The sequence below is a fragment of the Enterobacter cloacae complex sp. IR5384 genome, assembly GCF_049237265.1.
In the GTDB taxonomy this organism is placed as follows: domain Bacteria; phylum Pseudomonadota; class Gammaproteobacteria; order Enterobacterales; family Enterobacteriaceae; genus Enterobacter; species Enterobacter cloacae.
In genome coordinates this window covers 1-52,186 of sequence record NZ_JBMKHJ010000035.1, presented here as the reverse complement: position 1 = coordinate 52,186, position 52,186 = coordinate 1, and the positions used below count along the sequence as shown (strand labels likewise).

Sequence of the window (52,186 nt, the reverse complement as noted above, 5' to 3'; positions counted from 1 at the left end):
AGACACCGTCTGAATTTGCAGCGGGCTGGAGAAAGGGTCATTCTGAGAATGAAGATTCCGACGTTACTAACTGAGTGTTGTATCTAATCGTGGGGGCAGGTCACATGCGCGTTCCCTTCCCAGTTTGCGCTTTACCACGTTCTTTTGCCAGGTAAGAAAGCCAGAATACCGGACCTTCGAGTGATGAAGGATCGTCACGATGTATGACGTAGTGATCGGGATAGTCTTTATTGGCTTTAGATAAGTTTACCAGCGTTGCTTTACCACCTGTCAGTTTCATCCAGATTTCCGTAATAATACCAGCAATCCCTCTTTCTGGCGTTCCAAACCATCTTACCGAACGATGTGGAAGTGCAATCCAGCAATGGTAATGGGGTTGTGAAGCCTTTTCCTGTTCGCAAACCCAACCGTAAGCAAAATCGATGATAGGTTCCGATAAACCGTTATTCCCAGACCCTAGGCGGTCACGTAATCGTTTGAACAAGTTGCGTATGTATTCGTTACCAGCTTCAACAGAAGTGAACTCAGGGAGGTGGAGATCAAAACGGGTCAGGAACACTCGACTGTAGAGCTTCAGGATTGCTTTCAGTTCGTTGATTGTTGATATAAGTATATCGTGGCGAATACCAGAACCGATTCTGTTGTTAATGCGGTATTCGTGACCATCATGAACAAAGAAGTTGCCATTGATGGTTTTGTAACGTCCGTGTTCATGGTAGACGGTACGAAAACTTGTTGCCGATAAAATCGACGATTCGAACAGGGTTTGTGATTGTTGCATCATTGTTAAATTAACCTTTTTGTACTCGGAAAGAGACCACACCTCCCACATAGCTATAGTTACTACCTAAAACCACGGTAAAACGAGGGCATTTGCGATAGCGCAAAGCCGCCTTGTATCTGACGTTGGGGATGTTTTCGAGGGGGAAAATACTACGGAACAAAGCTTACGAATATATTTATATAACCTCCTATCATCTCAAAAATCATACTGGATGGCAACAATTATCGTTCATCAATGAAAGAGGAATAATGATTGTGTGGCTTGTTGGTAATAACAGGAGAATTCAAAAGGATTTGCAATCTTGTATTTGGCTTCCTTCCGGCATACACAGTTGAGGGTGTATCTGTAGTTTTCAACATTGCAATAGTCTGATTGTTCACAAGGTAGATCAGAAAACATTGATCATACCTATCGCACTTCAGTGAACACCGACGGCAACGTAATTGATTTCGTGGTGTTCGGCATCCTGCATGGTTTGTCCACCAAGTGGTATCTGGTACCGGTCGTGGCGGCGATCTGGTTCGTGGTGTACTACGGTATCTTCCGCTTCGCCATTACCCGCTTTAACCTGAAAACGCCAGGCCGCGATGCCGAAACCGCCACCAGCGTGGAACAGGCCGTTGCCGGTACAGTGGGTAAATCGGGTTATAACACGCCGGCAATTCTGGCGGCGCTGGGCGGTGCGGATAACATTACCTCTCTGGATAACTGCATTACCCGTCTGCGTCTGTCGGTGGCGGATATGTCGAAAGTGGATACCAATGCCCTGAAAGCCAACCGGGCAATCGGCGTGGTACAGTTGAATCAACACAATTTGCAGGTGGTTATCGGCCCGCAGGTGCAGTCGGTCAAAGATGAGCTGGCCACCCTGATGCGCACAGTCGAAGCCTGATGCCTCACCCCCTCACGCTGAGGGGGTTTTACTTTAAGGACATACGTCATGTTTGATTTCTCGACCGTTGTCGATCGCCACGGCACCTGGTGTACACAGTGGGATTATGTTGCCGACCGTTTTGGTGCCGCCGACCTGCTGCCCTTTACGATCTCTGATATGGATTTCGCCACCGCCCCCTGCATTATCGATGCGCTACATCAACGTATTGATCACCGCGTGTTTGGCTACAGCCGCTGGAAAAACGAAGAATTCCTGGCCGCGGTGGCGCACTGGTTCCAGCAACGTTTTAACAGCCGGATTGATACTGAAACCGTTGTTTATGGCCCTTCCGTGATCTATATGGTCTCTGAGCTGATTCGCCTGTGGTCGATGCCGGGAGATGGTGTGGTGGTGCATACCCCGGCTTATGACGCGTTTTATAAAGCCATTGAAGGCAATGCGCGCCGCGTGGTGCCAGTGGCGATGGAGAAACAGGCGACGGGCTGGCAGGGAAATATGGCCGCGCTTGAGGCCGCCCTGGCGAAACCGGAAAACAAAATATTGCTGCTGTGCAGCCCGCAAAACCCGACCGGCAAGGTCTGGACGCAGGAGGAGCTGGCGCAGATGGCTGAGCTGTGTGCGCGCTATGACGTGGCGGTGATAAGCGATGAAATTCATATGGACATGGTATGGGGAGAACATCGCCACACGCCATGGAACAAGGTCGCGCGCGGTAAATGGGCACTACTGACCTCAGGCTCCAAAAGCTTTAATATCCCGGCACTGACCGGCGCATATGGGTTAATAGGCGATGAGGAGAGCCGTAATGCGTATCTGGGCGCGCTAAAAGGCCGTGACGGTCTCTCCTCTCCCTCCGTGCTGGCACTGACGGCGCATATTGCCGCCTATCAGCAGGGTGAGCCGTGGCTTGCCGCGCTGCGCGACTATCTGGAAGCGAACCTGAAATTTATCGCACGTGAAATGAACTGCGCTTTTCCGGCACTTAACTGGACGCCACCCGAGGCGACCTATCTCGCCTGGATTGACCTGCGCCCGTTAAATATTGACGATCGCGCCCTGCAAAACGTACTGATTGAGCAGCAAAAAGTCGCCATCATGCCGGGATATACCTACGGAAACGAAGGCATCGGTTTTATCCGCCTGAATGCCGGCTGCCCGCGCAGCAAGCTGGAACAAGGGGTGCAGCGGCTGATTGCGGGTATCAACACGCTCCTGTAGTTTGTTTGCGCAACGGAATATTCCCTTGCGCAAATAGCTTTTTACCTCGTTTTGTTTTTATAATGTGGCGCACTTTAACCAGAAAAGAGTGCGACCATGATTGATACACGCCTGCCTTTAACAGATATTCATCGTCACCTTGACGGTAACATTCGTGCCCAAACCATCCTCGATCTTGGCCGCCAGTACAATTTAACGCTCCCTGCTCAATCGCTTGAAACCCTGATCCCGCACGTTCAGGTCACCTCTAATGAACCGGATCTGGTCAGTTTTTTGAGCAAACTCGACTGGGGCGTAAAGATGCTGGCCTCACTGGATGCCTGTCGCCGTGTCGCTTTTGAGAATATCGAAGATGCCGCCCGTAACGGCCTGCATTATGTCGAACTGCGCTTTTCGCCAGGCTATATGGCGATGACCCACAGCCTGCCCGTTGCAGGCGTGGTTGAAGCCGTTATTGAAGGTGTCCGTGAAGGGTGCAAAGCCTTCGATGTGCAGGCCCGTTTGATTGGCATCATGAGCCGTACCTTCGGCGAAGCGGCCTGTCTGCAGGAACTGGAAGCGCTGCTGGCGCATCGTGACGCGATCACCGCCGTCGACCTGGCCGGGGATGAACTGGGCTTCCCGGGCAGCCTGTTCCTGTCACATTTCAACCGCGCACGTGATGCCGGCTGGCATGTAACCGTTCACGCCGGTGAAGCGGCGGGGCCGGAGAGCATCTGGCAGGCCATCCGTGAACTGGGTGCCGAGCGTATCGGTCACGGTGTAAAAGCGGTGGAAGATCGCGCCCTGATGGACTTCCTGGCCGAGCAACGTATCGGGATTGAATCCTGCCTGACCTCCAATATTCAGACCAGCACCGTGCCCGCGCTGGATAAGCACCCGCTGAAAACCTTCCTTGAGCACGGCGTGCTGGCCTCGCTGAATACCGATGACCCGGCGGTACAGGGCGTGGACATTATCCACGAGTACACTGTCGCCGCACCGCAGGCGGGCCTGAGCCGCGAACAGATCCGCCAGGCGCAGATTAATGGGCTGGAGATGGCCTTCCTCACGCCAGAAGAGAAGCAGGCGCTTCGTGATAAGGTGGCAAACGCGTAACCCCTTTGCCGGGTGGCGGCTACGCCCTACCCGGCCAACAAAACTTATGCCAGACAGAGCGTGGCGCGATGTTTGGCAGATTCAATGCCCAGTTCAATCAACTCCATAATCTGAATCGCCTGACTGGCTGGTACCGGGTTTTCCCCCGTGCCGTTCAGCGCATCACGCACGGCCGCATAATATGCCGGGTAGTTCCCCGGGCTCGTCAGCAAGGTTTCTTCCACCAGCGTCTCCCCCTCCACTTTGGTCACTACCCCGTCTCGCATATCATATCCCCAGTCTTCCTGAGGCAAACGCTCGCCGTTTTTCAGCCGGTCTTCCTGCGGATCCAGACCAAACTTCACATAGCTCCCCCGCGTGCCGTGAATGATATAACGCGCAGATTCCGCAGCCGCAACCATCGTTCCGTGCAGCACTATCCGCCGTTGCGGGTAGCTCAGGATGGCATGAAAATAATCGGTCGTTTGCGCGCCGGGTCTGAGCTGGGCCAGATCGACCGTCATACTCACCGGCAGGCCAAACAGATTCACGGCCTGGTCGAGCAGGTGTGGGGCTAAATCGTACCAGATGCCGCTGCCTGGCCCGGCTTGCTCACGCCAGCGGTTTCGCACCTGCGGCCGGAAACGATCAAAATGCGATTCAAAGAAGGTTATCTCCCCGAGCGTTCCCTCGCTGAGCAGCGCTTTTACCGTGAGAAAATCGCTGTCCCAGCGGCGGTTATGAAAAACCGACAGCAGTCTGCCAAGGCTTTTCGCCAGCGCGTCCAGCTCGCGTGCCTGAGACAACGTCACGGTAAAGGGTTTATCGACGACGACATGCTTACCTGCTTCCAGCGCCGCCTTCGCCAGCGGGAAATGGGTGTCGTTCGGCGTGGGGATCACAATTAAATCGATATTCGGATCATTGAAAAGGTGCTTAGGCTCAGAGACAACCGGAACGGTGGGCCAGTCGGCATGCACCTTGGTGGCATCGCTGCTCGACACCGCCGCCAGCGCCATTCCCGGCGTACCGGCAATTAACGGCGCATGGAATGTTTTGCTCGCATACCCGTAACCAATAAGCCCGACACGGATGCTATCACTCATAGTGTTGCCCTCTCCTGTGATGTTCTTATTTCACACTGGCTAACCTGGCCACATGACAGATTAAGCATGTGCCATATGACTTAAAATAGCATCCTGCTCCGCTTGTTTTTGTTATATGGGGTTAACCCGCTGATTGTGCTTAAGGGAACCGTTCCCAAAGCACTTGCTGTCTCCCCCCTGGCGCTGTAACATTTGCAACCGGTATTTATGGATAAATTACAAACACGAATTATGACGTCAATTATTAATCGAATCATTGAATTAGCGGGATGGATTGTTCTTGGGGTATCGGTCATTTTGCTTGGCGTTGCCAGCCACATCGATAACTACCAACCGCCGGAGCCTGTCACTGTCGCCCAACCTAAGTAACCGGTTACGGTAATAAAGAGTGACATAATATGTCAGTTACTTATTGCCACTCCTGGTGAACACGGTTAACCTTCTCTTCCAGGCATCATCAGATGCCTGAATCTTTCGCAAAGAAAACTCCTAATTTAGTCGCGTTACCTGAGTGGGCAGTTTACGTCTTTATTAATCCGTTTATTATTCAAACGAATTACCTTAACGGGTATGACTCACTTTTATATGGAAACTTATTAATATGACAGTTCAGGACTATTTATTAAAATTTCGCAAGATCAATTCCCTTGAGAGCCTGGAAAAACTGTTTGACCACCTGAACTACACGCTGTCGGATAATCAGGACATCATCAATATGTATCGTGCAGCGGATCATCGCCGTGCGGAGCTGGTCTCCGGTGGCCGTTTGTTTAACGTCGGCGAAGTGCCTAAGTCCGTATGGCGTTACGTTTTATAAGAAAGTAGCCATCCGCGCGAAATGTTATATACTCTCCGCCCTGCAAACTGGCTGTACAACATTTCGCGCAGATTTATGGGAGAGTTCATGACCGCAACGCCTGGAGAAAGAATTGGAGGCTGGTTAATCGCCCCACTGGCATGGCTGCTGGTTGCCTTATTAAGCGCATCACTTGCGCTGCTGCTTTATACCACCGCGCTGGTTACCCCTCATGCAATCCAGACCCTGATGTCGCAAAGTGTGCTGAATATTACGCTGTGGTTCGTGTCGTTCGTCTTCGCCATAGGCATGTGGTACTACACGCTGTGGCTAACCATTGCGTTCTTTAAACGCCGCAAAAATGTGCCTAAGCACTACATCATCTGGCTGCTCGTTTCCGTACTGCTGGCGGTGAAAGCCTTTGCTTTTTCACCGGTTTCGGACGCGCTGGCCGTTCGTCAGCTGCTTTTCCCGTTACTGGCGGCGGCGCTTCTGGTGCCCTATTTCAAGCGTTCGACGCGGGTGAAGAACACCTTCGTGAATCCGTAATAACCTTACAGATAACCTGTTGTCGCCTGTTGTGGTTTATCCGATAATAGGCGGCTTTTTTATTTCAGGCTGAATAATGACCGATTACTTACTGCTCTTTGTCGGCACAGTGCTGGTTAACAACTTCGTTCTGGTGAAGTTCCTTGGCCTGTGTCCGTTTATGGGCGTGTCCAAAAAGCTGGAAACGGCAATGGGCATGGGGCTGGCAACCACCTTCGTGATGACGATGGCGTCCATCTGCGCCTGGTTGATTGATACCTGGATCCTCATCCCGCTGGGTTTAGTCTATCTCCGTACGCTGGCCTTTATTCTGGTCATTGCCGTAGTGGTGCAATTTACCGAAATGGTGGTGCGTAAAACCAGCCCGGCGCTCTATCGCCTGCTGGGTATCTTTCTGCCGTTGATCACCACCAACTGTGCCGTTCTTGGCGTAGCGCTGTTGAACATTAATCTCGGGCATAATTTCATGCAGTCGGCGTTGTACGGTTTTTCTGCCGCCGTCGGTTTCTCGCTGGTGATGGTGCTGTTTGCCTCTATTCGTGAGCGCCTCGCCGCAGCGGATATCCCTGCGCCCTTTCGCGGAAACGCGATTGCGCTGGTGACCGCAGGTTTAATGTCTCTGGCCTTTATGGGCTTTAGTGGTCTGGTGAAGTTGTAATGAATACCATCTGGATTGCCATCGCCTCCATCAGCGTGCTGGGGTTGGTGTTTGGCCTGATTCTGGGTTACGCCTCCCGCCGATTCGCGGTGGAGGACGATCCTGTTGTTGAAAAAATCGATGAGCTTTTGCCGCAAAGCCAGTGTGGGCAGTGCGGCTATCCTGGCTGTCGTCCCTATGCAGAAGCCGTGGGTATTCAGGGTGAGAAAATCAACCGCTGTGCGCCAGGTGGCGAAGCGGTAATGCTGAAAATTGCAGCGCTGCTAAACGTCGACCCGCAACCCATTGACGGCGATGCACAGGTGCAGGAGCCCGTGCGCGCCCTCGCGGTGATTGACGAAGCGAACTGCATTGGCTGCACCAAGTGTATTCAGGCATGCCCTGTCGACGCCATTGTTGGCGCCACCCGCGCCATGCACACCGTTGTGGCGGATCTGTGCACCGGCTGTAACCTCTGCGTGGCCCCCTGCCCGACGCAATGTATTGAGTTGCGCCCGGTTGAAACGACTACCGAAAGCTGGAAGTGGGATCTTCAAACCATCCCGGTTCGCAATATTCCTGTGGAACAACATGCTTAAGTTATTTTCTGCTTTCAGAAAAGAGAAGATTTGGGACTTTGACGGCGGGATCCATCCGCCAGAGATGAAAACCCAGTCCAGCGGCACGCCGCTGCGTCAGATTCCGCTGGCGACCCGTTTCGTCATGCCGCTGAAGCAGCACATTGGCGCTGAGGGTGAGTTGTGCGTTAAAGAAGGCGATACCGTCCTTCGCGGCCAGCCATTGACCTTTGGTCGTGGGCGTATGCTGCCGATCCACGCCCCGACATCCGGTAAAGTGGTGGCGATTACCCCTCACACCGTTGCCCATCCGTCAGCCCTCTCCGAACTGAGCGTCATTATTGAAGCCGACGGCGAAGACCGCTGGATCGAGCGTGATGGCTGGAGCGACTACCGCGCCCGCAGCCGGGAAGCGCTTATCGACCGTATTCATCAGTTCGGCGTTGCCGGGCTGGGTGGCGCAGGGTTCCCGACCGGCGTCAAACTGCGCGGTGGCGGCGATAAAATTCAGACCCTGATTATCAACGCCGCCGAATGCGAACCCTATATCACCGCCGATGACCGCCTGATGCAGGACTGCGCCGCGCAGGTCGTGGAGGGGATCCGTATCCTCGCCCATGTGCTGCAGCCTCGTGAAGTGCTAATTGGCATTGAGGATAACAAACCGCAGGCCATTTCCATGCTGCGCGCGGTGCTCGCCGGTAGCCACGATATCAGCCTGCGCGTCATTCCGACCAAGTACCCATCGGGCGGGGCAAAACAGCTGACGCAAATACTCACCGGAAAGCAGGTTCCCCATGGCGGCCGCTCATCGGATATTGGCGTGCTGATGCAAAACGTGGGTACCGCCTACGCCGTGAAACGCGCGGTGATTGACGGTGAACCCCTGACCGAACGCGTGGTGACGCTGACGGGCGAATCAGTGTCTCGTCCGGGGAACGTCTGGGCGCGTCTGGGCACGCCGGTTCGTCATCTTCTGGAGCAGGCCGGATTCTGTCCCGGCAGCGATCAGATGGTGATCATGGGCGGCCCATTGATGGGCTTTACCCTGCCGTGGCTGGACGTTCCGGTCGTAAAAATCACTAACTGCCTGCTCGCCCCCTCCCCCACCGAAATGGGTGAAGAGCAGGAAGAGAAAGGCTGTATCCGCTGCAGCGCCTGCGCCGATGCCTGCCCGGCCGATCTGCTTCCACAGCAGTTGTACTGGTACAGCAAAGGTCAGCTGCACGATAAAGCGCAAGCGCATAATCTGGCTGACTGCATCGAATGCGGCGCGTGCGCCTGGGTCTGTCCAAGCAACATTCCGCTGGTGCAGTACTTCCGTCAGGAGAAGGCCGAGATTTATGCCATCTCGATGGAAGAAAAACGCGCTGCCGAAGCGAAAGCCCGCTTTGAAGCCCGCCAGGCTCGTCTGGAGCGTGAAAAACTGGCCCGTCAGGAGCGTCATAAGCAGGCTGCCGTTCAGCCAGGCGAGAAAGATCAGGATGCCATTAACGCGGCGCTGGCTCGCGTGCGCGAGAAAAAAGCGACCGCAGCGCAACCTGTGGTGATCTCCGCCGGTGAGAAGCCAGATAACAGCGAAGCCATTGCCGCACGTGAAGCGCGTAAGGCCGCGGCACGCGCGCGTCAGGCGGAAAAAGCACAAACAGGGCAACCGGAAGAAACCCGTGTCGATCCGCGTAAAGCGGCCGTTGAAGCGGCCATCGCCCGCGCCAAAGCACGGAAAGCGGGAGAGCAGCAGGTGGTCGTTGAGCAAGAGGCCACAGATCCGCGCAAAGCCGCCGTTGAAGCCGCGATAGCCCGCGCTAAAGCGCGTAAAGCGGCGCAGCAACCACAACCGGCCACAGAAGAGGCGCCGGTCGATCCGCGTAAAGCGGCTGTCGAAGCGGCCATCGCCCGGGCCAAAGCACGGAAAGCGGCGCAGCAACCACAACCAGCTGCAGAAGAGGCGCCAGTCGACCCGCGCAAAGCCGCTGTCGAAGCGGCCATCGCCCGCGCCAAAGCACGGAAAGCGGCTCAGCAGGAAGTACAACAGCCTGCCGCGAACGACGATCCACGCAAAGCCGCCGTCGCCGCCGCGATTGCACGCGTTCAGGCGAAGAAAGCCGCACAGCAAGCAGTTAACGAGGATTAAATGGTTTTCAGAATCGCAAGTTCCCCTTACACCCATAACCAGCGCCAGACGTCGCGCATTATGATGCTGGTCTGCCTGGCTGCACTGCCGGGTATTGCCGTTCAGTTCTGGTTTTTCGGCTGGGGAACCCTGTTCCAGTTAGCACTGGGCTGTGCCAGCGCCGTAGCGGCCGAAGCGCTAGTGCTGAAGCTGCGTAAGATGAACATCTCCCGTATTCTCAGCGATAACTCCGCTCTGCTGACGGGCCTGCTGCTGGCCATCAGTATTCCGCCGTTTGCGCCGTGGTGGATGATCGTGCTCGGTACGGTGTTTGCGGTGATTATTGCCAAACAGCTGTACGGTGGGCTGGGCCACAATCCCTTTAACCCGGCGATGGTCGGCTACGTGGTACTGCTTATCTCCTTCCCGGTACAAATGACCAGCTGGCTGCCGCCGCACGATATCGCCGCCACGGTGCCGGGTTTTATGGATGCCCTTCAGGTGATCTTTTCCGGCCATACGGCGTCCGGTGCCGATATGAATGCGTTGCGTATGGGCGTGGATGGTGTCAGCCAGGCCACACCGCTCGATACGTTTAAAACGTCCCTGCGTGCCGGGCACAGCGTTGAGCAGATCATGCAATCAGCCATCTACAGCGGCGTGCTGGCCGGTGCAGGCTGGCAGTGGGTTAACCTGGCATATCTGTCGGGCGGCCTGTTTCTGCTGCAGCAGAAAACGATCCGCTGGCATATTCCGGTGAGCTTCCTGGTCACGCTCGCGGTCTGCTCCACGCTGGGCTGGTTCTTCTCTCCTGAATCCCTGGCGAGCCCGCAGATGCATCTGCTCTCTGGTGCCACCATGCTGGGCGCGTTCTTTATTCTGACCGATCCGGTAACCGCCTCGACCACCAATCGCGGTCGACTGATCTTCGGTGCGCTGGCCGGTCTGCTGGTGTGGCTGATCCGCAGTTTCGGCGGATACCCGGATGGCGTAGCGTTCGCCGTCCTGCTTGCCAACATCACCGTTCCGCTCATTGACTACTACACGCGCCCGCGCGTGTACGGCCATCGGTAAGGGTTTCGCGATGCTGAAAACAATGCAAAAACATGGCGTCACGCTGGCCATTTTCGCTGCTGTCCTCACCGGGATGACGGCACTGGTGAACGAACTGACCAAAACGACCATTGATGAACAGGCCGCAAAGCAGCAACGCGCGCTATTCGATCAGGTGATGCCGTCTGATTTCTACGATAATGACCTGCAGAAAAGCTGTTTCGTGGTACAGGCGCCGCAGTTAGGTAAAGGCCCGCATCGTCTCTATATCGCCCGTAGAGGCGATAACGCGGTGGGCGTTGTGATGGAGGCCACGGCACCAGACGGATATTCCGGTGCCATTCAGCTACTTGTGGGTACCGATTTTTCCGGTACCGTATTGGGTACCCGCGTGACTCAACACCACGAAACGCCAGGCCTTGGGGACAAAATTGAGACACGCCTGAGCGACTGGATTTTGCATTTTGCCGGTAAGGTGATCCACGGCGAAGCGGACCCGGCATTTGCCGTCAAGAAAGATGGCGGCGAGTTCGACCAGTTCACCGGGGCCACCATTACGCCGCGTGCCGTCGTGAATGCCGTAAAACGTGCCGGGTTGTATGCAGAAACGCTGCCTGCACAGATTAACAATCTTCCGGCCTGTGAGGAGTGAGCATGAGCCAGGTTAAAGAGGTCATTGTCCAGGGGTTGTGGAAGAACAACTCCGCGCTGGTACAGCTGCTGGGATTGTGCCCGCTGCTGGCGGTGACATCCACCGCTACCAACGCATTGGGGCTGGGGCTTGCCACCACGCTGGTGCTGACCCTGACCAACCTCTCCATTTCCACCCTGCGCCGCTGGACGCCGTCGGAAATCCGTATTCCAATTTACGTCATGATCATCGCGTCAGTGGTGAGCGTCGTTCAGATGCTGATTAACGCCTACGCGTTCGGTCTGTATCAGTCACTGGGGATTTTTATTCCGCTGATCGTTACCAACTGTATCGTGGTGGGGCGTGCAGAAGCCTTTGCCGTGAAGAACACCCCGGCGATGTCGGCCCTGGATGGTTTCTCCATCGGAATGGGAGCCACCTGCGCGATGTTCGTTCTGGGCTCACTGCGTGAAATTCTTGGCAACGGTACCCTCTTCGACGGCGCAGACGCGCTGCTGGGAAGCTGGGCTAAAGTTTTACGCATCGAGGTGTTTCATACTGATACGCCGTTCCTGCTGGCTATGCTGCCACCGGGTGCGTTTATTGGCCTTGGCATGATGCTGGCGATAAAATACCTGATTGATGAAAAACGTAAGCGCCGCGCGGCTGAGCGCAGCGTGCAGGAAGGGATACCCGGGAAAGCCTCATGAACAAAGAAAAGCGCATTGCGATCCTCACCCGTCTTCGGGACGCAAACCCGCACCCGACGACTGAGCTGAATTTCACTTCGCCGTTTGAGCTACTGATCGCAGTGCTGCTTTCGGCTCAGGCCACTGACGTGAGCGTGAATAAGGCCACCGCCCTGCTCTATCCGGTGGCCAATACTCCTAAAGCCATGCTGGAGCTGGGCGTGGAAGGGGTGAAGTCTTATATCAAAACCATCGGGCTGTTTAACAGCAAAGCGGAGAACGTCATTAAGACCTGCCGCATTTTGCTGGAGCGTCACGGTGGTGAAGTGCCGGAAGATCGCGAGGCGCTGGAAGCGTTGCCGGGGGTGGGACGTAAAACGGCGAATGTGGTACTGAACACCGCGTTTGGCTGGCCGACCATCGCGGTTGATACCCATATTTTCCGTGTCGCTAACCGAACCAACTTCGCTCCGGGTAAAAATGTCGAACAGGTGGAGGAGAAACTGTTAAAAGTGGTTCCCGCTGAATTCAAAGTCGACTGTCATCACTGGCTTATCCTGCATGGCCGTTATACCTGCATTGCCAGAAAGCCTCGCTGCGGCTCATGTATCATTGAAGATCTCTGCGAATATAAAGAAAAAGTGTATCCCTGAGCGGCGTTATTCCTTTTTACTTTCGCATCATCAAGACCTTACTAAAGGAAGGCTTAACTAAAAACCTTCCTTTAGGCCGCAAGTTGTCCGCTTATGTTCTCTTACGCCCTGTCAATTGTTCGGTTATTTAACGCTCAAACAGGTTAATAGTTTTTTCACTACCGAAAATTTCTATACATTTGTGATCGCGATCACTCTGATAACTTCATGTTGATTTTTTGTTGTCAGATCCCACCTAAACCCTTTGCCAGACAAGATGTAATCCTTCAATGGCCGCAGATAAGACCACTCATTTTTCAGAATATGGGCTATATGACTGCATTTAACGGTAAATAGCAGAACATATCGCCACACAACCCTCTCCTCCGGTTTTTCGCAGTCAAAAAAACCAACAAAACCCATTGTGTGAAATTTAACGCTGAATAACATTTGCAGAAACCGAGGATTATAGCGGCTCAGTTATATGTAACAGATTATTACAAACGTATTGCCAGACGGGTCAGGATAGTGAACATTACCCGCCGTTTCTCCTCCCACTATAACTATAAAGCGGATGGACTCCGACCATCACGCTATGAACACCCCCGTTAATATGGGATGTAAAAAAAGAGGTATATGTGTCAACTGCAAACAATAAACCAACAGATGAAAGCGTGAGTTTGAACGCTTTTAAACAGCCAAAAGCGTTCTATCTCATCTTCTCTATCGAGTTATGGGAGCGTTTTGGTTATTACGGCCTGCAAGGGATCATGGCGGTTTACCTGGTAAAACAGCTGGGTATGTCCGAAGCCGATTCCATCACGCTGTTCTCTTCATTCAGTGCCCTCGTTTACGGTCTGGTCGCGATTGGCGGCTGGCTTGGTGATAAAGTTCTGGGTACGAAGCGTGTCATTATGCTGGGCGCCATTGTTCTGGCAATCGGCTATGGTCTGGTTGCCTGGTCTGGTCATGACGCAGCCGTAGTCTATATGGGTATGGCAACCATCGCCGTTGGTAACGGATTGTTCAAAGCGAACCCGTCTTCCCTGCTCTCTACCTGCTACAGCAAAGATGACCCACGTCTGGACGGTGCATTCACCATGTACTACATGTCCATCAACATTGGTTCATTCTTCTCCATGCTGGCAACCCCATGGCTCGCCGCAAAATTCGGCTGGAGCGTGGCGTTTGCGCTGAGCTTTGTCGGTATGCTGATTACCGTTGTGAACTTCCTGTTCTGCCGTAGCTGGGTTAAGGACTACGGTTCAAAACCTGATTTCGAACCGGTGCATATGGGCAAACTGCTGGCCACCATCGTGGGTGTTGTTATCCTCGCGGCCATCGCCACCTGGTTGCTGCATAACCAGGGTGTTGCACGTGCCGTTCTGGGCGTGGTGGCACTGGGTATCGTCATCATCTTCGCGAAAGAAGCCTTCGCGATGCAGGGTGCGGCCCGTCGCAAGATGATTGTGGCCTTCATTCTGATGCTGGAAGCGATTATCTTCTTCGTGCTCTACAGCCAGATGCCAACCTCGCTGAACTTCTTCGCTATTCGCAACGTTGAGCACTCCATCCTGGGTATCGCGTTCGAGCCGGAGCAGTATCAGGCGCTGAACCCGTTCTGGATCATGATTGGTAGCCCAATTCTGGCGGCTATCTATAACAAGATGGGTGACCGTCTGCCAATGCCGCACAAGTTCGCCATCGGTATGGTGCTGTGCTCTGGTGCGTTCCTCGTGCTGCCACTGGGTACCAAATTTGCGACTGACGCCGGTATCGTCTCCGTTAACTGGCTGATCCTGAGCTATGCCCTGCAGTCTATCGGTGAACTGATGATCTCCGGTCTGGGTCTGGCGATGGTTGCACAGCTGGTGCCACAGCGTCTGATGGGCTTCATCATGGGTAGCTGGTTCCTGACCACTGCCGGTGCAGCCATCATCGCAGGTAAAATCGCAAACCTGATGGCGGTGCCTGAGAACGTGACTGACCCGCTGGTCTCCCTGAATGTGTACGGCACCGTCTTCCTGCAGATTGGTATCGCAACGGCGGTTATCGCGGCTTTGATGCTGCTGACGGCACCGAAGCTGAACCGTATGACTCAGGACGACGACAAAGCGACGAAAGCGACCGAAACCGCTACCGCGTAACGCTATTGAGAAACGATGAGCCGCTAATTTATTAGCGGCTTTTTTTTTGTTTGCTTGCGCACTAACATAGCTGAAACCTCAGCAAAAAGGAGTTACCGATGAAACTGTTCTACAAACCGGGCGCGTGCTCTCTTGCTTCCCATATTACCCTGCGCGAGAGCGGCAAAGATTTCACGCTGGACGGCGTTGACCTGATGAAAAAGCGCCTGGAAAACGGCGACGATTTTTTTGCGATTAACCCGAAGGGACAAGTTCCGGCACTGCTTCTGGATGACGGTACCCTGCTGACAGAAGGCGTCGCCATTATGCAGTACCTGGCAGACAGCGTGCCCGATCGCCAGCTGCTGGCCCCGGTAAGTACGGTTTCACGCTATAAAACGCTCGAGTGGCTGAACTACATTGCAACCGAACTGCATAAAGGATTTACGCCGCTGTTCCGCCCGGATACACCGGAAGAGTACAAACCGACCGTTCGCGCCCTGCTGGAGAAAAAGCTGCAGTACGTCAATGAGTCATTGAAGGACGATCAGTATATCTGCGGGGCACGCTTCACCATCGCCGATGCGTATCTCTTTACCGTGTTGCGCTGGGCGCGTGCGGTTAAGCTGAATCTGGACGGGTTAGACCATATCGCAGCATATATGACGCGTATGGCTGAGCGCCCTGCGGTGGCCGCGGCGCTGAAAGCGGAAGGATTGAATTAACCGGGTCGTTATTGCCCGGCGGCGCTTCGCTTGCACGGGCCTACGGGATTTGTAGGCCGGGTAAGCGCAGCGCCACCCGGCATAGTTTAGAGCTGTGTTGCGCTGAAATAGTGCTCCGGCTGCGCAATACGATCCTGTGCCGCGACCACCTGCAGTTCGTATTCCTGCATCTCTTTCGTCGCAATCATAATTTCGTACACCGCTGCAGTCACATGCTCAAGCGCTTCGCGCAGCGTCGCACCCTGTAGCAGTTTCACCAGCAACAGCCCGCTGGTCACATCTCCCACGCCCACTGGCTGACGCAGGCCAAAATCTACCAGCGGACGGCTGATGTGCCAGGCTTCGTCTTTGGTCACCAGCAGCATCTCAAAGCGGTCTCTGCTCAGCCCTGCACGGGCGAGATGTTTCACCAGCACAATCTCAGGCCCCTGGGCTATCAGTTCACGAGACGCGCTTACCGCCTCTGCTACGCTGTTAACCGGATGCTCGCAAAGGATCTCCAGCTCAATCAGGTTGGGCGCGATGATATCGCTGGCAGGTAACGCATGGCGAACATGGAATTCAGCCACGCCAGGCGCCACAATGCAGCCTTTTTCCGGATGCCCCATCACCGGATCGCAGAAGTACTTTGCTGCGGGATTGGCTGCTTTAGCCTGGCGAACGATGCCGAGGATATGCTCCCCCTGCTCTGCGGAGCCCAGGTAACCACTCAGAACCGCGTCACAGCGTTTGAGCTGGTCGATATCGGCAATGCCCTGCACGATCTCCGTGAGATGCGAAGGCGGCATCACGCAGCCGGTCCATTTGCCGTATTGTGTATGGTTTGAGAACTGTACGGTATTGAGGGGCCAGACGTTAGCCCCGAGGCGGCGCATCGGGAATTCCGCCGCGCTATTGCCAGCATGTCCAAAAACAACGTGGGACTGAATGGCGAGGATGTTCTTCATTTTATGCTTACCAAACCCTGAAAAAACAAAAAGGGCGTGGTTTCCCACGCCCCTGGAGATTTTTATTTATTTCCAGCAGACCAGACAGTAATTTTTCTTGCCGCGACGCAGCAGCGTGTAGCGGCCATACAGGCGATCGCTATCGGCGAAGGTGTATTCCGGGTCAGCCTGTTTTTCACCGTTGATGGTGATGGCGTTAGACGCAATGGTTTTACGCGCCTGCCCGCGAGACGGCTGCAGCTCTGAGTCCACCAGCGCCTGCATCAGGTCAGCCCCTTTCTCCATCTCAACCATCGGTACGCCATCCTGCGCCAGCTGCTCGAAGTCAGCTTCGCTCAAATCGCTCAGCGTACCGTTGAACAGGCTTGCGGTAATGCGTTTCGCCGCAGCCAGACCTTCTTCACCGTGAACCAGTTTGGTCACTTCATCCGCCAGCACATACTGCGCGCGTGGTGCTTTACCGCTGTTTTTATCTTCTTCTTCCAGGGCGTTGATGGTTTCAATGTCCATGAAGGTGAAGAACTTCAGGAAGCGGTAAACATCGGCGTCCGCGGTGTTGATCCAGAATTGATAGAATTTGTACGGGCTGGTTTTCTTCGGATCGAGCCATACCGCACCGCCTTCGGTTTTACCGAATTTTGTCCCGTCGGCTTTGGTGATCAGCGGAACGGTCAGACCAAACACCTGGTTTTGATGCAGGCGACGGGTCAGATCGATACCGGAAGTAATGTTACCCCACTGGTCAGAACCGCCAATCTGCAGGCAAACGCCGTGCAGTTTGTTCAGACAGGCGAAGTCGTAGCCCTGCAGCAGGTTATAAGAGAATTCAGTAAAGGAGATACCTTGATCGTCACGGTTCAGGCGCTGTTTCACCGCTTCTTTGTTAATCATCTGGTTAACAGAGAAGTGCTTGCCGATGTCACGCAGGAAGGTCAGCACGTTCATGCTACCAAACCAGTCGTAGTTATTGGCGGCAATCGCGGCGTTATCACCACAGTTGAAGTCGAGGAACGGTGCAACCTGTTTGCGGATCTTATCCACCCACTCCTGCACGGTGTCTTCGGTGTTCAGTTTACGCTCAGCGGCTTTAAAGCTTGGGTCGCCGATCAGACCGGTCGCGCCGCCCACCAGGGCCACAGGCTTATGGCCTGCCATCTGGAAGCGTTTCAGGCATAACAATGGAACAAGATGCCCCAAATGCAAGCTGTCAGCGGTGGGATCAAAGCCGCAATAGAGCGCGATCGGGCCTTGCGCCAGTCGCTCTGCTAACGCTTCCTCGTCCGTCACCTGGGCCACGAGGCCCCGCTCTTGCAATTGTTTAATCAAGTTACTGCTTGCCATCAAATTCTCCATGTATAAACGACTGCACCTTTGCCGGTACACGACTTTTCGCCTGATGCGAAAGGACCATAGAATAAAGCGCAAGCGCGGCGTGCGCTAGCGCTTAAATCAACAAATTTCGGGGATTACGGTGCAAGCCTGTCGATTTTCCAGCCGCCGTTGTCGCGCTGGTATAAAAAGCGGTCGTGCAGGCGATGTTCGCCCCCCTGCCAGAACTCAATCTGCTCGATCGGGATACGGAAACCGCCCCAGAAGCTGGGCAGTGGAATTTCGCCCTGCTGGAATTTCTGCTTGAGTTCAAGGAATTTGCTTTCCAGCACGCCGCGGGCAGAAATTCGGCTGGACTGTTTTGAGACCCAGGCGCCAATCTGGCTGTCACGCGGGCGGCTGTGGAAGTACTTCACCACTTCCAGTGTGGAAAGGCGCTCCGCTTTGCCTGTGACCATGACCTGGCGTTCCAGCATATGCCAGGGGAACAGGAGACTGATTCGGGGATTGTTCTCTAAATGGTGTGCTTTGCGGCTGCCCAGGTTGGTGTAAAACACCAGCCCTTTCTCGTCATAATGCTTAAGCAGCACGATACGTTGATACGGTTGACCATTTTCGTCCACCGTGGCAACCACCATGGCCGTTGGGTCGGCCAGTTTTGCTTCACAGGCCTGTTTCAGCCAGCGTTCAAAAAGCACCAGAGGTTCAGCGGGAAGATCCTGGCGACGCAGGCCGCCTTTGGTGTATTCACGGCGCAGATGCGCTATTTGCTGCAGTTCGTCGTTATCAGACATGGCATTAGGTGACGTTGAGATTGGGTGGCGCTATTGTGCGCCGCCCCTGTGAAAATCTCAACGCTTCGGATTTTCGAGCTGGCAATTGTTCAGCACGATGCGGTCTCGTTTGTAGACGGTGGCGCTGTCACCTTTCGACCAGAAGACGTAAATACCGTCGCTGTAGCGCGCGCCGGAGGCGGAGATCCCCTGCTTGAGCGTCAGCAATTTATTGTCATAGACAAAGCTGGCTTCCTGGCGTGGGTTATTAAGCTTGACGGTCAGCGGCTTTTCATCACAGCGATATTCCAGCGTGTCGGTCTGCATGCGCTCAACGAGCTGGTTATAGACGCTGCAGCCTGACAGCAAGACAGGTACAGCAATAAGAAGAAGTTTTTTCATGAGCGTATTCCGAAGACTATCCTGGTCCTGGAGGGCTAATGGGCCCTCCTGTTCCCTTTTATTTTACCGGCGACGCGCTGCGCTGAATTTCAGTTAACTCTGATTATGACGGGGATTGGCCGGGAAAATGGCACCGAGAACGCTGGCTTCGCGTGCGCCGGTGACTGAGGGCAAATTCCCCGGTAGCCCGGCAACGGTACGCCAGGCAAGCCAGGCGAAGGCCAGCGCTTCCATGTCGTCTCCGCTGATGCCGGCTTCATCGGTAGTTGTCACTTCGGTGCCCGGCAACAACCCGGCAAGGCGCGCCATCACCAGCGGGTTGCGGCTTCCGCCCCCGCAGACCAGCAGACGTTCGCAGCCACCGCTCAAAAGTACCTGTTCTGATATGGAGACCGCCGTGAGCTCGGCCAGCGTCGCCTGAACATCCTGCGGTGCCAGCGCCGGGAACCGAGCCAACTGACGTTCAAGCCAGCCATAGTTAAAGTACTCGCGTCCCGTGCTTTTTGGTGCCGGCAGGGCAAACCAGGGATCGCTAAGCATGGACTGCAGCAGCGGGATAATGACTTTGCCTTCGCTCGCCCACTCCGCGTCTTTATCATACGGTTTACCGCACTGACGCCAGATCCAGGCATCCATAAGCATGTTACCCGGGCCAGTATCATATCCCCGTACCGGCTGGCCCGGGATCAGCATCGACAGGTTGGCAATACCGCCAATGTTAAGCACCATACGGCGCTCTGACGGGTGCCCCAGCAACGCCTGGTGGAAGGCAGGCACCAGCGGCGCACCCTGCCCGCCCAGCGCGATGTCGCGACGCCGGAAATCGCCCACGACCGTGACGCCCGTTTTTGCCACAATCTGATTATTATCGCCAATTTGCAGGGTATGCGGCGCATCGCCAGTGGGTTCGTGCCAGACGGTCTGCCCGTGACAGCCAATCGCGACCACATCCTGCGGCCGGAGATTCTCTTTATGCATCAGCGCCAGCACCGCATCGGCAAACAGCGCCCCCAGCCTGACATCAAGCTGTCCAAGCTGCGAAAGCGTCAGCTGTTGCCCCTGGCAGATGCTCAGGATCTCCTCTTTCAGCGAAACAGGGATAGGCCAGGTCAGACTTGCCTGTTGTGCCACCATGTTTTCGTCTATGGCGGCCAGAACGACATCTACCCCATCCAGACTGGTGCCAGACATCACACCAATATAGCGACCCGATTTCATGCGCTTTCCTTACGTTGCGTGGGCTAAGGATAACCACTCAACCATAAACAGCCCCGCTTTGCCATCAGGCGATAATATTTTTTAACACTCTCAGTGAGGTAACGCGTCGAAATTTTGTTTATCTCTCGTTAAGTCAAATTCAAGTACAATTTTCCGATTGTTAGTGCAAAGATATGAACGATGGCCCTTTATGCCATATAATTTAGCCATAACGGATGCCCGGATTGGGCGTTTTTGGTGAACAGGAGATTCAAATGATTTTACGTGTACTGGGCGTTTCGCTGATTGGTTTAACTCTGGCTGGCTGTGTGAATGACAGTTCACTTTCTGGCGACGTTTATAGCGCTTCTGAAGCGAAACAGGTTCAGAACGTGACTTACGGTACGATTGTTAACGCACGTCCTGTTCAAATTCAGGGTGGTGACGAGAACAACGTCATGGGTGCCATCGGCGGTGCGGTTCTGGGTGGCTTCCTGGGTAACACCGTAGGCGGTGGTACAGGCCGTTCTCTGGCGACTGCGGCAGGTGCCGTTGCGGGTGGCGTAGCAGGCCAGGGCGTTCAGGGTGCGATGAATAAAACCCAGGGCGTAGAGCTGGAAATCCGTAAAGACGACGGCAGCACCATTATGGTTGTGCAGAAACAGGGCAGCACCCGCTTCTCTGCAGGTCAGCGCGTCGTGCTGGCAAGCAACGGTAGCCAGGTTACCGTTTCTCCGCGTTAATTCATAAAAAGGATGTGGCTGCCAGGCCGCATCCTTTTACAAATAGCATCATTATAATAAATAGTTTTACAAAATTTATTCAGGCAATGAATAATTAACCACGCCGTATCTTGTTCCTGCGCAAAGTATTCCCCTCTCTTTTGCATTAGGCTAATCTCAATTAACTTTTTTATTTATTATTTTCGTTGAAACATACTTATGCTTGCGATCTCCCGGTACGTGAAAAAATCCTATATTCCATTCTGTTTAGGGTGCATTGTCGTCATTGGAATATTACAAATTTTATTTTTAAAACTGGTCGAATGGGTTCCCTCTTTCTCACCGCTTTTATTCCCTACACTCACCATTTTTTTACTGGTATTCCATCTGTTTATTGCCTGCTTTATGGCCATGAAATACTGGTGTGACAGAAGACGGTTGTACCTGATTGCTATCGCTTTTGCCTTTGCCGGTTCAGCCATGCTGATGGTGGGTACGCTTACCAGTTTCCCGGCCTGGCTTGATCTCTACCAGCTCAACGTCGTGGACTATAACGATACGATGATCTTCTTTATGTACCGCCATCTGTTAATGGCGGTACTGATGATTGCGTCGGCCCTGCTATATATCGTCAGGGATAATCCGCTTTCACGTGCGGCGCATATCGCCATTGTTGCCGGTACATTTCTGTTTATGGTGGGCATGGTGCTGTTGGCCTGGCTTAGCTCCAGCCACTCATCATTAATGTCGTTAGACCTGGTGGATAATGAAACCCATCAATTTATGGTTCTCTGGAGCCATGCAATAAATATCGTCTTGATTATTCTTTGGGTGGTGACATTAGCAACGCTAATGGTTATTACCCGCGTACGCAATATTTTTTGGGTGGGCGGTAATTTTTTATGTGTCTGTTATATCGTGACGCTCGCGATGCTATTAGCAGGCGGACACGCGGAGGATATTTCCTGGTATCGAGCGCGCTTATTTGAAACTGTTGCGACGTTATTGATTATTTTTGTTCTGCTTTATGATGTCTTTAGATTCTATCGCGACTCGCATTTGAAATATCAACAGTCGTATCAAAACTCGATTCGCGATCCTCTGACCCGCCTCTACAATCGCAGCTATTTTTACGACTCGCTAAACCAGGCACTCGGTGCCTGTAAAGCCAGCCGTCCGGTTTCGGTTATCGTCAGCGATCTCGACCGCTTCAAGCGCATCAACGACTGCTACGGCCATCTGCAGGGCGACAAAGTGTTGCAGTTTGTGGCGCATCTGCTGATGGATTCCGTACGGCCTCAGGATATTGCCGCACGTATTGGCGGTGAGGAATTTGTGTTGATGTTAACCAACACCTCTTCAGAAGCCGCGTACCAGGTGGCGGAACGCATCCGCCTGAAGCTGAGCAGCTTTGATAAGACCAGCAGCGGGGGACAGCTTCCGGAGCCCATTACCATCAGCATGGGCGTCTTTACAGCAACGTCCGTGGAGACGACGGCTGAAGAGTGTGTGGAAAAGGCTGATAAAGCGATGTATGAGGCGAAAGAGACGGGTCGCAACCGGGTGATCGTCTCCAGAGGATAAAAGGCCTTGCGAATGCAAGGCCTGATAAGGTCAGGCGTCGCGTGCCTGCAGGTCGTGAATGTTCTGCTCAAGGCGTCCAATCAGACTGATGAGCATTTCAAGCTCCGCAGGGGAAACCCCGGACAGGATCTCACCGCGCGTTTTGGTAATCACTGCTTCCATTTCAGTGATAATGGGAGCCGCTTTCTCAGTGAGTTTAATTCGCTTGGCGCGACGGTCGCTGGCACAGGTTTGTCGGGAGATCAGCCCCTTCTCTTCCAGTTGGTCAAGCGTACGCACCAGCGACGGCTGCTCAATACCAATCGCCTTTGCCAGTTGAATTTGTGACTGGTCGGGCGGCAGCTGATGAATGTTGTGCAGCGTGACCCAATGCGTCTGTGTCAATTCCAGAGGTTTCAGGCGATGGTCAATCAGAGCACGCCAGACGCGTACCAACCTTGCCAGATCAGAACCTAATGGCGATTCCAATTTCATCTCCTTATAATTAGCTTGCTAAGTTATTATACTGATTTTAGAATAGTGTGCAGCATTTGTATTGCCAAAACAAATGCATTACGACATTCATCAAATTTAAAAGTATGACTTACACTGAAAAGTGATGTTCCATCTCATTAAGACAAGCCATCCCGGCATTCTGTTCACTGCAAAGGATCTCTGCTCGTGACGTTTTTTCATCGCTCAGAGGGGCTGCCCCTTCAGGACCTGATCTTCGGTGCATCAGTCTACTTTCCTCCCCTGTTTAAAGCCGTTCTGGTGGGCTTTGTGATCTGGCTTGTCGCGCATCGTCTGCTCCGCGACTGGATGTATTCTGGCGAGATCTGGCACCCCATGCTGATGGATCTCTCCCTGTTCGCTCTCTCCGTGTCTCTTGGCCTTGCTGTGTTGATTGTGTGGTGATTATGCCCCTGAAAACGCTGAAGTACTTTTCCACCCTCTTTGTCCTGGCTCTGGCCCTGGTTGCCGGCTGGTGGCTGTGGAATTTTTATATGCAGTCACCCTGGACACGCGACGGTAAAATTCGCGCTGAACAGGTGAGTATCACCCCGCAGGTATCAGGCAGTATCACGGCGCTTCTGGTTAAGGATAACCAGTTCGTTAAAAAGGGAGATGTTTTATTCCGCATTGACGATACCCCTTACCATATCGCGATCCTTAACGCCCAGGCGCAGCTGGCTAAGGCCCAGACTGAACTGGCGAAAGCGAACAACGAAGCCACGCGTCGTCGGCATTTATCACAAAACTATATCTCTGCCGAAGACCTGGATACCGCAAACATCAACGTCAAGGCGATGCAGGCCAACGTCAATGTGGCAGAGGCAACGCTCAAACAGGCGCAATGGGAACTGACGCAAACCGTGGTACAGGCCCCTGTCGATGGCTGGGTGACGAACCTCTCTGCCCGCGTGGGTAATTATGCCACCACCGGCCAACCGATTTTCGCGCTGGTCGACAGCCACTCATTTTACGTCGTGGGCTATTTTGAAGAGACCAAACTTCGCCATATTCGGGAAGGTGCCCCTGCCACAATAACGCTTTATAGCGGCTCGCAAAGGTTACAGGGTCACGTTTCCAGCATTGGCCGTGCCATTTACGATCAGAGCGTTGAAACCGATTCAGGCCTGGTTCCCGACATCAAACCTAATGTCCCCTGGGTGCGCCTGGCCCAGCGCGTGCCGGTTCGGGTTGAATTTGACCGCTTACCGCAGGGGTTAACGCTGGTCTCCGGCACAACCTGTACTGTCTCGATCGGAACACCCTGATGAATGCCTTCTCCTGGCGAAATCTGCCGTGGATGAAAGCAACACGCCCTCAGTGGCGCTACGCCCTGCGCAATGGCATTGCCATGTGCCTTGCGCTGACCGTCGCCTACTATCTGAACCTTGACGAGCCTTACTGGGCCATGACCTCCGCGGCGGTCGTGAGCTTCCCGACCGTTGGCGGAGTGATCAGTAAAAGCCTTGGGCGCATCGCGGGCAGCCTGCTCGGTGCCACTGCGGCGCTGATCATTGCAGGCCATACCCTGAACGATCCGTGGCTTTTTTTACTGAGCATGGCGGCATGGCTGGGATGCTGTACCTGGGCCTGCGCCCATTTTACCAACAACGTCGCCTACGCCTTCCAGCTGGCGGGCTATACCGCCGCAATTATTGCCTTTCCGGTAGTTAACGTTCTTGATACCACCGAGTTATGGGATATCGCCCAGGCGCGCGTCTGTGAAGTTATTGTCGGTATTCTGAGCGGCGGGTTTATGATGATGATCCTGCCCAGCACCTCCGACGGCACCGCGCTTATCACGGCGCTGAAGACCATGCATACCCGCTTGCTGGAACATGCGAGCCTGCTCTGGCAGCCGGATACTAACGATGAGATTCGCCTGGCGCATGAAAAGGTGATTGGTCAGATCCTGACCATGAATCTGTTACGCATTCAGGCCTTCTGGAGCCATTATCGTTTTCGCCGCCAGAATACCCTGCTGAACTACCTGCTTCACCAGCAGCTACGGATGACCAGTGCGATCTCCAGCCTGCGCCGGATGTTACTCAACTGGTCAACGCCACCGGAAAACACCCGCGCCATCATTGAAACGCTGCTCGCAGCCCTTGCCCGCCCGGATGCCGACATCTACATGGTGGCCCGCATTATCGCCCCGCTCGCGCCGAAAGATGAGTACGATTATCGCCACCGCGCCTTCTGGCAGCGTCTGAACTACTTTTGCCGCCTATATCTGCGCAGCAGTCGCTGGATCAAGGCCGTTGAAAATGCCACGCCGATAACGGAATTCGCCGTTCCCAGTAGCCCGGCGCTGGCGCGGCACACTGACTATCTGGAAGCGCTGTGGAGCGGTTTTCGAACCTTTTGCGCCCTGACGCTGGTGGGGGCATGGAGCATCACCACGCAGTGGGAATCTGGCTCCGCCGCGCTCACGCTGGCCGCCATCAGTTGCGTGCTCTACTCCGTCGCCGCCTCGCCGTTCAACTCGCTTACGCTGCTGCTGCGCACGCTGGTGTTGTTATCGCTGTTCAGCTTTGTGGTCAAGTTCGGCCTGATGGTGCAGATAAGCGACCTGTGGCAGTTCCTGCTGTTTCTGTTTTCGCTGTTAACCACGATGCAGCTTCTGAAGCTGCAAATGCCCAAACTGGCGGGGCTCTGGGGACAGTTGATTGTCTTTATGGGCTCGTTTATCTCAGTCACAAACCCGCCGGTTTATGATTACGCCGATTTTCTCAATGATAATCTGGCAAAAATCCTGGGGGTGGGTCTGGCGTGGCTGGCTTTTGCCGTATTACGCCCCGGCTCAGACGCGCGTAAAAGCCGACGCCATATCCGCGAGCTTCGTCGGGGGTTTGTCGATCAGCTCAGCCGTAAACCGCATCTGCGTGAAAGTGAGTATGAATCGCTGGTGTACCACCATGTCAGCCAGCTCAATAACAGCCAGGACTCGCTTTCCCGCCGCTGGCTGCTGCGTTGGGGAGTGGTCTTGCTGAACTGTTCCCATGTGGTCTGGCAACTTCGCGCATGGGAGACGCGGTCCGATCCGCTGTCGCAGGTGCGCGACGTGTGCATCTCTCTGCTACGCGATGTGATGAGTGAACGCGGCGTTCAGCAACGCCCGCTGGAAGCGACGCTGACTGAACTGCAGCGGATCTGCGACAGTCTTGCTCACCACCATCAGCCCGCCGCGCGTGATTTAGCGTCGATAATCTGGCGGCTGCACTGTTCCCTGTCGCAGCTGGAACAAGCGCCACCGCCGGGGACGATTGGGGATCAGATCACCCCGCAGGCATAGCGTGCCCCACCACCGCCAAGCGGTTTCGGCTGATCGGACATATTGTCGCCGCCGACGTGGATCATTAGCGCCTTGCCTTTGACCTCATCCAGCTTTTTGAGGCGTGGCGCAACAACCGGATCCGTGGCTTTGCCGTCATTATTTACCACGAGCACGGGCAGATCGCCCAGATGGCCCATTCCGTTTGGGCCCTCATGCTTACCGGAATGTTGTGGGTCAAGGTGGCCGCCTGCCGCCTCTGCTGCCGAGGGTTTACCCTCTTTTAACGCGGGCTGACAACTCCCCTTAGCATGAACATGAAAACCATGTTCGCCGGGAGGCAGGGCCTTGAGATCGGGCGCAAATTCCAGTCCTTTGTCGGTTTCAGTGATTTTCACTGTGCCGATGGACTGACCTACGCCCTGCGAGGTGACGAGATTCATTTCTACTTCATCGCTGGCTGCCTGCGCCCCTGCGCAAACAACCAGCGTGACCAGTGCCAGAGCAAAACGCTTCATATGACCTCCGCTGGTTATTTTTTGCCTCTTAAGTGTATACCAGAGGCAAAGATTTCACCGGAAAGTCACATTTTTACCGGTTTACGGAACGTCGTAACCGAGCGCAGCTTTGCGGATGCGGAACCACTGCTGACGGCTCATCTGCAGCTCTTCAGCCGCCAGGGCAGAACGGACGCGTTCAATTTTACCGGAACCAATAATCGGTAGCGGTTTCGACGGCAGACGCAGGATCCACGCGTAAACCACCTGTTCGATGTTCTCAGCGTTCAGTTCACGGGCAATGGTTTCCAGCTCATTGCGCAGCGGCTGGAATTCATCGTCATTGAACAGACGACCGCCACCAAGGCAGGACCACGCCATAGGACGGATGCGCAGCTGTTGCAGCTGATCGAGCGTACCATCCAGCAACAATGGCTGATGCACCGGGGAGATTTCCACCTGGTTGGTGGCCAGGGTAAAGGGCAGACGAGACTGCAGCAGCGCAAACTGCGCCGGGGTAAAGTTTGAGACGCCAAAATGACGCACTTTGCCGCTTTGATGCAGCGTCAGGAAGGCTTCAGCGACCTCATCGGCATCCATTAACGGGTCGGGACGGTGGATCAGCAGCAGGTCGATATGATCCGTCGCCAGGTTCACCAGCGACTGCTCGGCGCTTTTGATGATGTGTGCGCTGTCGGTAATGTAATGACCAAGGGTATGTTCAGGTTTTGCCGTCGTGGCAATACCGCATTTGGTGACAATTTCCATCCGCTCACGCAGCGCCGGAACCAGCTTGAGGGCTTCTCCGAACGCCGCTTCACACGCATAGCCGCCATAAATGTCAGCATGATCGACGGTGGTGATCCCTAAATCGAGGTGCTCCTCAATGAAGCTCGCCAGTTGCAGGGGGGACATATTCCAGTCCATCAGGCGCCAGTAACCCATCACAAAGCGGGAGAATTCTGGCCCCTGGGGGGCAAGGGTAATACGCTGAACCATAACATTTTCCTCAAGGAAGTGATGTCATGAGTATACGCAATAAGCGTGTTAAAACAGTGAAGGTTGCTGGGGTTCTTCGGTTTCACCGGGCTTGTTTGCACGTATTTTGCGCAGAAACCGCTGGCGGCAGAGGCGAAGCACCTCCTGCTTTTGCGTGTCGCTGAAATTTTGCCAGTTAAACCGCTCGTCGCGGGTACGCATACACCCACGGCAATAACCGCGTTCATCCACCTGACAAATCCCCCGGCACGGGCTCTGGATGGGGAAAAACTCCAGCTGCTCTGCCACGTTCACCTCCGAATACCGACACTCACCTACAGTGAAGACGTTAAACGCCCCACGTGCAAGGGCTTTACCACAGTTTTGTGGCATTAAGGTTTCACTAATCTTCCCTCTCTATACTCGCCTCATCAATATGATGACAGGTTTCTTTTCGATGTGGTTAACGAAGAAGTTACAGTGTAACGATATAAAATTCACTCTGGGTTGTGCGCTTTTCTTTACGCTGATAAACGCACTGTTTATTCAACGTAGCTGGGCCATTATTGCCCCGGCAAGGCTTCACGATATCCTTTTTGCCGCGTCCGTGCCGCTGGTGCTGTTCTGCGGCTGGGTGATTGTCTTCAGCCTGCTCAATATCCCCTTTATCCGTAAGCCGCTGCTGATCGTCTTAACCGTCGGCTGTGCCGCGGCAACGTACTTTATGTATACCTATGGCGCGGTTATCGATCAGAACATGATTGTTAACGTGTTCGAAACCAACTCCCAGGAAGCCACAGCGCTGGTCACGCCGCAGATGATTCTGTGGATTGTCATAGCAGGACTGGTTCCTTCCGTGGTGTTGGCGATGACGCGTATTCAGACCGGAAAATGGTGGTATGCGCTGCTGATGCGCGTTGCCGCCATGCTTGGCGCCCTGCTGGTGATCATCCTCGTCGCCGCCGTGTTTTATAAAGATTATGCGTCGCTGTTTCGCAACAATAAGAGCATCGTCAAGATGGTCACCCCTGCTAACTACGTCAGCGCCATGATGAAATACAGCAAAATGCGCTGGTTCGAAGGTGACCAAACGCTGGTGCGTATAGGTGAAGATGCGCATAAAGGCCCGCTGATTGCAGGTCAGAACAAGAAAACGGTTCTGGTGCTGGTTGTCGGTGAAGCCTCACGTGCCGCGAACTACTCGCTGAATGGTTATGGCCGTGAAACGAACCCGGAACTGAAAAAGCAGGATGTCATCAACTTCCCGCAGGCCACGTCATGCGGCACCGAAACGGCCGTTTCCGTTCCCTGCATGTTCTCCGGGATGACGCGCAGCAAATACGATGCCGACCTGGCGCATCACCAGGAAGGGTTGCTCGATGTGCTCAAACACGCGGGAATCAACCTGCTGTGGCGTGACAATGACGGCGGCTGTAAAGGTGCCTGCGACCGCGTACCCCATACCGATATGACCCAGTGGAACCTGGATCAGTTCTGCAAAGACAAGTCCTGTATTGATGATGTGAACTTCTACCGTCTCGACAACGTGCTGGACGGCCTGAAACAGGACACCGTACTGGTTATCCACCTGATGGGCAGCCACGGCCCGGCTTACTATCACCGTTACCCGGACAATTTCCGCAAATTCACCCCAACCTGCGAAACCAATGAGATTCAGGATTGCGATCACCAGGCGCTGATGAATACCTATGACAACACCATTCTGTATACCGACAGCGTGGTTAGCAAAACCATCGATGCGCTGAAGGCACGTCAGGCAAATATGAACACCGCGCTGATTTACCTTTCCGACCACGGCGAATCGCTGGGCGAAAGCGGAATTTATCTGCACGGCACGCCGTATATGCTGGCGCCAGAGCAACAAACGCACATTCCGTTTATGTTCTGGTTATCACCGGACTACGCGAAAAACTTTGGTATCAACGCGCAGTGCCTGCGCGACTATGCTGCAAAAAATGCGGTTTCGCAGGATAATCTGTTCTCTACCGTACTGGGTATGATGGATGTGAAATCAACGGTTTATCAGCAGCAACTGGATATTCTGAACGCATGTCGTCAGTAAACGCCCTTGCAATAGACCGAACGGTCTATTAGAGTTTGGCCATGAGCAGAAATACTGAACACGATACACGCGAACATTTACTGGCGACCGGCGAGCGGCTTTGCATGCATCGCGGGTTTACCGGTATGGGGTTAAGCGAGTTACTTAAAACCGCTGAAGTGCCAAAGGGGTCGTTTTATCACTACTTCCGATCCAAAGAGGCGTTTGGCGTGGCGATGCTGGAGAGGCACTATGCCAGCTACCATCAACGCCTGGCCACCCATTTCGCCAGTGGTGAAGGAAACTATCGGGATCGTGTTCTCAACTACTATCAGGAAACGCTGAACCAGTTCTGTCAGCAGGGCATTATCAGCGGTTGCCTGACGGTAAAACTCTCTGCAGAAGTGTGCGATCTCTCCGAAGATATGCGTGCGGCAATGGATAAAGGTGCCAGCGGCGTGATCGCCCTGCTGGCGCAGGCGCTTGAGAATGGCCGCCGTGAAAAAACGCTGGCCTTCGCCGGTGAGGCGTTAACCCAGGCGCAGGTTTTATATTCGCTCTGGTTAGGGGCGAACCTGCAGGCCAAAATTTCCCGCAGTGCCGTGCCGCTGGAAAGCGCACTGGCACATGTTAATAGCAGCATTACTGCGCCTGGCGTGTAGCAGGCGTTTTTATTTACTTAATTACTAGTCGACTGGTCTACTCAGGAGTCGTTATGTCAGCTGAAAAACTTTTCACCCCACTGAAAGTGGGCGCCGTCACCGCACCAAACCGCGTGTTTATGGCCCCACTCACCCGTCTGCGCAGCATTGAGCCGGGTGATATCCCAACCCCACTGATGGGTGAATATTATCGTCAGCGCGCCAGCTCTGGCCTCATCATCACTGAAGCCACGCAGATTTCCGCACAGGCGAAGGGATATGCCGGCGCACCAGGCCTGCACAGCCCGGAGCAGATTGCCGCCTGGAAGAAAATCACCGCTGGCGTTCACGCCGAAGAGGGTCGCATTGCGGTTCAGCTGTGGCACACCGGTCGTATCTCTCACAGCAGCATTCAGCCTGGCGGTCAGGCGCCGGTTTCCGCGTCAGCCCTGAATGCGAATACCCGCACTTCCCTGCGCGATGAAAACGGTAACGCGATCCGCGTCGATACCTCAACGCCACGCGCCCTTGAGCTGGATGAGATCCCGGGTATCGTGAACGATTTCCGTCAGGCCGTAGCTAACGCCCGCGAAGCCGGTTTTGATCTGGTTGAACTGCACTCCGCGCACGGTTACCTCCTGCACCAGTTCCTTTCACCGTCGTCCAACCACCGCACCGACCAGTACGGCGGTAACGTCGAAAACCGCGCCCGTCTGGTGCTGGAAGTGGTTGATGCCGTTTGTCAGGAGTGGAGCCCGGACCGTATTGGTATTCGCGTCTCCCCAATCGGTACGTTCCAGAACGTCGACAACGGTCCGAACGAAGAAGCGGACGCGCTGTATCTGATTGAAGAACTGGCGAAACGCGGTATCGCGTATCTGCACATGTCCGAGCCGGACTGGGCCGGTGGTCAGCCTTACTCTGAGGCTTTCCGCCAGAAAGTGCGCGAGCGTTTCCACGGGGTGATCATCGGTGCGGGGGCCTATACGCCTGAGAAAGCCGAAGATCTGATTAATAAAGGGTTGATCGACGCCGTGGCCTTTGGTCGTGATTACATTGCCAACCCGGACCTGGTTGCCCGTCTGCAGCAGAAAGCAGCGCTGAACCCACAGCGCCCGGAAAGCTTCTACGGCGGCGGCGCGGAAGGCTATACCGACTACCCTACGCTGTAATCTCTCCGTTGTGCATTGATAGCGGCGGCCTTTCGCCGCTATACTAAAACATCGTTTCTGTTCAAAAAGATACTCTACTCCATTGGTTAATGAGGAAATTATGCGCCTACTTCACACCATGCTGCGCGTTGGCGATCTGCAACGTTCCATCGATTTCTACACTAACGTACTGGGTATGAAGCTGCTGCGCACCAGCGAAAACCCGGAATACAAATACTCGCTGGCATTCGTGGGTTACGGCCCGGAAACGGATGAAGCGGTTATCGAACTGACCTATAACTGGGGCGTCGACAGCTATGAGCTGGGCACGGCGTATGGCCACATCGCGCTGGAAGTGGACAACGCGGCAGAAGCCTGTGAACGCATTCGCAGCAACGGTGGCAACGTCACGCGTGAAGCGGGCCCGGTAAAAGGCGGCACCACCGTGATTGCGTTTGTTGAAGATCCAGACGGTTATAAAATCGAGCTTATTGAAGCCAAAGACGCCGGTCGCGGTCTGGGCAACTGATCCCTCAGGGCGCACTATGCGCCCGTTGTTTTACTGCATCCCACGCCAAAATTTGCCATAATGCGCTCTGCTTTTTTCCCCTTGTAAGAGACCCTGATGTCCGATAACGCTCAACTTACCGGTCTGTGCGACCGTTTTCGTGGTTTTTATCCTGTTGTCATTGATGTCGAAACAGCCGGATTTAACGCTAAAACCGATGCGCTGCTTGAAATTGCCGCCATCACGCTGAAGATGGATGAAGAGGGCTGGCTTACACCGGACACCACGCTGCATTTCCACGTTGAGCCCTTTGAAGGCGCAAACCTGCAGCCAGAGGCGCTGGCGTTTAATGGCATCGATCCGCATAACCCGCTGCGCGGTGCGGTGAGCGAATATGACGCGCTGCACGCCATTTTCAAAATGGTGCGTAAAGGCATGAAAGAGAGCAACTGCAGCCGCGCCATTATGGTGGCGCATAACGCCACGTTCGATCACAGCTTTACGATGGCCGCCGCCGAGCGAGCCTCTCTTAAGCGTAACCCCTTCCACCCGTTTGTGACCTTTGACACCGCCGCACTGAGTGGCCTGGCACTGGGACAAACGGTCTTGTCAAAAGCCTGTATTACGGCCGGGATTGAGTTTGACGGCACGCAGGCGCACTCCGCGCTGTATGATACGGAGCGCACCGCAGAGCTGTTCTGTGAAATAGTCAACCGCTGGAAGCGTCTGGGCGGCTGGCCGCTGGCGATGGGCGACAGCGAAGAATAAAAAAAGCGACCTTTTAAGGTCGCTTTTTTATTTGCGCAGAAAATTACTCTGCGTCCGGCTCTTCGGTTTTGTACTTCGCCGCCGTCTCTTTGATTAGCTGCTGCAGTTCGCCGCGCTGATACATTTCAATCAGGATATCGCAACCGCCAACCAGTTCACCGTCGACCCACAGCTGCGGGAACGTCGGCCAGTTCGCGTATTTTGGCAGCTCAGCGCGGATGTCCGGGTTTTGCAGGATATCAACGTAAGCAAAACGTTCACCGCAGGCAGACAGCGCCTGAACCGCTTGCGCGGAGAAGCCACAGCTTGGCAGCTTCGGAGAACCTTTCATATACAGCAGAATTGGGTTTTCAGCGATCTGGCGCTGGATTTTTTCAATAGTGGTGCTCATGTCTTGCTTCCTTTAACTTCTGTTACGGCATTAGTCTGACATTGTAGCGGTTCAGACTGGCATCGGAAAATAACATTTTTGTCACGTATAGCTATTTTATCGCGAGTGGCGAAAAGTTGCATTGTAAATGGTGCTTAACCCTGCGGCAGGCAGGGTTTTGCTTAGGGTGTGAACAATTGTGCGACAAATCGATGAATTTTTTTGCACTTGCTAACGAAACAGGTTTTTAGATTGAAAAATGCTATTAACTTCTCGGGTTTTTATGGATTAGAATCGACGGGCTTTGTAAATCACACGCGGGTATTATTGATGACCTGCATTTATCAGGGGACTGCCCAGTGGCGCGGATAAATAAAATCTCGATCACGCTCTGTGCTTTACTGTTTACATCACTCTCTTTCACGCCAGCGGCAAACGCCTCTCAACAGGCGCGGCACTCTGCTGTGCAAAAAACGCATCTGGCAAAAACCACAGAACGTAAAAAAAAGACTACCAGTAAGAACGAAAAGAAAAAAACAACCGCTCAAACGAAAAAGACCGCCTCCAGCAAATCGAAATCAACATCTTCCCGCACTGCCCTCGCATCGAAACGTAAAGCCTCAAAAACTGCTGCCAACCTCGTAACGGAAAAATGCACCACGCGCAAAGGGCATAAAGCCAAATGCACGAAAGTGACAAAAATTGCCGACGCGCATAAGGTTCGGGTACAGAAAGCGCAAAAAACGGCGATGAATAAGCTGATGGGGCAAATTGGCAAACCGTATCGCTGGGGTGGCACCTCTCCCCGCACCGGTTTTGACTGCAGCGGGCTGGTGTATTACGCCTATAAAGATCTGGTGAAATTCCGCATTCCGCGCACCGCCAATGAAATGTACCACCTGCGCGACGCCGCCCCTGTTAACCGTGGCGAGCTGCAAAATGGCGATCTGGTCTTCTTCCGCACCCAGGGTCGCGGTACGGCTGATCACGTCGGCGTGTATGTGGGTAACGGGAAGTTTATTCAGTCCCCACGAAGCGGTCAGGACATTCAGATCACCTCGCTTAGCGAAGACTACTGGGTGCGTCACTACGTCGGCGCACGCCGCGTCATGACGCCGAAAACCATCCGCTAAACCCTGCCCTGCCGTCACCACGGCAGGGTAAGTTCCTCTTTTGCATACCCTTTCAATTTGCTATCCTGTCCTTGTTGTCTGTGTGGTTATTGGCAACGCAAAATACAATAAGGAGAGAAGCAATGTCGTTCGAATTACCTGCACTACCGTATGCAAAAGACGCCCTGGCACCGCACATTTCTGCGGAAACCCTGGAATATCATTACGGCAAACATCACCAGACCTATGTCACCAACCTGAACAACCTGATCAAGGGCACCGATTTTGAAGGCAAAACGCTGGAAGAGATCGTCCGCAGTTCAGACGGTGGCGTATTCAACAACGCTGCTCAGGTGTGGAACCACACCTTCTACTGGCACTGCCTGGCACCAAATGCTGGCGGCGAGCCAACCGGTGAACTGGCTGCTGCGATTAACGCCGCCTTTGGCAGCTTTGCGGAGTTCAAAGCGAAATTTACCGATGCCGCAATCAAAAACTTCGGTTCTGGCTGGACATGGCTGGTAAAAGAGGCCGATGGCAAACTGGCTATCGTCTCCACGTCTAACGCGGGTACACCACTGACCACCAGCGCGACACCGCTGATGACCGTGGATGTCTGGGAACACGCGTACTACATTGATTACCGTAACGCGCGTCCTAACTACCTGGAGCACTTCTGGGCACTGGTTAACTGGGACTTTGTGGCGAAGAAATTCGCCGCGTAAGAGAGATGCAGAAGGGTTTCCCCTTCTGCGTTTTTTTATTCGGCAGCACAGGCCGCTTCAGGCTGTTTACGACCCGACATCATCACTAACAGCAGGCCAAGCGCGGCAATAATGGCCCCCATCACCGGCACAAAGCTGTATCCCAGACCACCCGAAATCACAGCACCGCCCGCTGCGGCACCAAGCGCATTGCCCAGATTGAACGCGCCAATATTCACCGACGATGAGAGGCCCGGCGCCTCATGCGCGACGCGCATAACGCGCATCTGCAGCGGCGGAACCACAGCAAAGGTGGCCGCACCCCAGACGACCATCGCAATGGCCGCGCCAAACTCATTACGCGCCAGCCAGGGAATGGCAATCATGATGACAATCAGCAGGGTCAGAAAACCCTTCAGCGTTCCGCTCACGGAGCGGTCAGCAAATTTCCCGCCCAGATAGTTACCAATCGAGAAGCCCACGCCAATCAGCACCAGCATCGCGGTGATAAAGATCGGCGTCGCGTGAGTGATGTCATGCAGCACCGGCGAAATATAGGTGTAAAGGGTAAACATCGCCCCGGCCCCCAGCACGGTGGTGAGCAGCGCAGAAAGGACCTGCGGGCGCATCAGTACCGACAGCTCTTTACGTACCTCAGGCCGCTCACCAGCACTGCCTTTCGGCAGAGAGAAGAACAAGGCCACCATCGCGACAACGCCCAGTACGGCGGTTGCGAGGAACGACATACGCCAGCCAATGACCTCTCCCAGCCAGGTCGCCGCAGGAACGCCGCCAATGTTGGCGATGGTCAGGCCCATAAACATGGTTGCCACGGCACTCGCCTGCTTGTGTTTGGGCACCACGCTTGCCGCCACCACCGACCCCAACCCAAAGAAAGCGCCGTGGTTAAGGCTTGTCAGGATACGTGACAGCATCAGCGTGGTGTAATCAGGCGAAATGGCGGAGAGCACGTTGCCAAGGGTAAAGATAGCCATCAGGAAAATCAGCGCATTGCGGCGCGCTCGGTGGGAAAGCAACAGCGTCATCAGCGGTGCCCCTACCATCACACCAATGGCATAGGCGCTGATTAACATCCCGGCTGCAGGGATAGAGACGTCCACACCGCGGGCGATAACCGGTAAGAGTCCCATAGGGGAAAATTCAGTGGTGCCAATCCCAAAAGCGCCAATCGCCAGGGCCAGCAGGGGAAAATTGATTTTCATGCGTCAACTCCGGATGCCGTGTCATGTGTTGACACGGAACAAAGAAGCCGAAAGCATGACATCAATCACAAAAAATGAGAAGTTAACAAATTGGCAAAAGATTTTTGCCGGAGATGTAACAATCAGGGCAAGCGGGAGAGAGCGAACGCCCCCTCCGCGTAAATCAGTGCAGTGCAGCCGTCAGACCTGCGGCAACAATCAGCGCCAGCACAATAACGGTGGTGAACAGCGAAAACTTCAGATCGGAACTCATCAATTTTTCTCCTTTTAATCCCCCCACGAAAAGTGAGCTTGCTCATTTTTACACAATTTACGTCAAAAATCTTCCAGGATTTAAACGGATAACCACTTTAGCTCTTCCCCTTTTCATCAAGATAGGACAAAATTCCACGCTAAATTTATTAGCGTACCGGCCATTGACCCCCTCCTGACGTCCCGTGTCGTTTTCCTGGCGTGCCGCAATTCAAGATTGCGTGATAAGGGTGAGAGAAGGCAAACGTTTACCTTCAAGGTTTTCAGGAGTTTAGGATATGGTCTGGAGTGACATTTAATGGCAACAATTAAAGACGTAGCAAAACGTGCAAACGTTTCCACTACAACCGTATCACATGTAATTAACAAAACCCGCTTCGTGGCGGAAGAGACGCGCAACGCCGTCTGGGCGGCAATCAAAGAGCTGCACTACTCGCCGAGTGCCGTTGCGCGTAGCCTTAAAGTTAATCACACCAAATCCATTGGTTTGCTGGCGACCAGCAGTGAAGCGGCCTATTTTGCCGAAATCATCGAAGCGGTTGAGAAAAACTGCTTCCAGAAAGGCTATACCCTTATCCTCGGCAACGCGTGGAACAATATTGAAAAACAGCGCGCCTATCTGTCGATGATGGCGCAAAAACGCGTGGATGGCCTGCTGGTGATGTGTTCCGAATACCCGGAATCTGTCCTTTCTATGCTGGAAGAGTATCGTCATATCCCAATGGTGGTGATGGACTGGGGCGAAGCGCGCGCCGACTTTACCGACTCCGTCATCGATAACGCCTTCGAAGGCGGTTATATGGCGGGCCGCTATCTGATTGAACGCGGTCACCGTGAAATTGGCGTGATCCCGGGGCCGCTCGAGCGCAACACCGGTGCTGGCCGTCTGGCCGGGTTTATGAAGGCGATGGAAGAAGCGCTGATCACCGTGCCGGAAAACTGGATCGTGCAGGGCGACTTTGAACCGGAGTCTGGCTACCGCGCCATGCAGCAGATCGTTTCTCAGCCGCATCGTCCAACGGCGGTGTTCTGCGGCGGGGACATCATGGCGATGGGGGCCCTGTGTGCAGCCGATGAGCTGGGCCTGCGCGTGCCGCAGGATATTTCCGTGATCGGCTATGACAACGTGCGCAACGCGCGCTTCTTCACGCCTGCGCTGACCACCATCCACCAGCCGAAGGACTCCCTCGGTGAAACGGCCTTCAATATGCTGATGGACAGGATCGTCAACAAACGTGAAGAGTCGCAGTCCATTGAAGTTCACCCGCGCCTTATCGAGCGCCGTTCCGTTGCGGATGGTCCATTCCGCGACTACCGTCGTTAATCTCGTGTGGAGCCAGCTAAGCTGGCTCCCGTAGCCATTCCCGGTTAAGCGTTTCGCTGTCTCCCAGATAATCCAGTAGCCATGCCATGGCGGGCGACACATCATTTTGTTGCCACGTCAGGCAGCAGGCCGCATCCGGGAACGGATTCTCCAGCGTCAGCTCGACCCATTCACCGGTATCGATTCTCGGCTTAGCGAAATGGACGGGAACCATCGCGACGCACAGCCCGGCGCTGAGGCAGGTCGCGGAGGATTCCCAGTCCGGCGCTACCACCCGCCGCTGGTTATCAAGAAGCCAGGTAATACGTTTTGGCAACGAGCGCGAGGTATCCTCCAGCACCAGCGACGGCCAGTTGCGCAGCGTGTCGTCACTCAGCGGTCCCTCCAGGGCAGCCAGCGGATGATCGTGTGCCACGACACATTTCCAGCTCAACATGCCCATATCGCGAAACGCATAGCGCCCCCCGACGGGGATCGCCTGGGTTGCGCCAATCGCCATCTCTGCCCTGCCGTCCGCCAGCGCGTCCCAGACCCCGTTGAATACCTCCTGCGAGACACGAAGTTCAACGTCTGAAAAATGGCGATAGAAATCCACGATCATCTGCCGGGTACGCTCCGGCTTAACGATATTGTCCACGGCGATGGAAAGATGTCCGCGCCAGCCGTTGGCGATCTGCTGGCACTGTTCGCGGGTGATCTGCATTTTTTTGATAACAGAACGCCCTTCTTTCAAAAACCACGCGCCAGCAGGCGTTAATTCCACATCGCGATGCCGCCGTTCGAACAGCGGAACCGCCAGCCACTCTTCAAGCTGCCGCACCGTGTAGCTGATAGCCGAAGGGACGCGGTGCAACTCCTGTGCCGCACCGCTAAAGCTGCCGTTACGCGCGACAGCATCCACCACTTCAAGAGAATAATCTGACCACATTTTCTGCCTGCAAAAAATTTGAATGCAACCGCCAAATATTAGCGTTTCACAACCCGCTTTGCACTCCCTACACTCTGCGCCAGTGTCTACCTGCCTCCTCAAGGAGAATAAAACAATGCAACCCAGGAATGGATTTTTAGTCTGGCTCGGCGGTTTGAGCGTGCTGGGCTTTTTGGCCACCGATATGTACCTGCCCGCGTTTGCGGCGATGCAGGAAGATCTGCAAACGCCAGCCGCGGCCATCAGCGCCAGCCTGAGTTTGTTCCTCGCCGGTTTTGCCATCGCACAGCTGCTCTGGGGCCCGCTCTCCGATCGCTTCGGGCGTAAACCGGTGTTGTTGCTGGGCCTGGCCATTTTTGCCGCAGGCTGTCTGGGAATGTTGTGGGTACGCGATGCGACCTGGCTGCTGGTGCTGCGCTTTGTGCAGGCCGTCGGCGTCTGTGCCGCGGCGGTAACCTGGCAGGCTCTCGTGACCGACTACTACCCGGCCAACCGTACCAACCGCATTTTCGCCACCATTATGCCGCTGGTTGGCCTGTCACCCGCCCTCGCTCCCCTGCTGGGCAGCTGGATCCTCGCGCACTTTGACTGGCAGGCCATTTTTGCCACGCTGTTTGCCATCACACTGGTACTGATGCTCCCGGCGTTTGCCCTCAAGCCCGCGCATAAAAAAGAGGCGCATGCTGACGCCAAACCGATCACGTTCCTCTCCCTGCTGAGCGCCAAAGCGTATCGTGGTAACGTCCTGGTCTATGCCGCCTGCTCGGCGAGCTTCTTCGCCTGGCTCACCGGCTCGCCGTTTATTCTGCACGATATGGGGTACAGCCCGGCCGCCATTGGTCTGAGCTATGTCCCACAGACCATCGCCTTCCTGCTGGGCGGATACGGCTGCCGTGCGGCGCTGCAGAAATGGGAAGGCCAGCAGATGCTGCCCTGGCTGCTGGCGCTGTTTGCGTTGAGCGTGGGCGCCACCTGGGCCGTTGGGTTTATTCCAGGCGTCGGTCTGACGGAGATTTTGATTCCGTTCTGCGTGATGGCGGTGGCTAACGGTGCCATTTACCCTATCGTGGTCGCACAGGCGTTACGTCCTTTCCCGCAGGCGACAGGACGCGCCGCGGCGCTGCAAAATACCCTGCAGCTCGGCCTGTGCTTCCTGGCAAGCCTGGTGGTGTCAGCGCTGATTGCCACCCCGCTGTTAACTACCACCAGCGTGATGCTGGTCACCGTTGCGCTGGCAGTAATGGGTTATCGCATGCAATCCGCCGCACAGCGCGAGCTTGAGAACCATGCTCAGGCGGAAACGTCGCACGCGTAATCACTGGGGAAAATATGTAACATTTCAGTGATTAGGTTGCTAAGAATTTTCTATTGAATCACCAAATTTTGAGGCCTATACTAAATTTGGTTCGATTAAATACGATAAATATTAAGTGTTAACGGGAGCCGGAGTGCTCCCGTTTTACCATGGAAGGCATTTCGGCAAGGGTTATCTCCCTTCCTCTGTTCTACGTCGGATACTAGCCTCGCGGTATTTACCGTGAGATTTCTCACAAACCATAAAAAGCGTCTACGCTGTTTGAAGGTTCTGATCACAGTAAGGTGATGGAGAAGCTATGAGTTCATCGTGTATAGAAGAAGTCAGCGTTCCGGACGATAACTGGTCCCGGATCGTCAGTGAACTGTTAGGTCGTGCAGGCATCACTATCAACGGATCTTCACCCTCCGATCCGCAGGTCAAACATCCCGATTTTTTTAAACGCGTACTTCGCGAGGGATCGTTAGGGCTGGGCGAAAGCTATATGGATGGCTGGTGGGATTGCGAGCGGCTGGATATTTTCTTTGCCAGCGTGTTGCGCGCCGGTCTGGAGAACCAGCTCCCCCGCAATATAAAAGATACGTTGCGCGTCGCCTCCGCCCGTTTGTTCAATCTGCAAAGCAAAAAGCGGGCGTGGATCGTGGGCAAAGAGCACTACGACCTCGGTAACGATTTGTTCAGCCGCATGCTGGATCCCTTCATGCAATACTCCTGCGCCTACTGGAAAAAGGCGACAACCCTCGAAGAAGCCCAGCAGGATAAACTGCGTCTGATTTGCGAGAAACTGCAGCTGCAGCCCGGCATGCGTGTGCTGGATATCGGCTGTGGCTGGGGCGGTCTGGCGTATTTTATGGCGAAGCACTACGGCGTCAGCGTGGTCGGCGTAACCATTTCAGCCGAACAGCAAAAAATGGCCCGGGAGCGCTGCCAGGGTCTCGACGTTGATATCCGTCTGCAGGATTACCGCGACCTCAACGAGCAGTTTGATCGCATTGTTTCCGTGGGCATGTTTGAGCACGTGGGGCCGAAAAATTACGACACCTATTTTGAGGTGGTGGATCGTAATTTAAAACCCGACGGCATTTTCCTGCTGCACACCATAGGCTCTAAGCGCACGGACAATAACGTTGACCCGTGGATCAATAAATACATCTTTCCGAATGGCTGTTTGCCTTCCGTTCGCCAGATTGCCAACGCCAGCGAAAGCCACTTCATCATGGAAGACTGGCATAACTTTGGCGCGGATTACGACACCACGCTTATGGCGTGGCATGAACGTTTCCAGCAAGCGTGGCCTGAGATTGCAGACAACTATTCTGAACGATTTAAACGGATGTTCAGCTATTATCTGAATGCCTGCGCAGGTGCGTTCCGCGCGCGTGATATTCAGCTCTGGCAGGTGGTCTTTAGTCGCGGGATTGAACACGGCTTACGTGTGCCGCGCTAAAAAATAACCCCGGATATCCGGGGTTATTTTTTTATTCTTCTTCGGTGGCCTTTATTATGGCCGCCTCTTTCGCCGCCAGCACACGCTCGACGGTATCCACGACCGCCTGGGTTTGCGGATCGATTTCGATATTCACACGCTGCCCCAGTTTTTTCGCCCCCAGCGTCGTACGCTGTAGCGTTTCCGGAATTAAATGCACGCAAAAACGCGTCGGCGTCACTTCTCCGACCGTCAGGCTAATCCCATCAATACCAATAAATCCTTTATACAGGATGTATTTCATTAATGACGGATCCTGCACTTTAAACCAGATTTGACGGTTATTTTCAGAGGTGACAATTTTCGCCACTTCGGCGGTGGTCATGATATGGCCCGACATCAGGTGGCCGCCAATTTCATCGCTGAACTTCGCCGCACGCTCTACGTTTACGGTATCGCCCACCACCAGTTCGCCCAGGTTGGTGATACGCAGCGTTTCTTTCATTAAATCAAAGCTAATCTGGTTGCCATGAATTTCGGTCACCGTCAGGCAGCAGCCGTTATGCGCAACCGAGGCACCGGTTTCGATGCCATCCAGCATATATTCTGGCAGCTCAACGACGTGGGTACGGAAATTAGGTTTTTCATCAATGGACACCACTTTAGCGGTGCCCTGCACAATACCAGTAAACATGCTTACAACTCCTGTATTTTCCGGACGGTGGTGACACCGTTTAATCCCACCACAATAACAGTTGGAAATACAGGTTGCCAGAGCAGCGCATTTTCTGGCGATTTTTTCACTAGATTAATAGCTAAAGCCCGCTACAATAGCTGGCACCCCCTCTGCTTTTTCTTCTTGCTGCCAGTTACGGCGGCTTTTTTAGTCTCTCATATAACTACAAAATAAAGGTGTTCACGTGCAGAAGTACATGAATGAAGCGCGGCAGTTATTGGCACTGGCTATCCCGGTGATCATCGCGCAGGTGGCCCAGACCGCAATGGGATTTGTGGATACGGTGATGGCCGGTGGCTACAGCGCCACCGATATGGCCGCCGTGGCAATCGGAACCTCTATCTGGCTTCCGGCCATTCTCTTCGGTCACGGCCTGCTGCTGGCACTCACGCCGGTTATCGCCCAGCTGAATGGTTCCGGCCGACGTGAACGTATCGCCCATCAGGTGCGCCAGGGCTTTTGGCTGGCTGGATTTGTCTCCGTACTGATTATGATTGTGCTCTGGAACGCCGGGCATATCATTCGCGCCATGCATAATATCGACCCGGCTCTGGCAGACAAGGCCGTGGGGTATCTGCGCGCCCTGCTCTGGGGTGTACCGGGTTATCTCTTCTTCCAGGTGGCGCGTAACCAGTGCGAAGGCCTGGCAAAAACCAAGCCGGGGATGGTCATGGGCTTTATCGGTTTACTGGTCAACATTCCGGTGAACTATATCTTTATTTACGGCCATTTTGGTATGCCGGAGCTTGGCGGCGTAGGCTGTGGCGTGGCAACAGCGGCGGTGTACTGGGTGATGTTCTTTAGCATACTTACCTTTGTTAAACACGCCCGCTCCCTGCGTGATATCCGTAATGAGCGTTCATTCAGCACGCCGGACTGGCACATTATGATGCGTCTGGTACAGCTGGGGCTGCCCATTGCGCTGGCACTGTTCTTTGAAGTGACTCTGTTTGCCGTGGTCGCCCTGCTGGTCTCGCCGTTGGGCATTGTGAACGTGGCCGGACACCAGATTGCGCTGAACTTCAGCTCGCTGATGTTCGTCCTGCCGATGTCGCTGGCGGCCGCGGTCACCATCCGCGTCGGCTTCCGTCTGGGGCAAGGTTCAACTCTTGATGCACAAACGGCTGCGCGCACCGGGCTGGGCGTGGGTGTCTGTATGGCGGTCTGCACCGCGCTTTTCACCGTCGCACTGCGGGAGCAAATTGCCCTGCTCTATAATGACAACCCGGAAGTGGTGATGCTGGCATCTCATCTGATGCTGCTGGCAGCGGTATACCAGATCTCTGACTCCATCCAGGTGATCGGCAGCGGCGTACTGCGTGGTTATAAAGATACCCGCTCCATCTTCTTTATTACCTTCATCGCCTACTGGGTGTTGGGTCTGCCGAGCGGTTACATTCTCGCGCTCACCGATCTGGTGGTGGATCGCATGGGGCCCGCCGGGTTCTGGAACGGCTTTATCATCGGTCTGACCTCTGCGGCTATCATGATGATGCTGCGTATGCGCTTCCTGCAGCGTCAGCCATCCACGGTAATTTTGCAACGCGCCGCACGTTAAATACACAGTAGCCGCCTGCTGGCGGCTACTTTCTCTTCACTTTGCGCGGTAATGAAGCAATCGCGTGAAATCAGAGAGAAAAATGCATTTTGCCTCTTGCCACTGCGGTGCTGTGCCGCTAATATTCGTCCCCGTTGTCACCGACAACACGTTGCGTTCATAGCTCAGTTGGTTAGAGCACCACCTTGACATGGTGGGGGTCGTTGGTTCGAGTCCAATTGAACGCACCATTCTGCGTCTGTAGCTCAGTTGGTTAGAGCACCACCTTGACATGGTGGGGGTCGTTGGTTCGAGTCCAATCAGACGCACCATTTCGTTACCCCCTCCCGAACTTTCTTGCTAAGTACATTTTTGGCCTTCCTTCTCCCTCCCGTTTTTTTTCACGTTTCTGCTGACTCTACCACTCGTGGACGCAAAATTTTTCAGTCGCAGGGACTGCATCGTTGCCAAGAGAAAGGGGCAAATGTCTGGACATGCGAGGTGAAAGCGCCATGAAAATAGGCCCCTTGAAAGAATTTGTGGCCATGGAGCCACAAAGGATCTTTGGCGACAATATCACTGTGAACAGTCCGTGACTGAAACTTGCCACGGAGGTTCGATAGTACCCGGAAGGTTCAGGCCAGGCAGTCAACTGCCCGGAAAAAATGCTCTTCCGTCATGAAAGTATTCTCCTTTACCCCCTGGTGCTCACGCCGGATAAACCAGCCCTCTTCCGGCGCTATACTGAGGTAAAACACCTGGCTGATGCCTGGCGCATCAACCCGCATTGTCACACAGCCCCTCTCCGCACCACGACAGAGTTGCTCCGGAATAATACTGACGCTGCGGTCTCCGTTCACCAGGCGAAGGGTGGCGATGTCGTACCGGCATATGCCACTGCTGAGGCTGAATCCAATGGTGCTCAGGTCGTGGATGTGTTTTGTCGCGGTGATGACTTCAATCCCGCTGCCCTCAAACCACCCGCAAATCTGCTGCGTCAGTGCATCCATCCGCTGGCGGAATGCCCGGATTTCCGCTTCCGCTGATGTGGGACCGGGCGGGGTACTGTCGTTATTCTGCTGCACTTTTCTGAAAAATCGTTCTCTGGCTGACACGCTGTCGTCCCTGTTTACTGTTCACATTCTGTTAAAGCAGATTCAGCGCGCCATGCGCTGACCTGCCATTTTCTTTTTTCTTCTCAGCCGCTCACGCGCCTTCTTTACTGACAATCGGCTCCGGTGCGGGAACAGTTTCAGCAGGTCCGGCAACAGCAGATGGTCATTTCTGGCAAGGAGCATCCGCTCTTTTTCACTCCATATCCGCTGTCCGGCGCTTTCGCCCCCCTGATACCGGATGCCCATATCACAGGCCTTTAATTTCACCGCATCTGCCGTGCGCCCCGACAGGCGGTCTGCCACCGCAACCCCTTCCTCCGGATACCAGGTCGCCAGAATCTGCTCCTCTTCCCGGATCCAGGTCCGGGCACTCACCACGCCCAGCCTGTTCGCCATCCACTGAATCGTCCCCCGATTGCGGCCCGGCAGCAGCGTCATGACATGCGCATACCCCTTCGCATAATGCACACGGACAATCTCTTTTTCTTCATCGCTCCAGGTTTCGATGGGTTTATTACCGGACGAACACCCCATCGAACGCGCCGCCGCCCTGACGGAGGCGGGCGAGCGCCCGAGCCGTTCTGCTATCACCACGGTCGCCATGCTGCCGTAGTGTTTTTCCACAAAGTCCAGTTCACGCAGGGTCCAGGGTGTCCGGTGGTTGCGGTAGCGGGAATGATTCATCGGGAGCAGTTCCGTGGGGTTGTTTTAACTCAGGGTATAATGGCCCGACAGTAAACCCGGCCTATTCCGCCGTTTTTTGTTTCAGTAGGGCATAACGGGCAATCAGTTGCTGCAGATGCTGTTCTGTCTGGCTCTGCTGTGCGGCAGGCCAGGGCTGATTTTGAGGCCATTCTGCCAGCTGCCGCAGCCGTTCCTCTACCGGCACGGCACTGTTAAATGACTGCGTCATGGCGAAGACCGCTGATTTCAGCTCGCTGACCGTCATGTATTTCCCCTTCTGCTCATCCAGCGCGTTCAGCCGGTTTGCCAGCTGCTGTAACTGCGTCATCCCCTGATGCCAGCCGTCAAGTGACTCAGACGGTAATGCAGCGGCCTCCAGCCACTGCTGCCACTGCTGCGCCAGCGGTTTCGCCTGCTCCGGCCAGAGGGTCAGCGCCTGCCGCACCAGGCTGTCGCCATAGCGGATGGCCCAGTCCGGTTTTAACTGCGCAAACTGCGTGAGCTGCTGCTGCGTCTGTTTTATCCCCACCTCCGGCGGTGGCGCCTTTTGTCGCAGCCGGGCCAGTTGTTCACCGGAAAGCGCGACGGGCAACGGGGTAAGCGAGGCGGTAAACTGCACCTGTTGCGGATCCGGCTGATGTGTTGCCTGCCATCCCCATACGGATGCCCCCACGAGCACCAGCATGGACAGCATTCCGGCGGCAAATGGCTTCCAGGGCTTCACCGGAGGTGGCGCGGTCAACACCTGCCTGTCTGGATGCGCGACATACACCCGCCTGACGTGTTCTGCCGGGGTCGTAAAGCTGGCCGGGAGAACAGCACCGCCCGCCTCCTGCCCGCCGTCGCTGTTTTCCAGCCGTACCGCCGCGTTATGGACCTGGGTACGCAGGGAATCGAGCTGGCTGGCATGCCTCAGTTCAAGACGCTGCAATACGTCGCCCAGTGCGTTCAGGTGCTCTTCTGTCTGGTACAACTGGCTGAGGTCGGTACAGGTCAGCGTGAAGGTGCGCATCGTCTGTTGTAATCGTCTGCTGAGCGCGCTGAGAATTTCCATACGCGCATGTACAGGCTGCGGCCAGATATTGCCCCACTGGCGGGACAGGAGTGCGTCCAGTATTGCCAGTCCTTCGTTCATGCCGTACAGACCGGCCAGATGCGTTCGGACGAGCGTATACCAGGCCGCGGTCTGCAGTTCCACCCCGTTGTGCTCAAACAGCGACAGACAGAGCTTTTCCGCCCCCAGTACGCCATTCATGCCGAGCCAGAAAGATCCTTCACCGAGCGGTGGCACGGCCAGCAGGCGGGTCAGGGTTGTCAGGGTGATTTTTGCCTTAAAACGCCAGCCAAGGTAGACACGCAGCATCACCAGGAAGTCCTGATACAGCAGACCGTCCGGTTTCCATCCCTGTGATTCCTGTTCGTTATCGGTGGACAGTGCGATCAGCAGCTGGCTGCTGGCATCCATCGCTTCATCTCCAAGTGGCGTGTTGCCATCCAGTAGAAAATCGTCATCACCGTAAAAACCCAGTGGCTGACTGACCTCCACCGGACGCAGGCAGTACGGGCTGACCGTCACGGTGGTATCCGGTGCCAGCAGGCTCACCAGGGCCTGTATCCCCTCCTGGGTTTTCCCCGGTTGCTGAAGTACACCCAGCAGAGCCAGAAAACGGGATACCGGTGTGGCAATGTGGTTCGCGGTGCCGGGAATACCCAGCCCCACCAGGCCCAGCAGCGACTGCGAAATGCTGTCGGTCCCGCCGGGCTCAAAGGTGGCCGGGTAAGAGTACTTACGCCAGATGCGGTAAAACTGCGTCAGGATGCGGTGGCTGAAGATATCCAGAAACCCCTGCAGCGCGTCATATCCTTCACGGCGCTGAGTGATGTCATCAAGATACGCTGTCGGCAAGGGTGAATCGACACCGTACTAACGCAGGGTTAAATCGTCCATATATTTATATTAATTTCTTATCATTTATTAAACACTGGAAATTTTAACTTTAAACAGACATTTCCAAGAAAAAAGGGCATGTATCAATATTTGTACTTGAATGCCTTTATTTTTTTAAAGCACAAATCACCAGGATCATTCTCCAGAATCTCATTATTAAACCCATCGTTTACTTTGATCGACACAGAACACGCACCTGCTGTTGAGGAAAGAATGAAATTCTGCCCCCCACCACCAGTTGAATTATATTCATATTGACCACCGATTCTCCAACCAATATCGATTGCTGCGCCTCTTCTAATCAGAGATATAAATGAAGCAGTAAATTCACTTATCTCACCTGGAGCTATGATTTTAGGTTTTGACCTTACAATTCGCTCAACTTCTTCAGGTTCGGGTTCGACGTCATAGATACTCTCACCAGCATATATGAAAAGAGGTTTGTTAGTATTATTTGTAATCGTAACGAAAGGTCGTATCGGGAAGATGTGAACAATAAGCACCAACAACCCCGAAAAGAATACAATGTAACCCAGAAGTTTTTTCTTTTTCATAATCATTCCTCAATATTATCTGGATTATCTGTATTCCAGCACCAGTGTTTTCCCTTTGAGTGAGGTAGTAGCACATCAGGTGTTAGATCGAGCGCATCAAGTATATTAATCACAGTCAAACTGCCTGCATATTTCCCGTGTTGATGGAACAGAGCAAAACCGATTTTCATGCTCGTAACGTCGTCCACCGTATCGTCACCAATCGCTCCAGGCGTCATATTTTGTTCCCAGGTAGAACCTTTTAAGAGCAATGATTCTGAAAAGCCGACACTAAGGCCAACATAGCCATAATGTATGTTTGACCAAACATCATAAAAATAATCATGCTGTTTGTACTTGTGGTAATAAGACCTTAACGGTTTCCCTTGTCTGGGTAATGGTCGCGCAACTGCAACCGACGAAAATCTGTCGCGAATTTTCGGTTTGTGATCCCAGGTAGAACCCGTTTTTACGGTCTGATACCAGACAGCCATTGCAGCAGGTAAATCAGGTTTTGGATATTGAGCCAGCTTTGCGTAGAAAGGGAGCTTATTCCACTCGTCACGCCTTTGGTTTAACGTATCCTCGTCGATTAAATATCTTATTGTGTCTGCAGTCTGGCTTCTGACATTCGTCTTAATTTCTTTGAGTATATAGTCAGCAACCTTTATCGCACCATCAGTATGCTGACAGGGCGGTTTATTCTTAAGATCCGACGACTGCCCGGTTGTCGTTACTGGTGGAGCAGTTGCCGGTGAAGTTGCAAGCGAAGATGCTGATGAAGTTGCTGTAGCTGTAGCTGCCGTTGTCTCTCCTGCAGAATTAGCGCTCCCTCCACTCTTCTCATACGTATCATCCATCATCGACGGAATAAACTTCGCCTTACACGGACAGGTGCTGTAGCTGTCGAGTGTTCCGGCCATTCGCCTGCCGTGAATGGTATCGTTATCAATGCCACCGGCTACCTTGTAAAGCCCTACAAATTTACCACAGGTCACGCCGTCCTGCTCCCTGGCAACAGGTTTACTAAACAGTGTGTGATCTTCTGCGCCCGTGATAATTCTTCCGCCGCAGGTCGTTTTGTCACCTTGCACCAGATAAAAACCTTTTGCTGGCATATGTTTTTCCTTATTTGCTGAATTCAGTCCTGGTTACCCGCAAAGCACCGCACTGCCTGCCGGGTCAAGCGCAATCAGACCGGCCAGAAGCTGGTCCATCTCCGGCTGAAGCCGTGACTTATCGGCTTCACTGCGTGTGGCTTTTATGCGCAGCAGTCGGAGGCGGCGCGACTTCACTTCAAACAACAGCGCCGGCGTCCACTGCGCGAGGGTAATGGACTGTGCGGCATTGTCGAGCTCATCCAGTAAATGCAGGGCCAGTTCATTTTTACCTTTCTGCTCGGCCACACGGGCCATCAGCAGACGCAGTAACCATCTGTCTTTTGTGGTGTCGGTGCCTGGGCGCGTCTGCAGCCAGTGGAGTGTGGCATCCAGTCCTTCGCTGTCTGCTTTCTCCAGTGCTTCAGGTTCAAGCGCCAGAATATCGTTATCACCAGTACTGATAGCGCTGACAGGTTCATCCCGCCAGCCGGACATATCGTCCAGCACGCTCTGGTTTATCCAGTTCAACGTGACCTCATCGGCAAACGGTGTCCCGTCGTTAAAGGCCAGGGTTTCAAGCCCGGTAAGACGGCGCAGCAGCCCTTTCAGGTCGGCTGTGATGATGTCGGCCAGCACATCCTGCCCCGACTTCATCAGGGCCTGATGGGTATACCACTGCAAATCCAGCCAGAGATGATTGGCACCGCGCGAGAAGGTATTGTCCGCCTGCTCCAGTATTTCCAGCCAGCTCTGTTGCAGATAGAGTCGCTTGAGCATCGCCCGCTGGTCAGCTCGCGGCGGCTCGATGCGCGTTTTCCCGTCAGCATCCGGTGCCGGAATAGCACTCAGCGTGTCATGACGCAGGCTTTTCATCATCCGGTGCGCCGCAAGCCAGCCACCGGGTTGCTCACGCAGGTACCCCGTCAGGGTGCGAGCCTGAGCCAGTAAGTCCTGACCCGAGGTGATGCGGCTCAGCACTGGCGCGTCCTGTTCTGTTGTGTGAGATGGCTGCTGACTACGTGTCTGATTGCATGCGTTCTGCGGTACAACGGCATCCACGCCCCCGCCTTTCATCAGACGGGACTCAAGAGCGCTGTACAGGGCATTCAGCTCCGCCCGTGATGCTTCAGGCTCTGTCTCCAGGCTGTCAGCAATGAGCAGTAGCGCCCCGGAGGTACTCTGTGCATCCTCGCGTACGACCTCCGGGTACAGTGACAAACTGTCCAGTACACGGGAACCGCCGAGCCATTCCAGCGCGGCCTTGCGGCTGCGGTCCCGCCGGGGGTGAAGCTGGATGCCGTAGCGCTGCAATAATCCCGCCACCAGTTCAAGTCCTTCGGCGAAGCCGGCTTCGCCATCCTGGTGCAGGCGCGCCCAGCAGTAATAAGTCGCAACCCGGATATCTTTTGCCGTGGTGGTCATCAGTTTTTCGGCAAGCGTGCAAATCAGCCCGGTATCGATGCCGGAAAGCTTATTGACCTCCTCGCGAATGCGCTGGAAATCATCGTCATATCCCGGGTCTTCTCCCGCCGGACAGGTCACGCTGACCGGAGCAAGCCAGCGCAGCCAGCGTTCCGTACGAGTCTGCGCCTGCTGTCGCAACAGGGTTTCATCCGCCTGACAGGCGGCCACCAGATTCTGCAAAACGCAGAGGCCACTCCCTTCACCATATTCAACAGGATGGGTAATATTATTCTTTTGCCAGGCCTCGTCCCAGTAATGGCGAATACTCTCATGGGGCAGAGATGTTGTTATATCAAAAACAACAATCAGTGGGACTTTGTCAGGGATTTGTGCAAACGGAATGTCAGCAATCAACTGGGAAAAAATATTAGTTATCACGAATTTTGACGAGTCCTGCGGGCTAGAAGAAATTTGGCTCATTCTGGTACTTTCATTACCATCCCGGTCGACCTGTGAAACAATAATGCTATCGTTTTTTTGCATGGCAATAGCTATATCTTTCTGTGCAACAGACGAGTGGCCGGTAATAAAAGTTGCATTCAGCACCTGCAGCGCACGTCGAGCCTTACGGGTTTCTCGAAGAATCCACTGTTCTCGCTGTTTGTCAAAAGCATTTGCTTTGCTATCCCGCAATGCCCAAAGAAGAAAACAACAAGCAAACAGAATACTCCACAAAGAAATAGGTAAACCTAAAGCCAATTTCCAAAAGTACAGATTTCCGACAATTTTTTTAACATGTAATTTAACAGAGGTTTATCGTTTTTTAGATTATGATCTGGAATTGGAGGGTTTTCACCACCATAACCCTCGTTTGCAACAATGATGTGCTCTTCCCCTCTTAAAGTATGCTTCACTCCATTTTTATACGCAAAGTATTTTACAGTTACTGGATCTATCCCACCAATACATCCAATTTTATAAGCAAATAAAACTGTCCCTTCACCATCGGTGAAACCAGTGTTTACTTCAATTGATTCTTTTATCACATTCAGATTAATGTCTACATCACAGTCATTAACATAATCATTTAGTACCCAATCAACCTTTCTCTTCGTCACCTGTTTTACAGATAGATGCTCTCTCGTGTTATTTTTATTGATTTCCTTTTCTATCACCAGAAAATGTTCGCCAGAATTGTCGTTCCACTTTGCATTGGAAATAAGATCCTTAGCAAAAGTAGAGTTCATTGGATAAATAAGTAACATACAACTTATCCTAATAATCAGGAAAGGTGTTAAATAATAATTTATCAACAATACATCTCCCTTTATAACGAGATGTTTACTTCAATACTCACAAGCTATTTTCCCAGCATGAATTTATTTGCAGCTTTGCAAGCTAAAGTTCCGTCAGGAAGAGTATCAAATAAAGAGGTTGACCTGCCCCCACGATTAGATACAACACTCAGTTAGTAACGTCGGAATCTTCATTCTCAGAATGACCCTTTCTCCAGCCCGCTGCAAATTCAGACGGTGTCTGAT

At 54.0% G+C, this 52,186-nt stretch carries 52 protein-coding genes, 2 tRNA genes and 3 pseudogenes; 33 read left to right on the top strand and 24 right to left on the bottom strand.

All coding sequences use genetic code 11. From position 1 onward, the window contains the following. Nucleotides 1-100 precede the first annotated feature (100 nt). On the bottom strand, nt 101-784 hold the full coding sequence (locus ACOTX3_RS21540) for a YagK/YfjJ domain-containing protein (RefSeq protein ID WP_127869285.1): 684 nt from the start codon (nt 782-784) through the stop codon (nt 101-103). A gap of 424 nt (nt 785-1,208) precedes the next feature. Between ACOTX3_RS21540 and ACOTX3_RS21535 the strand changes: the two are divergent. The 3 genes and pseudogenes from ACOTX3_RS21535 to add form a co-directional block, all read left to right on the top strand. After that, nucleotides 1,209-1,676 (top strand): annotated as a pseudogene (locus tag ACOTX3_RS21535) (glucose PTS transporter subunit EIIB); the annotation flags it as partial. A 48-nt stretch (nt 1,677-1,724) separates the two neighbouring features. Then, nucleotides 1,725-2,897, top strand: a complete 1,173-nt coding sequence (locus tag ACOTX3_RS21530; RefSeq protein WP_058679540.1) for a MalY/PatB family protein — start codon at nt 1,725-1,727, stop codon at nt 2,895-2,897. A gap of 96 nt (nt 2,898-2,993) precedes the next feature. Continuing rightward, the gene (gene add, locus ACOTX3_RS21525) at nt 2,994-3,995 is read left to right on the top strand and encodes an adenosine deaminase (protein ID WP_013096893.1); all 1,002 of its coding nucleotides are present in this window, start codon (nt 2,994-2,996) and stop codon (nt 3,993-3,995) included. A gap of 44 nt (nt 3,996-4,039) precedes the next feature. Here add and ACOTX3_RS21520 read toward each other — a convergent pair whose 3' ends face one another. After that, nucleotides 4,040-5,080 (bottom strand): oxidoreductase, encoded by a 1,041-nt coding sequence (locus ACOTX3_RS21520; protein ID WP_013096894.1) that lies wholly within the window; start codon nt 5,078-5,080, stop codon nt 4,040-4,042. Nucleotides 5,081-5,323: 243 nt separating this feature from the next. Here ACOTX3_RS21520 and blr point away from each other — a divergent pair, with 243 nt between their 5' ends. From blr to gstA, 12 genes are all read left to right on the top strand, one after another. Beyond that, nucleotides 5,324-5,449: a division septum protein Blr gene (blr, locus tag ACOTX3_RS21515; RefSeq protein WP_168112406.1), complete on the top strand. Its 126-nt coding sequence runs from the start codon at nt 5,324-5,326 to the stop codon at nt 5,447-5,449. Nucleotides 5,450-5,681: 232 nt separating this feature from the next. Further along, entirely contained in the window at nt 5,682-5,897 is a 216-nt protein-coding gene (gene ydgT, locus ACOTX3_RS21510; RefSeq protein ID WP_013096896.1) for a transcription modulator YdgT, read from the top strand. 87 nt (nt 5,898-5,984) lie between these two features. Next, a complete protein-coding gene (locus ACOTX3_RS21505) occupies nt 5,985-6,425 on the top strand; it encodes a DUF2569 domain-containing protein (RefSeq protein ID WP_013096897.1) in 441 nt (146 codons plus the stop codon). A gap of 76 nt (nt 6,426-6,501) precedes the next feature. Continuing rightward, on the top strand, nt 6,502-7,083 hold the full coding sequence (rsxA, locus tag ACOTX3_RS21500; RefSeq protein WP_013096898.1) for an electron transport complex subunit RsxA: 582 nt from the start codon (nt 6,502-6,504) through the stop codon (nt 7,081-7,083). Next, nucleotides 7,083-7,661, top strand: coding sequence for an electron transport complex subunit RsxB (rsxB, locus tag ACOTX3_RS21495; protein WP_013096899.1), 579 nt, complete (start codon nt 7,083-7,085; stop codon nt 7,659-7,661). The genes rsxA and rsxB overlap by 1 nt, the downstream gene beginning before the upstream one ends. Then, nucleotides 7,654-9,774, top strand: a complete 2,121-nt coding sequence (rsxC, locus tag ACOTX3_RS21490; protein WP_045295881.1) for an electron transport complex subunit RsxC — start codon at nt 7,654-7,656, stop codon at nt 9,772-9,774. Before rsxB ends, rsxC begins: the two co-directional genes overlap by 8 nt. Next, nucleotides 9,775-10,827, top strand: a complete 1,053-nt coding sequence (rsxD, locus tag ACOTX3_RS21485; RefSeq protein ID WP_421631637.1) for an electron transport complex subunit RsxD — start codon at nt 9,775-9,777, stop codon at nt 10,825-10,827. A gap of 10 nt (nt 10,828-10,837) precedes the next feature. Beyond that, a complete protein-coding gene (rsxG, locus tag ACOTX3_RS21480) occupies nt 10,838-11,458 on the top strand; it encodes an electron transport complex subunit RsxG (protein WP_047352548.1) in 621 nt (206 codons plus the stop codon). A gap of 2 nt (nt 11,459-11,460) precedes the next feature. Next, complete coding sequence (locus ACOTX3_RS21475) at nt 11,461-12,147, top strand: electron transport complex subunit E (protein ID WP_023622212.1); 687 nt, start codon at nt 11,461-11,463, stop codon at nt 12,145-12,147. Further along, nucleotides 12,144-12,779: an endonuclease III gene (gene nth, locus ACOTX3_RS21470; protein WP_020688297.1), complete on the top strand. Its 636-nt coding sequence runs from the start codon at nt 12,144-12,146 to the stop codon at nt 12,777-12,779. The genes ACOTX3_RS21475 and nth overlap by 4 nt, the downstream gene beginning before the upstream one ends. A gap of 617 nt (nt 12,780-13,396) precedes the next feature. Beyond that, a complete protein-coding gene (dtpA, locus tag ACOTX3_RS21465) occupies nt 13,397-14,905 on the top strand; it encodes a dipeptide/tripeptide permease DtpA (protein ID WP_013096905.1) in 1,509 nt (502 codons plus the stop codon). A 98-nt stretch (nt 14,906-15,003) separates the two neighbouring features. Next, complete coding sequence (gene gstA / locus ACOTX3_RS21460; protein ID WP_013096906.1) at nt 15,004-15,609, top strand: glutathione transferase GstA; 606 nt, start codon at nt 15,004-15,006, stop codon at nt 15,607-15,609. An 86-nt stretch (nt 15,610-15,695) separates the two neighbouring features. Here gstA and pdxY read toward each other — a convergent pair whose 3' ends face one another. From pdxY to anmK, 5 genes are all read right to left on the bottom strand, one after another. Then, entirely contained in the window at nt 15,696-16,556 is an 861-nt protein-coding gene (gene pdxY, locus ACOTX3_RS21455) for a pyridoxal kinase PdxY (protein WP_038420903.1), read from the bottom strand. A 66-nt stretch (nt 16,557-16,622) separates the two neighbouring features. Then, entirely contained in the window at nt 16,623-17,897 is a 1,275-nt protein-coding gene (tyrS, locus tag ACOTX3_RS21450; RefSeq protein ID WP_014831636.1) for a tyrosine--tRNA ligase, read from the bottom strand. 125 nt (nt 17,898-18,022) lie between these two features. Beyond that, on the bottom strand, nt 18,023-18,679 hold the full coding sequence (gene pdxH, locus ACOTX3_RS21445; RefSeq protein WP_013096909.1) for a pyridoxamine 5'-phosphate oxidase: 657 nt from the start codon (nt 18,677-18,679) through the stop codon (nt 18,023-18,025). Between the two features lie 57 nt (nt 18,680-18,736). Continuing rightward, nucleotides 18,737-19,060, bottom strand: a complete 324-nt coding sequence (mliC, locus tag ACOTX3_RS21440) for a C-type lysozyme inhibitor (RefSeq protein WP_013096910.1) — start codon at nt 19,058-19,060, stop codon at nt 18,737-18,739. A gap of 93 nt (nt 19,061-19,153) precedes the next feature. Further along, the gene (gene anmK, locus ACOTX3_RS21435) at nt 19,154-20,278 is read right to left on the bottom strand and encodes an anhydro-N-acetylmuramic acid kinase (RefSeq protein ID WP_029882777.1); all 1,125 of its coding nucleotides are present in this window, start codon (nt 20,276-20,278) and stop codon (nt 19,154-19,156) included. A gap of 254 nt (nt 20,279-20,532) precedes the next feature. On the opposite strand from anmK, the gene slyB reads away from it, so the two are divergent. After that, entirely contained in the window at nt 20,533-21,000 is a 468-nt protein-coding gene (gene slyB, locus ACOTX3_RS21430) for an outer membrane lipoprotein SlyB (RefSeq protein WP_013096912.1), read from the top strand. A gap of 198 nt (nt 21,001-21,198) precedes the next feature. Continuing rightward, a complete protein-coding gene (locus ACOTX3_RS21425; protein WP_421631636.1) occupies nt 21,199-22,563 on the top strand; it encodes an MASE4 domain-containing protein in 1,365 nt (454 codons plus the stop codon). A gap of 30 nt (nt 22,564-22,593) precedes the next feature. Here ACOTX3_RS21425 and slyA read toward each other — a convergent pair whose 3' ends face one another. After that, nucleotides 22,594-23,037 (bottom strand): transcriptional regulator SlyA, encoded by a 444-nt coding sequence (gene slyA / locus ACOTX3_RS21420; RefSeq protein ID WP_020688303.1) that lies wholly within the window; start codon nt 23,035-23,037, stop codon nt 22,594-22,596. A 186-nt stretch (nt 23,038-23,223) separates the two neighbouring features. On the opposite strand from slyA, the gene ACOTX3_RS21415 reads away from it, so the two are divergent. From ACOTX3_RS21415 to ACOTX3_RS21405, 3 genes are read left to right on the top strand one after another with little or no spacing between them, the layout of a single operon-like run. Then, nucleotides 23,224-23,460, top strand: a complete 237-nt coding sequence (locus ACOTX3_RS21415; protein ID WP_013096914.1) for a DUF1656 domain-containing protein — start codon at nt 23,224-23,226, stop codon at nt 23,458-23,460. 2 nt (nt 23,461-23,462) lie between these two features. Further along, nucleotides 23,463-24,323, top strand: coding sequence for an HlyD family secretion protein (locus ACOTX3_RS21410; RefSeq protein WP_013096915.1), 861 nt, complete (start codon nt 23,463-23,465; stop codon nt 24,321-24,323). Beyond that, nucleotides 24,323-26,350 (top strand): FUSC family protein, encoded by a 2,028-nt coding sequence (locus ACOTX3_RS21405; protein ID WP_127869284.1) that lies wholly within the window; start codon nt 24,323-24,325, stop codon nt 26,348-26,350. The genes ACOTX3_RS21410 and ACOTX3_RS21405 overlap by 1 nt, the downstream gene beginning before the upstream one ends. Here ACOTX3_RS21405 and sodC read toward each other — a convergent pair. The 3 genes from sodC to ACOTX3_RS21390 form a co-directional block, all read right to left on the bottom strand. After that, the gene (gene sodC, locus ACOTX3_RS21400) at nt 26,329-26,847 is read right to left on the bottom strand and encodes a superoxide dismutase [Cu-Zn] SodC (RefSeq protein WP_013096917.1); all 519 of its coding nucleotides are present in this window, start codon (nt 26,845-26,847) and stop codon (nt 26,329-26,331) included. The genes ACOTX3_RS21405 and sodC overlap by 22 nt on opposite strands. 81 nt (nt 26,848-26,928) lie before the next feature. Next, nucleotides 26,929-27,825 carry an aldo/keto reductase gene (locus ACOTX3_RS21395; protein WP_020688306.1) on the bottom strand — a complete coding sequence of 299 codons (897 nt, stop codon included), beginning with the start codon at nt 27,823-27,825 and terminating at the stop codon, nt 26,929-26,931. 48 nt (nt 27,826-27,873) lie between these two features. Beyond that, a complete protein-coding gene (locus ACOTX3_RS21390; RefSeq protein ID WP_013096919.1) occupies nt 27,874-28,113 on the bottom strand; it encodes a DUF1289 domain-containing protein in 240 nt (79 codons plus the stop codon). A 148-nt stretch (nt 28,114-28,261) separates the two neighbouring features. Between ACOTX3_RS21390 and eptA the strand changes: the two genes are divergently transcribed. The 5 genes from eptA to rnt all read left to right on the top strand — a co-directional run bounded on the left by eptA (nt 28,262) and on the right by rnt (nt 32,934). Continuing rightward, nucleotides 28,262-29,887, top strand: coding sequence for a phosphoethanolamine transferase EptA (gene eptA / locus ACOTX3_RS21385; protein ID WP_058651521.1), 1,626 nt, complete (start codon nt 28,262-28,264; stop codon nt 29,885-29,887). Between the two features lie 41 nt (nt 29,888-29,928). After that, on the top strand, nt 29,929-30,528 hold the full coding sequence (locus ACOTX3_RS21380) for a TetR/AcrR family transcriptional regulator (RefSeq protein ID WP_028028082.1): 600 nt from the start codon (nt 29,929-29,931) through the stop codon (nt 30,526-30,528). A gap of 53 nt (nt 30,529-30,581) precedes the next feature. Continuing rightward, nucleotides 30,582-31,679: an alkene reductase gene (locus ACOTX3_RS21375; RefSeq protein WP_013096922.1), complete on the top strand. Its 1,098-nt coding sequence runs from the start codon at nt 30,582-30,584 to the stop codon at nt 31,677-31,679. Nucleotides 31,680-31,779: 100 nt separating this feature from the next. Continuing rightward, nucleotides 31,780-32,187: a lactoylglutathione lyase gene (gloA, locus tag ACOTX3_RS21370; protein ID WP_013096923.1), complete on the top strand. Its 408-nt coding sequence runs from the start codon at nt 31,780-31,782 to the stop codon at nt 32,185-32,187. A 96-nt stretch (nt 32,188-32,283) separates the two neighbouring features. Then, a complete protein-coding gene (gene rnt, locus ACOTX3_RS21365) occupies nt 32,284-32,934 on the top strand; it encodes a ribonuclease T (protein WP_013096924.1) in 651 nt (216 codons plus the stop codon). A 43-nt stretch (nt 32,935-32,977) separates the two neighbouring features. On the opposite strand, the gene grxD is transcribed toward rnt, so the two are convergent. After that, nucleotides 32,978-33,325: a monothiol glutaredoxin 4 gene (grxD, locus tag ACOTX3_RS21360; RefSeq protein ID WP_003832760.1), complete on the bottom strand. Its 348-nt coding sequence runs from the start codon at nt 33,323-33,325 to the stop codon at nt 32,978-32,980. 338 nt (nt 33,326-33,663) lie between these two features. Here grxD and ACOTX3_RS21355 point away from each other — a divergent pair, with 338 nt between their 5' ends. Both ACOTX3_RS21355 and sodB read left to right on the top strand, forming a co-directional pair. Next, entirely contained in the window at nt 33,664-34,437 is a 774-nt protein-coding gene (locus tag ACOTX3_RS21355) for a C40 family peptidase (RefSeq protein ID WP_029882772.1), read from the top strand. Nucleotides 34,438-34,559: 122 nt separating this feature from the next. Continuing rightward, complete coding sequence (gene sodB, locus ACOTX3_RS21350; RefSeq protein ID WP_127869283.1) at nt 34,560-35,141, top strand: superoxide dismutase [Fe]; 582 nt, start codon at nt 34,560-34,562, stop codon at nt 35,139-35,141. Between the two features lie 35 nt (nt 35,142-35,176). Here the strand turns inward: sodB and ACOTX3_RS21345 are convergent, their stop codons facing one another. Beyond that, nucleotides 35,177-36,343: an MFS transporter gene (locus ACOTX3_RS21345; RefSeq protein ID WP_023621710.1), complete on the bottom strand. Its 1,167-nt coding sequence runs from the start codon at nt 36,341-36,343 to the stop codon at nt 35,177-35,179. Nucleotides 36,344-36,506: 163 nt separating this feature from the next. Beyond that, nucleotides 36,507-36,596 (bottom strand): YnhF family membrane protein, encoded by a 90-nt coding sequence (locus ACOTX3_RS21340; protein WP_020688313.1) that lies wholly within the window; start codon nt 36,594-36,596, stop codon nt 36,507-36,509. Nucleotides 36,597-36,893: 297 nt separating this feature from the next. On the opposite strand from ACOTX3_RS21340, the gene purR reads away from it, so the two are divergent. Next, nucleotides 36,894-37,919, top strand: coding sequence for an HTH-type transcriptional repressor PurR (gene purR / locus ACOTX3_RS21335; RefSeq protein ID WP_013096929.1), 1,026 nt, complete (start codon nt 36,894-36,896; stop codon nt 37,917-37,919). Between the two features lie 16 nt (nt 37,920-37,935). Here the strand turns inward: purR and punR are convergent, their stop codons facing one another. After that, nucleotides 37,936-38,847: a DNA-binding transcriptional activator PunR gene (punR, locus tag ACOTX3_RS21330; protein ID WP_013096930.1), complete on the bottom strand. Its 912-nt coding sequence runs from the start codon at nt 38,845-38,847 to the stop codon at nt 37,936-37,938. A 115-nt stretch (nt 38,848-38,962) separates the two neighbouring features. Between punR and punC the strand changes: the two genes are divergently transcribed. Together punC and cfa are read left to right on the top strand one after the other, a co-directional pair. Next, nucleotides 38,963-40,162, top strand: a complete 1,200-nt coding sequence (punC, locus tag ACOTX3_RS21325) for a purine nucleoside transporter PunC (protein WP_058679545.1) — start codon at nt 38,963-38,965, stop codon at nt 40,160-40,162. 298 nt (nt 40,163-40,460) lie between these two features. After that, the gene (gene cfa, locus ACOTX3_RS21320) at nt 40,461-41,609 is read left to right on the top strand and encodes a cyclopropane fatty acyl phospholipid synthase (RefSeq protein WP_058679546.1); all 1,149 of its coding nucleotides are present in this window, start codon (nt 40,461-40,463) and stop codon (nt 41,607-41,609) included. 31 nt (nt 41,610-41,640) lie between these two features. On the opposite strand, the gene ACOTX3_RS21315 is transcribed toward cfa, so the two are convergent. Beyond that, a complete protein-coding gene (locus ACOTX3_RS21315; protein ID WP_040023023.1) occupies nt 41,641-42,282 on the bottom strand; it encodes a riboflavin synthase in 642 nt (213 codons plus the stop codon). Nucleotides 42,283-42,508: 226 nt separating this feature from the next. Between ACOTX3_RS21315 and mdtK the strand changes: the two genes are divergently transcribed. The 3 genes from mdtK (at nt 42,509) to ACOTX3_RS21300 (ending at nt 44,193) form a co-directional block, all read left to right on the top strand. Next, the gene (gene mdtK, locus ACOTX3_RS21310; protein WP_127869282.1) at nt 42,509-43,882 is read left to right on the top strand and encodes an MdtK family multidrug efflux MATE transporter; all 1,374 of its coding nucleotides are present in this window, start codon (nt 42,509-42,511) and stop codon (nt 43,880-43,882) included. A gap of 153 nt (nt 43,883-44,035) precedes the next feature. Beyond that, nucleotides 44,036-44,112 (top strand) — tRNA-Val (locus tag ACOTX3_RS21305). Nucleotides 44,113-44,116: 4 nt separating this feature from the next. Beyond that, nucleotides 44,117-44,193, top strand: a tRNA-Val gene (locus tag ACOTX3_RS21300). Between the two features lie 303 nt (nt 44,194-44,496). On the opposite strand, the gene ACOTX3_RS21295 is transcribed toward ACOTX3_RS21300, so the two are convergent. The 8 genes and pseudogenes from ACOTX3_RS21295 to ACOTX3_RS21260 form a co-directional block, all read right to left on the bottom strand. Then, complete coding sequence (locus ACOTX3_RS21295; protein WP_058679547.1) at nt 44,497-44,976, bottom strand: hypothetical protein; 480 nt, start codon at nt 44,974-44,976, stop codon at nt 44,497-44,499. A gap of 42 nt (nt 44,977-45,018) precedes the next feature. Beyond that, a complete protein-coding gene (locus ACOTX3_RS21290; RefSeq protein WP_058679548.1) occupies nt 45,019-45,660 on the bottom strand; it encodes a hypothetical protein in 642 nt (213 codons plus the stop codon). A 61-nt stretch (nt 45,661-45,721) separates the two neighbouring features. After that, nucleotides 45,722-46,897: pseudogene (locus ACOTX3_RS21285) on the bottom strand (VasL domain-containing protein); the annotation flags it as partial. Next, a pseudogene (gene tssG, locus ACOTX3_RS21280) lies at nt 46,898-47,584 on the bottom strand (type VI secretion system baseplate subunit TssG); the annotation flags it as partial. It abuts the pseudogene before it with no gap. A gap of 107 nt (nt 47,585-47,691) precedes the next feature. Next, nucleotides 47,692-48,162: a hypothetical protein gene (locus ACOTX3_RS21275; protein ID WP_058679549.1), complete on the bottom strand. Its 471-nt coding sequence runs from the start codon at nt 48,160-48,162 to the stop codon at nt 47,692-47,694. A 2-nt stretch (nt 48,163-48,164) separates the two neighbouring features. Continuing rightward, nucleotides 48,165-49,259: a polymorphic toxin type 44 domain-containing protein gene (locus ACOTX3_RS21270; protein ID WP_058679550.1), complete on the bottom strand. Its 1,095-nt coding sequence runs from the start codon at nt 49,257-49,259 to the stop codon at nt 48,165-48,167. Between the two features lie 33 nt (nt 49,260-49,292). Further along, the gene (gene tssA, locus ACOTX3_RS21265; protein ID WP_105826597.1) at nt 49,293-50,930 is read right to left on the bottom strand and encodes a type VI secretion system protein TssA; all 1,638 of its coding nucleotides are present in this window, start codon (nt 50,928-50,930) and stop codon (nt 49,293-49,295) included. Nucleotides 50,931-51,394: 464 nt separating this feature from the next. Then, a complete protein-coding gene (locus tag ACOTX3_RS21260) occupies nt 51,395-51,910 on the bottom strand; it encodes a M949_RS01915 family surface polysaccharide biosynthesis protein (RefSeq protein WP_105826567.1) in 516 nt (171 codons plus the stop codon). Nucleotides 51,911-52,186: the final 276 nt, after the last annotated feature.

Excerpts from the sequence above, each read along its gene's own strand:
- ACOTX3_RS21540 (WP_127869285.1), bottom strand. The coding sequence starts at position 784 with ATGATGCAACAATCACAAACCCTGTTCGAATCGTCGATTTTATCGGCA.
- ACOTX3_RS21530 (WP_058679540.1), top strand. The coding sequence starts at position 1,725 with ATGTTTGATTTCTCGACCGTTGTCGATCGCCACGGCACCTGGTGTACA.
- add (WP_013096893.1), top strand. The coding sequence starts at position 2,994 with ATGATTGATACACGCCTGCCTTTAACAGATATTCATCGTCACCTTGAC.
- ACOTX3_RS21520 (WP_013096894.1), bottom strand. The coding sequence starts at position 5,080 with ATGAGTGATAGCATCCGTGTCGGGCTTATTGGTTACGGGTATGCGAGC.
- ydgT (WP_013096896.1), top strand. The coding sequence starts at position 5,682 with ATGACAGTTCAGGACTATTTATTAAAATTTCGCAAGATCAATTCCCTT.
- ACOTX3_RS21505 (WP_013096897.1), top strand. The coding sequence starts at position 5,985 with ATGACCGCAACGCCTGGAGAAAGAATTGGAGGCTGGTTAATCGCCCCA.
- rsxA (WP_013096898.1), top strand. The coding sequence starts at position 6,502 with ATGACCGATTACTTACTGCTCTTTGTCGGCACAGTGCTGGTTAACAAC.
- rsxB (WP_013096899.1), top strand. The coding sequence starts at position 7,083 with ATGAATACCATCTGGATTGCCATCGCCTCCATCAGCGTGCTGGGGTTG.
- rsxC (WP_045295881.1), top strand. The coding sequence starts at position 7,654 with ATGCTTAAGTTATTTTCTGCTTTCAGAAAAGAGAAGATTTGGGACTTT.
- rsxD (WP_421631637.1), top strand. The coding sequence starts at position 9,775 with ATGGTTTTCAGAATCGCAAGTTCCCCTTACACCCATAACCAGCGCCAG.
- rsxG (WP_047352548.1), top strand. The coding sequence starts at position 10,838 with ATGCTGAAAACAATGCAAAAACATGGCGTCACGCTGGCCATTTTCGCT.
- ACOTX3_RS21475 (WP_023622212.1), top strand. The coding sequence starts at position 11,461 with ATGAGCCAGGTTAAAGAGGTCATTGTCCAGGGGTTGTGGAAGAACAAC.
- nth (WP_020688297.1), top strand. The coding sequence starts at position 12,144 with ATGAACAAAGAAAAGCGCATTGCGATCCTCACCCGTCTTCGGGACGCA.
- gstA (WP_013096906.1), top strand. The coding sequence starts at position 15,004 with ATGAAACTGTTCTACAAACCGGGCGCGTGCTCTCTTGCTTCCCATATT.
- pdxY (WP_038420903.1), bottom strand. The coding sequence starts at position 16,556 with ATGAAGAACATCCTCGCCATTCAGTCCCACGTTGTTTTTGGACATGCT.
- tyrS (WP_014831636.1), bottom strand. The coding sequence starts at position 17,897 with ATGGCAAGCAGTAACTTGATTAAACAATTGCAAGAGCGGGGCCTCGTG.
- pdxH (WP_013096909.1), bottom strand. The coding sequence starts at position 18,679 with ATGTCTGATAACGACGAACTGCAGCAAATAGCGCATCTGCGCCGTGAA.
- mliC (WP_013096910.1), bottom strand. The coding sequence starts at position 19,060 with ATGAAAAAACTTCTTCTTATTGCTGTACCTGTCTTGCTGTCAGGCTGC.
- anmK (WP_029882777.1), bottom strand. The coding sequence starts at position 20,278 with ATGAAATCGGGTCGCTATATTGGTGTGATGTCTGGCACCAGTCTGGAT.
- slyB (WP_013096912.1), top strand. The coding sequence starts at position 20,533 with ATGATTTTACGTGTACTGGGCGTTTCGCTGATTGGTTTAACTCTGGCT.
- ACOTX3_RS21425 (WP_421631636.1), top strand. The coding sequence starts at position 21,199 with ATGCTTGCGATCTCCCGGTACGTGAAAAAATCCTATATTCCATTCTGT.
- slyA (WP_020688303.1), bottom strand. The coding sequence starts at position 23,037 with ATGAAATTGGAATCGCCATTAGGTTCTGATCTGGCAAGGTTGGTACGC.
- ACOTX3_RS21410 (WP_013096915.1), top strand. The coding sequence starts at position 23,463 with ATGCCCCTGAAAACGCTGAAGTACTTTTCCACCCTCTTTGTCCTGGCT.
- ACOTX3_RS21405 (WP_127869284.1), top strand. The coding sequence starts at position 24,323 with ATGAATGCCTTCTCCTGGCGAAATCTGCCGTGGATGAAAGCAACACGC.
- sodC (WP_013096917.1), bottom strand. The coding sequence starts at position 26,847 with ATGAAGCGTTTTGCTCTGGCACTGGTCACGCTGGTTGTTTGCGCAGGG.
- ACOTX3_RS21395 (WP_020688306.1), bottom strand. The coding sequence starts at position 27,825 with ATGGTTCAGCGTATTACCCTTGCCCCCCAGGGGCCAGAATTCTCCCGC.
- eptA (WP_058651521.1), top strand. The coding sequence starts at position 28,262 with ATGTGGTTAACGAAGAAGTTACAGTGTAACGATATAAAATTCACTCTG.
- ACOTX3_RS21380 (WP_028028082.1), top strand. The coding sequence starts at position 29,929 with ATGAGCAGAAATACTGAACACGATACACGCGAACATTTACTGGCGACC.
- ACOTX3_RS21375 (WP_013096922.1), top strand. The coding sequence starts at position 30,582 with ATGTCAGCTGAAAAACTTTTCACCCCACTGAAAGTGGGCGCCGTCACC.
- gloA (WP_013096923.1), top strand. The coding sequence starts at position 31,780 with ATGCGCCTACTTCACACCATGCTGCGCGTTGGCGATCTGCAACGTTCC.
- rnt (WP_013096924.1), top strand. The coding sequence starts at position 32,284 with ATGTCCGATAACGCTCAACTTACCGGTCTGTGCGACCGTTTTCGTGGT.
- grxD (WP_003832760.1), bottom strand. The coding sequence starts at position 33,325 with ATGAGCACCACTATTGAAAAAATCCAGCGCCAGATCGCTGAAAACCCA.
- sodB (WP_127869283.1), top strand. The coding sequence starts at position 34,560 with ATGTCGTTCGAATTACCTGCACTACCGTATGCAAAAGACGCCCTGGCA.
- ACOTX3_RS21345 (WP_023621710.1), bottom strand. The coding sequence starts at position 36,343 with ATGAAAATCAATTTTCCCCTGCTGGCCCTGGCGATTGGCGCTTTTGGG.
- ACOTX3_RS21340 (WP_020688313.1), bottom strand. The coding sequence starts at position 36,596 with ATGAGTTCCGATCTGAAGTTTTCGCTGTTCACCACCGTTATTGTGCTG.
- purR (WP_013096929.1), top strand. The coding sequence starts at position 36,894 with ATGGCAACAATTAAAGACGTAGCAAAACGTGCAAACGTTTCCACTACA.
- punR (WP_013096930.1), bottom strand. The coding sequence starts at position 38,847 with ATGTGGTCAGATTATTCTCTTGAAGTGGTGGATGCTGTCGCGCGTAAC.
- punC (WP_058679545.1), top strand. The coding sequence starts at position 38,963 with ATGCAACCCAGGAATGGATTTTTAGTCTGGCTCGGCGGTTTGAGCGTG.
- cfa (WP_058679546.1), top strand. The coding sequence starts at position 40,461 with ATGAGTTCATCGTGTATAGAAGAAGTCAGCGTTCCGGACGATAACTGG.
- ACOTX3_RS21315 (WP_040023023.1), bottom strand. The coding sequence starts at position 42,282 with ATGTTTACTGGTATTGTGCAGGGCACCGCTAAAGTGGTGTCCATTGAT.
- ACOTX3_RS21290 (WP_058679548.1), bottom strand. The coding sequence starts at position 45,660 with ATGAATCATTCCCGCTACCGCAACCACCGGACACCCTGGACCCTGCGT.
- ACOTX3_RS21275 (WP_058679549.1), bottom strand. The coding sequence starts at position 48,162 with ATGAAAAAGAAAAAACTTCTGGGTTACATTGTATTCTTTTCGGGGTTG.
- ACOTX3_RS21270 (WP_058679550.1), bottom strand. The coding sequence starts at position 49,259 with ATGCCAGCAAAAGGTTTTTATCTGGTGCAAGGTGACAAAACGACCTGC.
- ACOTX3_RS21260 (WP_105826567.1), bottom strand. The coding sequence starts at position 51,910 with ATGTTACTTATTTATCCAATGAACTCTACTTTTGCTAAGGATCTTATT.